The sequence below is a fragment of the Citrobacter sp. Igbk 16 genome, assembly GCF_028069755.1.
Taxonomy (GTDB): domain Bacteria; phylum Pseudomonadota; class Gammaproteobacteria; order Enterobacterales; family Enterobacteriaceae; genus Citrobacter.
This window is the reverse complement of record NZ_JANEWJ010000016.1, coordinates 57,672-112,252: the sequence shown is the minus strand read 5'-3', so window position 1 is coordinate 112,252 and position 54,581 is coordinate 57,672. Positions and strand designations below refer to the sequence as shown.

Annotated in this window: 49 protein-coding genes, 1 tRNA gene and 1 pseudogene; 21 read left to right on the top strand and 30 right to left on the bottom strand. The window is 52.1% G+C overall.

Annotated elements, in window-relative coordinates; genetic code table 11:
• Positions 1 to 89: 89 nt before the first annotated feature.
• The 4 genes from NNO03_RS12770 to ebgR all read right to left on the bottom strand — a co-directional run bounded on the left by NNO03_RS12770 (position 90) and on the right by ebgR (position 6,595).
• Positions 90 to 1,589, bottom strand: a complete 1,500-nt coding sequence (locus NNO03_RS12770) for an APC family permease (protein ID WP_271449679.1) — start codon at positions 1,587 to 1,589, stop codon at positions 90 to 92.
• Positions 1,590 to 1,688: 99 nt separating this feature from the next.
• The gene (locus NNO03_RS12765; RefSeq protein WP_271449678.1) at positions 1,689 to 4,835 is read right to left on the bottom strand and encodes a glycoside hydrolase family 2 TIM barrel-domain containing protein; all 3,147 of its coding nucleotides are present in this window, start codon (positions 4,833 to 4,835) and stop codon (positions 1,689 to 1,691) included.
• A 136-nt stretch (positions 4,836 to 4,971) separates the two neighbouring features.
• Positions 4,972 to 5,418 (bottom strand): beta-galactosidase subunit beta, encoded by a 447-nt coding sequence (locus tag NNO03_RS12760; RefSeq protein ID WP_271449677.1) that lies wholly within the window; start codon positions 5,416 to 5,418, stop codon positions 4,972 to 4,974.
• 193 nt (positions 5,419 to 5,611) lie between these two features.
• Positions 5,612 to 6,595 carry a transcriptional regulator EbgR gene (gene ebgR, locus NNO03_RS12755; RefSeq protein ID WP_271449676.1) on the bottom strand — a complete coding sequence of 328 codons (984 nt, stop codon included), beginning with the start codon at positions 6,593 to 6,595 and terminating at the stop codon, positions 5,612 to 5,614.
• Between the two features lie 149 nt (positions 6,596 to 6,744).
• Between ebgR and NNO03_RS12750 the strand changes: the two genes are divergently transcribed.
• A complete protein-coding gene (locus tag NNO03_RS12750) occupies positions 6,745 to 7,077 on the top strand; it encodes a tRNA-binding protein (RefSeq protein ID WP_271449675.1) in 333 nt (110 codons plus the stop codon).
• A gap of 77 nt (positions 7,078 to 7,154) precedes the next feature.
• Here the strand turns inward: NNO03_RS12750 and ygjG are convergent, their stop codons facing one another.
• Positions 7,155 to 8,534: a putrescine aminotransferase gene (gene ygjG / locus NNO03_RS12745; protein ID WP_167335587.1), complete on the bottom strand. Its 1,380-nt coding sequence runs from the start codon at positions 8,532 to 8,534 to the stop codon at positions 7,155 to 7,157.
• 430 nt (positions 8,535 to 8,964) lie between these two features.
• Between ygjG and NNO03_RS12740 the strand changes: the two genes are divergently transcribed.
• On the top strand, positions 8,965 to 10,485 hold the full coding sequence (locus NNO03_RS12740; protein WP_271442779.1) for a PAS domain-containing methyl-accepting chemotaxis protein: 1,521 nt from the start codon (positions 8,965 to 8,967) through the stop codon (positions 10,483 to 10,485).
• Between the two features lie 319 nt (positions 10,486 to 10,804).
• Positions 10,805 to 12,370 carry a methyl-accepting chemotaxis protein gene (locus NNO03_RS12735; protein WP_271449674.1) on the top strand — a complete coding sequence of 522 codons (1,566 nt, stop codon included), beginning with the start codon at positions 10,805 to 10,807 and terminating at the stop codon, positions 12,368 to 12,370.
• Here NNO03_RS12735 and NNO03_RS12730 read toward each other — a convergent pair.
• The gene (locus NNO03_RS12730) at positions 12,367 to 13,044 is read right to left on the bottom strand and encodes a PadR family transcriptional regulator (protein ID WP_271442781.1); all 678 of its coding nucleotides are present in this window, start codon (positions 13,042 to 13,044) and stop codon (positions 12,367 to 12,369) included. The genes NNO03_RS12735 and NNO03_RS12730 overlap by 4 nt on opposite strands.
• A gap of 239 nt (positions 13,045 to 13,283) precedes the next feature.
• On the opposite strand from NNO03_RS12730, the gene NNO03_RS12725 reads away from it, so the two are divergent.
• A complete protein-coding gene (locus NNO03_RS12725; protein ID WP_271449673.1) occupies positions 13,284 to 14,066 on the top strand; it encodes a siderophore-interacting protein in 783 nt (260 codons plus the stop codon).
• Here the strand turns inward: NNO03_RS12725 and NNO03_RS12720 are convergent.
• Entirely contained in the window at positions 14,063 to 14,911 is an 849-nt protein-coding gene (locus NNO03_RS12720; RefSeq protein WP_323606081.1) for a helix-turn-helix transcriptional regulator, read from the bottom strand. The two genes, NNO03_RS12725 and NNO03_RS12720, sit on opposite strands and share 4 nt — an antisense overlap.
• 67 nt (positions 14,912 to 14,978) lie before the next feature.
• On the opposite strand from NNO03_RS12720, the gene cfa reads away from it, so the two are divergent.
• Positions 14,979 to 16,133 carry a cyclopropane fatty acyl phospholipid synthase gene (gene cfa, locus NNO03_RS12715; RefSeq protein WP_137382521.1) on the top strand — a complete coding sequence of 385 codons (1,155 nt, stop codon included), beginning with the start codon at positions 14,979 to 14,981 and terminating at the stop codon, positions 16,131 to 16,133.
• 678 nt (positions 16,134 to 16,811) lie between these two features.
• Here the strand turns inward: cfa and NNO03_RS12710 are convergent.
• Entirely contained in the window at positions 16,812 to 18,470 is a 1,659-nt protein-coding gene (locus NNO03_RS12710) for a glycerone kinase (protein ID WP_271449672.1), read from the bottom strand.
• 563 nt (positions 18,471 to 19,033) lie between these two features.
• Here NNO03_RS12710 and NNO03_RS12705 point away from each other — a divergent pair.
• The gene (locus NNO03_RS12705; RefSeq protein ID WP_005131422.1) at positions 19,034 to 20,131 is read left to right on the top strand and encodes a glycerol dehydrogenase; all 1,098 of its coding nucleotides are present in this window, start codon (positions 19,034 to 19,036) and stop codon (positions 20,129 to 20,131) included.
• 92 nt (positions 20,132 to 20,223) lie between these two features.
• Positions 20,224 to 22,149 carry a dihydroxyacetone kinase operon transcriptional regulator DhaR gene (gene dhaR / locus NNO03_RS12700; protein WP_271442453.1) on the top strand — a complete coding sequence of 642 codons (1,926 nt, stop codon included), beginning with the start codon at positions 20,224 to 20,226 and terminating at the stop codon, positions 22,147 to 22,149.
• Here the strand turns inward: dhaR and NNO03_RS12695 are convergent.
• The 4 genes from NNO03_RS12695 to NNO03_RS12680 are packed head-to-tail and all read right to left on the bottom strand — an operon-like array spanning position 22,127 to position 24,641.
• Complete coding sequence (locus tag NNO03_RS12695; protein WP_271449671.1) at positions 22,127 to 22,657, bottom strand: cob(I)yrinic acid a,c-diamide adenosyltransferase; 531 nt, start codon at positions 22,655 to 22,657, stop codon at positions 22,127 to 22,129. The genes dhaR and NNO03_RS12695 overlap by 23 nt on opposite strands.
• Positions 22,658 to 23,011, bottom strand: coding sequence for a glycerol dehydratase reactivase beta/small subunit family protein (locus NNO03_RS12690; protein ID WP_271442455.1), 354 nt, complete (start codon positions 23,009 to 23,011; stop codon positions 22,658 to 22,660). It lies immediately after the preceding gene.
• Positions 23,012 to 23,026: 15 nt separating this feature from the next.
• A complete protein-coding gene (gene dhaT, locus NNO03_RS12685) occupies positions 23,027 to 24,190 on the bottom strand; it encodes a 1,3-propanediol dehydrogenase (RefSeq protein ID WP_271449670.1) in 1,164 nt (387 codons plus the stop codon).
• Between the two features lie 22 nt (positions 24,191 to 24,212).
• Positions 24,213 to 24,641 (bottom strand): heme-binding protein, encoded by a 429-nt coding sequence (locus NNO03_RS12680; protein ID WP_271449669.1) that lies wholly within the window; start codon positions 24,639 to 24,641, stop codon positions 24,213 to 24,215.
• Positions 24,642 to 25,034: 393 nt separating this feature from the next.
• On the opposite strand from NNO03_RS12680, the gene NNO03_RS12675 reads away from it, so the two are divergent.
• From NNO03_RS12675 to NNO03_RS12635, 9 genes are all read left to right on the top strand, one after another.
• Entirely contained in the window at positions 25,035 to 26,702 is a 1,668-nt protein-coding gene (locus tag NNO03_RS12675) for a propanediol/glycerol family dehydratase large subunit (protein WP_271442458.1), read from the top strand.
• An 11-nt stretch (positions 26,703 to 26,713) separates the two neighbouring features.
• A complete protein-coding gene (locus tag NNO03_RS12670; protein ID WP_271449668.1) occupies positions 26,714 to 27,298 on the top strand; it encodes a propanediol/glycerol family dehydratase medium subunit in 585 nt (194 codons plus the stop codon).
• A gap of 2 nt (positions 27,299 to 27,300) precedes the next feature.
• Positions 27,301 to 27,729, top strand: coding sequence for a diol dehydratase small subunit (locus NNO03_RS12665; protein WP_202037706.1), 429 nt, complete (start codon positions 27,301 to 27,303; stop codon positions 27,727 to 27,729).
• A gap of 10 nt (positions 27,730 to 27,739) precedes the next feature.
• Positions 27,740 to 29,554, top strand: a complete 1,815-nt coding sequence (locus NNO03_RS12660; RefSeq protein WP_271449667.1) for a diol dehydratase reactivase subunit alpha — start codon at positions 27,740 to 27,742, stop codon at positions 29,552 to 29,554.
• Positions 29,555 to 29,664: 110 nt separating this feature from the next.
• On the top strand, positions 29,665 to 29,988 hold the full coding sequence (locus NNO03_RS12655) for a DUF1889 family protein (protein WP_071887391.1): 324 nt from the start codon (positions 29,665 to 29,667) through the stop codon (positions 29,986 to 29,988).
• Between the two features lie 436 nt (positions 29,989 to 30,424).
• Complete coding sequence (gene leuC, locus NNO03_RS12650) at positions 30,425 to 31,846, top strand: 3-isopropylmalate dehydratase large subunit (protein WP_271449666.1); 1,422 nt, start codon at positions 30,425 to 30,427, stop codon at positions 31,844 to 31,846.
• A 1-nt stretch (position 31,847) separates the two neighbouring features.
• Complete coding sequence (gene leuD, locus NNO03_RS12645; RefSeq protein WP_271449665.1) at positions 31,848 to 32,474, top strand: 3-isopropylmalate dehydratase small subunit; 627 nt, start codon at positions 31,848 to 31,850, stop codon at positions 32,472 to 32,474.
• A gap of 60 nt (positions 32,475 to 32,534) precedes the next feature.
• Positions 32,535 to 33,449, top strand: coding sequence for an alpha/beta fold hydrolase (locus tag NNO03_RS12640; protein WP_271449664.1), 915 nt, complete (start codon positions 32,535 to 32,537; stop codon positions 33,447 to 33,449).
• Positions 33,450 to 33,482: 33 nt separating this feature from the next.
• On the top strand, positions 33,483 to 34,448 hold the full coding sequence (locus NNO03_RS12635; protein ID WP_271449663.1) for a LysR family transcriptional regulator: 966 nt from the start codon (positions 33,483 to 33,485) through the stop codon (positions 34,446 to 34,448).
• Here NNO03_RS12635 and NNO03_RS12630 read toward each other — a convergent pair.
• Positions 34,393 to 34,666 (bottom strand): annotated as a pseudogene (locus NNO03_RS12630) (cytoplasmic protein). The gene NNO03_RS12635 and the pseudogene NNO03_RS12630 sit on opposite strands and share 56 nt — an antisense overlap.
• A gap of 163 nt (positions 34,667 to 34,829) precedes the next feature.
• Positions 34,830 to 34,905: transfer RNA gene (locus NNO03_RS12625), tRNA-Ile, on the bottom strand.
• A 124-nt stretch (positions 34,906 to 35,029) separates the two neighbouring features.
• Here NNO03_RS12625 and mug point away from each other — a divergent pair.
• Positions 35,030 to 35,536 carry a G/U mismatch-specific DNA glycosylase gene (mug, locus tag NNO03_RS12620; protein ID WP_271449662.1) on the top strand — a complete coding sequence of 169 codons (507 nt, stop codon included), beginning with the start codon at positions 35,030 to 35,032 and terminating at the stop codon, positions 35,534 to 35,536.
• Positions 35,537 to 35,713: 177 nt separating this feature from the next.
• Here the strand turns inward: mug and rpoD are convergent, their stop codons facing one another.
• The 3 genes from rpoD to rpsU all read right to left on the bottom strand — a co-directional run bounded on the left by rpoD (position 35,714) and on the right by rpsU (position 39,921).
• Positions 35,714 to 37,561 (bottom strand): RNA polymerase sigma factor RpoD, encoded by a 1,848-nt coding sequence (gene rpoD, locus NNO03_RS12615; protein ID WP_003024699.1) that lies wholly within the window; start codon positions 37,559 to 37,561, stop codon positions 35,714 to 35,716.
• 164 nt (positions 37,562 to 37,725) lie between these two features.
• Positions 37,726 to 39,471 (bottom strand): DNA primase, encoded by a 1,746-nt coding sequence (dnaG, locus tag NNO03_RS12610; RefSeq protein ID WP_271441552.1) that lies wholly within the window; start codon positions 39,469 to 39,471, stop codon positions 37,726 to 37,728.
• Positions 39,472 to 39,705: 234 nt separating this feature from the next.
• Positions 39,706 to 39,921: a 30S ribosomal protein S21 gene (gene rpsU / locus NNO03_RS12605; protein WP_001144069.1), complete on the bottom strand. Its 216-nt coding sequence runs from the start codon at positions 39,919 to 39,921 to the stop codon at positions 39,706 to 39,708.
• Between the two features lie 236 nt (positions 39,922 to 40,157).
• Between rpsU and tsaD the strand changes: the two genes are divergently transcribed.
• Positions 40,158 to 41,171, top strand: coding sequence for a tRNA (adenosine(37)-N6)-threonylcarbamoyltransferase complex transferase subunit TsaD (gene tsaD, locus NNO03_RS12600; RefSeq protein WP_038633989.1), 1,014 nt, complete (start codon positions 40,158 to 40,160; stop codon positions 41,169 to 41,171).
• Between the two features lie 48 nt (positions 41,172 to 41,219).
• Here tsaD and ureG read toward each other — a convergent pair whose 3' ends face one another.
• The 10 genes from ureG to ttdA form a co-directional block, all read right to left on the bottom strand.
• Entirely contained in the window at positions 41,220 to 41,837 is a 618-nt protein-coding gene (gene ureG, locus NNO03_RS12595) for an urease accessory protein UreG (RefSeq protein ID WP_271449661.1), read from the bottom strand.
• A gap of 9 nt (positions 41,838 to 41,846) precedes the next feature.
• Positions 41,847 to 42,518, bottom strand: coding sequence for an urease accessory protein UreF (locus tag NNO03_RS12590; RefSeq protein ID WP_271449660.1), 672 nt, complete (start codon positions 42,516 to 42,518; stop codon positions 41,847 to 41,849).
• Positions 42,518 to 42,976 carry an urease accessory protein UreE gene (gene ureE / locus NNO03_RS12585; RefSeq protein ID WP_271449682.1) on the bottom strand — a complete coding sequence of 153 codons (459 nt, stop codon included), beginning with the start codon at positions 42,974 to 42,976 and terminating at the stop codon, positions 42,518 to 42,520. Before ureE ends, NNO03_RS12590 begins: the two co-directional genes overlap by 1 nt.
• 9 nt (positions 42,977 to 42,985) lie before the next feature.
• Complete coding sequence (gene ureC / locus NNO03_RS12580; RefSeq protein WP_271449659.1) at positions 42,986 to 44,689, bottom strand: urease subunit alpha; 1,704 nt, start codon at positions 44,687 to 44,689, stop codon at positions 42,986 to 42,988.
• Positions 44,682 to 45,002, bottom strand: a complete 321-nt coding sequence (locus NNO03_RS12575) for an urease subunit beta (RefSeq protein ID WP_271441557.1) — start codon at positions 45,000 to 45,002, stop codon at positions 44,682 to 44,684. Before NNO03_RS12575 ends, ureC begins: the two co-directional genes overlap by 8 nt.
• 9 nt (positions 45,003 to 45,011) lie before the next feature.
• Positions 45,012 to 45,314 carry an urease subunit gamma gene (locus tag NNO03_RS12570; protein ID WP_271449658.1) on the bottom strand — a complete coding sequence of 101 codons (303 nt, stop codon included), beginning with the start codon at positions 45,312 to 45,314 and terminating at the stop codon, positions 45,012 to 45,014.
• Between the two features lie 10 nt (positions 45,315 to 45,324).
• A complete protein-coding gene (locus NNO03_RS12565) occupies positions 45,325 to 46,149 on the bottom strand; it encodes an urease accessory protein UreD (RefSeq protein WP_271449681.1) in 825 nt (274 codons plus the stop codon).
• Positions 46,150 to 46,272: 123 nt separating this feature from the next.
• Positions 46,273 to 47,736 (bottom strand): anion permease, encoded by a 1,464-nt coding sequence (locus tag NNO03_RS12560; RefSeq protein ID WP_271449657.1) that lies wholly within the window; start codon positions 47,734 to 47,736, stop codon positions 46,273 to 46,275.
• A 49-nt stretch (positions 47,737 to 47,785) separates the two neighbouring features.
• Positions 47,786 to 48,391, bottom strand: a complete 606-nt coding sequence (gene ttdB / locus NNO03_RS12555; RefSeq protein WP_137382541.1) for a L(+)-tartrate dehydratase subunit beta — start codon at positions 48,389 to 48,391, stop codon at positions 47,786 to 47,788.
• Positions 48,388 to 49,299, bottom strand: coding sequence for a L(+)-tartrate dehydratase subunit alpha (ttdA, locus tag NNO03_RS12550; protein WP_271441567.1), 912 nt, complete (start codon positions 49,297 to 49,299; stop codon positions 48,388 to 48,390). The genes ttdB and ttdA overlap by 4 nt, the downstream gene beginning before the upstream one ends.
• A gap of 210 nt (positions 49,300 to 49,509) precedes the next feature.
• On the opposite strand from ttdA, the gene NNO03_RS12545 reads away from it, so the two are divergent.
• Positions 49,510 to 50,451 (top strand): LysR family transcriptional regulator, encoded by a 942-nt coding sequence (locus NNO03_RS12545; RefSeq protein ID WP_271441559.1) that lies wholly within the window; start codon positions 49,510 to 49,512, stop codon positions 50,449 to 50,451.
• 31 nt (positions 50,452 to 50,482) lie between these two features.
• Here the strand turns inward: NNO03_RS12545 and plsY are convergent, their stop codons facing one another.
• Positions 50,483 to 51,100, bottom strand: coding sequence for a glycerol-3-phosphate 1-O-acyltransferase PlsY (gene plsY / locus NNO03_RS12540; RefSeq protein ID WP_202037729.1), 618 nt, complete (start codon positions 51,098 to 51,100; stop codon positions 50,483 to 50,485).
• A 106-nt stretch (positions 51,101 to 51,206) separates the two neighbouring features.
• Here plsY and folB point away from each other — a divergent pair, with 106 nt between their 5' ends.
• Together folB and bacA are read left to right on the top strand one after the other, a co-directional pair.
• Complete coding sequence (folB, locus tag NNO03_RS12535; RefSeq protein ID WP_137382544.1) at positions 51,207 to 51,575, top strand: bifunctional dihydroneopterin aldolase/7,8-dihydroneopterin epimerase; 369 nt, start codon at positions 51,207 to 51,209, stop codon at positions 51,573 to 51,575.
• Between the two features lie 90 nt (positions 51,576 to 51,665).
• Complete coding sequence (gene bacA, locus NNO03_RS12530) at positions 51,666 to 52,484, top strand: undecaprenyl-diphosphate phosphatase (protein WP_271441560.1); 819 nt, start codon at positions 51,666 to 51,668, stop codon at positions 52,482 to 52,484.
• Positions 52,485 to 52,593: 109 nt separating this feature from the next.
• Here the strand turns inward: bacA and NNO03_RS12525 are convergent, their stop codons facing one another.
• Positions 52,594 to 53,829, bottom strand: coding sequence for a multifunctional CCA addition/repair protein (locus NNO03_RS12525; protein WP_271441561.1), 1,236 nt, complete (start codon positions 53,827 to 53,829; stop codon positions 52,594 to 52,596).
• Positions 53,830 to 53,891: 62 nt separating this feature from the next.
• The gene (locus NNO03_RS12520; RefSeq protein ID WP_048213254.1) at positions 53,892 to 54,512 is read right to left on the bottom strand and encodes a TIGR04211 family SH3 domain-containing protein; all 621 of its coding nucleotides are present in this window, start codon (positions 54,510 to 54,512) and stop codon (positions 53,892 to 53,894) included.
• Positions 54,513 to 54,581 lie beyond the last annotated feature (69 nt).

Below are 54,581 nucleotides of genomic sequence, written 5' to 3'. Positions count from 1 at the left end.
TAGTTATATCATTCATAAACCCGCCACGCTGTCATGTTATTGACGACGTGGCGGGCTTTAAACGATAAATTTATAACTGAAAATTATAATTAAATTTTATTAAAGAGTGAGTTGTCGTGAGGGTTTTTGATCCTCCATCGGTTATACATAATGCTGCAATAATAGAACACGGCAATAATACTAACCGGTCCAAGAATGACCTGAATTAATGAACCCATAAAGTTTGCACTCCAGTCTTCTGGTCCTGGGATTAATGCCGCAACCGTAGAGGCAGTAAAAATAATAACTATTGGTGCAACGGATAACAGTGCCCAAAAACGTCCTTTTCCCAGGAAGTGGAAATCACGAACGTAGTCATGATGGTTGGGCTTCATACGTAGCTTGATATAGCCTGCAACCATAAACAGCACAGGAATTGTTGCAGCCCCCCCATCAAGATTTTTAACGGCCACGAGGATGGTATTCATTTCAGAGTTAAACTGACCCAGCATAAACAGGATAATGATAATTGTGACCACTACACCCTGCATCTTCAGGGCATTGACTGGCGTACCCTCACTGTTTACCTCAGAGAGTTTATGGCCAAAGATACCTTTTGGCGCATCAACAAACAGCATTTTAACCGGTGCGGCGGTCCATAACATGAGCGAGCCACACAGGGTGGTGATCATCAGGAATAAGGCAATGACGTTGGTCCACCAGTCGGGGAAGCCTAACTGTTGGAAGGCCACATAAATAGCCGATAACAAGCCAAGGTTGGCGGCCTGATCTGCAGGTAAAATAAAATTCATCAGGATAGACGAAATAACAATAATACCTGAGAAGATAAATACGTTAAGAATTAACCCAGTTCTGAAATTACGATCGCCACCCCGAATATTTCGTTTGTATGCCGCTAATGCTTCCAGCCCACCTAACGATTGTAAGGCCCATGACATTGAGGCTATTTTTGACCAGGATAAATCAATGTGCTGTAAATACTCTGGCGCAATCGGCGTTCCGTTAAATGTGACCGTACCAGAAGATAACTTCCAGGTTGCCGCAATGATGAACAACATAGTCAGTGCAAATCCGGCGTATCCAGAGAACGACAGCGCACGGGATAGCCATTTTGGCCCCTTCATCGATACCCATGTTGCCAGCCAGAACAGCGCGATTGAAGTGATACTGATCACCGGCTTAAACCAGGTTTGATTGGTTAATGCGGTAACAAAGGCAACATCGCTGGTACAGGTGTAGATAAAATAGGTAATGATGTTAGGTAACAGGTCAACGAAATAAAAAATATTAACGTAGAAATAGAAGAAACCGGCAATAAATCCCAGTTTTCGACCCAAAATCAGGTTCAACCATGTCTGATATCCACTCTCAGATTCACGTAGCTTTTTAATCGATGAAAGCTCAATGATCATGAAGGTGTAAGGAATTGCATAAAATAATGAAGCGAAAGCATATAATAACCAGGAGTTATACCCCCAGTCAGTGTATTGGCTTACAACGCCTTTAAGAACAAATCCCCCTCCGGCAATGGAGAAAAACAGGAATGTTATTAATGACATCTGATATCTTGCATCGGATTTTTCAGACATACCATTTCCCTTTACTTGTGTATCAATATAGTTCTATTTAGAAGAGCATTTCGAATGCCCTGTAGCGGACATTCGAAAAGGGGAGAAATAAAAATCACCTTACGTATTGCGACATACCGGGCGTAAATAAAAAGCATAGTGATAAGGTTGGGCCGGTAGTTGATAATCCTTGGGTGGCAAAGAACCCCATGAATTTTGGCCACCTGTACCCATCTGTGCTAAATCGATGTTCCATGTGGTGATATCTCCTGGCTGAACATCAACGCCATGTTTGCGTGATAATGGTGTTAACCCGGATGCGCTACTGCCGTTATTGTCAGCGACAAAATCGAGCTCACTGGCGGCGAAAGGCCAGGCACTGGTATTTAATAATTGCGAGTCGGCAATGGCCTCCAGACCAAGCCCATCATGATTGACAATACGCACCCAGCGAACATCCGTTTTATTACCGCTTTCCTGTGGTCGCGGGTAAGCATGAAATTGCTCCCAGGTCGTTCCGCAGTAGATACCGGCTTTGGCGCCTTTTCTGTCCGCATAGGTTTCCACCGGACCACGGCCAAACCACTGGATATAGTTAAATTCGCTGGGCAATGTCAGCTGAGTACCCATACGCAGTAAAAGAGGAAGCTCGCGATTACCCGGTATAAAATCAACGCTGACACGCAGCTCACCGGTCGAATAGATGGTGTAGGTCAGCACATATTTGCAGTCCACGGTGGGAAGCGAGAATTCACTGGTCACGATCGCGTCGTGGCTAGCGGTCTGCGATACTTTGAGGTCGGATAATACGCGCTGCTTACCGGCGTCTTTCCAGACTGCAGACTTATCGAAAAGTCTGGCACCCAGATCGTTATCCGTGAGCCCACGCCAGAAATTAGGTTCGATACCGGTAAGGAGAAGATCTTTTCCGCTAACGGTAAAGCGATCCATACGACCACTGAGGCGATCAAACGCAAGAGAGAAATAAGATCCATTGACCTCAATAGCAGAAGACGTTTCTTGTACCGAGAGAGCAAGAGAATAGGCTTCAGGGGAGATATGAAACGTAGCGGGAGGCGTGATGCTGAACTGCTCCCAGGCAATTTCATAGCCACTGCCAATAAGCGGTATTTCGTTTTTAGTGACGGCACTGAGTGTCACCAGGTACTCTTTATTCTCCTGAAGCGCCAGGTTTGCTACGGGAACATTTACTGAATGGCGCAGGCCTGGGGCAAGGGAAAGGGAACCCAGACTGCCGTTGGCAATTTGATGCCCGTCCTCAGAGATGCTGTACTGAATATCGAGGTGGCGCAGGTCGATAAAATCGTATCGGTTTTCTATTTCAAACAGGCCTGATGCCGGATTTATTGCATGGAAATAGACAGGCTGATAGACCTTTTTCACTTCCGCCATATGAGGATGTGGAACCCGGTCAGCGGCGACCAGGCCATCGTTCATGAAATTGCCGTCACTGGGTTTATCCGGGTGATAATCTTTACCGTATCCCCAATATTTTTGGCCACGCTCGTTGGTTAATGCCAGCGCGTGATCCATCCACTCCCAAATAAAGCCCCCCTGCAGATTGTCGTGGCTGTCGATTATGTTCCAGTAATCGCGCAGAATTCCGACGGAATTCCCCATGGCGTGGGCATACTCAATCATAATCATCGGACGATCGTTACCTTGCTGGGCAAACTGTTCCAGGCGTTCAAGGGTCGGGTACATCGGGCACACAATATCGCTATAGTGTGCTTCACCGGCAGGTTCGTACTGGACTGGGCGGCTATCGTCCTTTTCTTTTATCCATTGATAAAGTGTTTCAAAGACACGTCCGGTTCCGGCCTCATTGCCCATCGACCAAACGATAACGCAGGCATGGTTTTTGTCGCGTTCAACCATTGCCTGTACACGATCTAAGTGTGCGGGTATCCAGGATTCGGTATCGCCAATTTGCGTTTCTGGCTTTAGCGCCAACGGGTGCGATTCGATATTAGCTTCATCAACAATGTAGATGCCATATTCATCACATAGCTGATACCAGCGTGAGTGGCAGGGGAAATGGCTGGTGCGTACCGCATTGATATTGTGCTCTTTCATGAGCTGAATATCGGTCAGCATGTTTTCTTCCGTAGGCACATGCCCTAGCGTCGGGTGCAGCTCGTGGCGGTTTACCCCTTTTATTTTGATCGCTTTACCGTTTACCGTAAGCTGGCTGTTGATGATTTGTACTTTGCGAAAACCTATTTTATGGCTGGTCGCTTCGATGGTTTCACCGTACTGATCGGTGAGTGTCATTAATAATGTATAGAGGTTAGGTGTTTCTGCGCTCCACAGACGAGGGTTCTGCAGTCGATCGCTAAAACTAAACTGTTGTGTTGTTCCGCTACGTGTAAATGGCTGATTGTACTCTATTAATACAGACAGATTATTTGCGTCGTCCAGCAGTTTGATATTCAGTGACAGATTCTCTGGATGGCTATCGTAGTGAGTCAGGCTCACGCTAACGTTAACTATTCCCTGGGTAAAATCATCGTTCAATTCTGGCTTGCAATACACATCATAAATACGTGTTTTCGCCGTCGAATAGATAAAAACTTCCCGTTCAAGGCCAGACATATCCAGCATGTCTTGTTTTTCTACATAACTGGCATTAGACCAACGATAAATTTGCAGTGAAATCGTGTTTTCACCTTCCCGAATATAGGGAGTGATATTAAATTCAGCTGGGTTTTTCGCGTTCTGGGTATAGCCTACGCGCTGGCCGTTAATCCAGATAAACGATGCAGTTCTGGCTCCTGCCAGTTGCAGGAAAATTTCACGACCAGTCCAGCTTTGGTCGAGGTAAAATGTACGGCGGTAAGACCCCACCGGGTTGTAGTCGCGCGGTATCTCTGGCCAGTTGGTGGTGAATGGAAAACGCTCGTCAATATAGATTGCTTTATCAAACCCCTGTGCTTCCCAATTGCCAGGAACCTGAATGGTATCCCAGGTCGAAACATCATAGTCTTCTTCATAAAACGTTTTGGGTCTGGACTGTGGATTGCTCGCGCAGTTAAATTTCCAGATCCCATTCAGAGACAGAAAATTACTGGCCTCGGCGGGAATATTCTTGATTGCCAGATATTGGCTGGTAAAGGGGAACAGATATGGCCGTGGCAGCTCTTTGTTAATTCCATTGATACGATGGTCTTCCAATACAGCTGGAACATGATCGTGTTCTGTATATAAAGAAATAATCTGTTGCTTGTCAGAGACAACGACGCTCATAATAAATCTCCAGATATTATTTATGGCATTTTTAATTTGAAACTATCAATGATATGAATTAGTTATGTGATTTATCTATGTAATTCAGATAAAATATAAATAAATGCTATTGCCATGCACTGGCGTAATAATCTGTTTATACCAGCCTGGTGTTCTCTTCCGTGATGATTTTAATAACCAATTTTTTCACGATAGCGTGGGTAATGAATCGATATGCCTCATCAGTATCACAGATGAATACTTGTCCAGCGTTGACCTGTACGGTTTGCCCCAAACCTTTCAGGTATTCACGGTCGGTGTCTGTCCGGTAGCAGTCAATTTCATGTAGCTGGGTTTTCGGCGCGTATTCGATTTTTTGTGTGCCCTGTAAAAAGTAATGCACCTCAATGCAGCGGCGATGGCCGATAAACAGGGCATCCGTTGTGCTGTCGATTCTGACATCGTAGTTCAGAGAATCTCCCTGCGAGTAAACAACACCGGGAGAGAGACTATCGAGCTTTCCTATCACCTCTGCGCAACGCTGCCAGTGATTTTTCGTATGCGTATGTTGTTGAAGCTGTTCTACGTTATCGATAATCCTCATTTTCTTTCCTTACGCATGAATCGACCGTTAACAGCCTGTGCTCAACGACATTACAGGTAATTATTTTAGTAAATTTTTTACTAAATAAAATAGAGGAATTCGATTTACTTTAACTCGATCACGAAATAGAGAAAATTGACGGGCTGTGAGGAAGGGAGGATTTGCCCGACGACACTATCGGGCAAAGCGAACACTAGCGGGTTGTACCGCGCAGTTTCAGCTGGCTGGGGACATAGACCTGAAGCGGCAACACGCGGCCATCGCGCGCTTTTTCAATCAGCAGGTTAACACCCTGAATGCCCATCATCTCAGAGTGGATACGCACGGTGGAGAGTGGGGGAAAGGTAAAACGCGCGGTAGGGATATCGTTGACGCTGATGAGCGAAATTTGCTCCGGAATCCGGACCCCATTTTCATGAATTGCCCGTAATACGCCGATAGCGATAGAGTCAGAAGCAACAAACAAGGCTGACGGATAATCTTGTTTTGCCAGCATTTTTTTGGCTAGCTCATAGCCAGATGCGCTGGAGAAACCGCCCCGGTAGATATCCATTTCTGAAACGACACCTTTCTGCTGCCCGTATTTCACAAAGGCAACTTCGCGGATATCCGCTTCTCCTGGCACGTCCTGACCACCAATGAAACCGATGCGTGTCGCACCCTGTTTGATGAAAAAGTCGACGATCTCCTGGCTAATGCGTACCAGATCGGTATCAACGAAATCGTAACCGCCGCCTGGAGGTTGAAAATCAATAAAACAGATATTGTCCGTTAGCGCTGTGGCGGTCTGGCGTATTGCATCGCTGGCCTTCCCAACCACAAGGACACCCGTCAGCTTTTTGATACTGGGTGGCACATGATGTTCATAGCAGCTGGTAAGCTCAATACCCAACTTTTCACACTGTGTTTCAATACCGTGGCGGATAGACAGATAGTAGGGATCGTTGATCTCCATTTTCTGCTGGTAACTGTAAAGTGCGAGAATATGGTGCTGACTGGCAACACTCACCTGCATTTTGTGGGAAGAACTGCTCCTGTACTCCAGTTTTTCTGCAATCTCCAGAATACGATGCCGGGTTTCCTCTTTCACATTCAGGTTTGGATCGTCATTCAGAACGCGGGATACCGTTGCCAGAGAAACGCCAGCTTCCGCTGCTATATCTTTAAGTGTTGCCATATTTGCCTTTCATTCCACCATTCGACCGCATGGGCTGTTTATTGTAAATGAAGCCCCATGAGATGCATCTGTTTTTAGTAAATTCTTCGCGCTTTATCTTCCACGAAAATTCGGTTATTTTTTAGTAAAATTTTACTTCGGAGAGAGAAATGGATACCGTCGCATTTGCCGATTTTGCCCGGATGGAAATACGTGTTGGAAAAGTAGCGCAAGTGAAGCGCCACGAGAATGCCGATAAGCTCTATATCGTGCAGGTTGATGTCGGCGATAGAACGCTGCAAACGGTAACCAGTCTGGTGCCGTATTACCGCGAAGAGGAGTTGATGGGGAAAACGGTGGTGGTGTTGTGCAATCTGCAAAAGGCCAAAATGCGCGGTGAAACCTCAGAATGCATGTTGCTGTGTGCCGAAACTGATGATGGCAGTGAAAGCGTGCTGTTGGCGCCTGAACGCGTCATGCCGGCGGGGGTAAGGATTGTTTAAGTTAGGCTAATTGCCGGATGGCGGCTACGCCTTATCCGGCCTACAAAAGGGTGTCTTTTATAGGCCGGGTAAGGTTGTTACACCTGCTCCACGCTCACCCGTAATGCGGCCAGGGCTTTGCGGGTTGATCGTAATACCAGTTCGCATTGCTCGATCGTTAACGTCAACGGCGGTTCGATACGGATCGTCTTCGCGTTATTCAGTGTTCCGGCGACCAGCACTCGCTGACGGAACATTTCACTGGCAAAGCTGTAGCCAATCTCATTATCGACAAACTCAATCGCCATCAGCATGCCTTTACCGCGAACGTCGTGTACCAGATCCGGATATTCCCGCGCCAGATGACGGAAACCATCCAGCAACATATCGCCTTTCTGCTCTGCCTGAGCGGGTAAATTTTGCTCCAGCAGGACGTTAATGGTCGCCAGCGCTGCCGCGCATGAGAGCGGGTTGCCACCGAACGTGGTGGTATGCAGGAAAGGGTTGTCGAACAGGACGGAGAACACTTCTTCGGTGGCAATGGTCGCGCCAATTGGCATCACGCCACCTCCGAGCGCCTTGGCCAGACACAGAATGTCAGGTTGCACGTTTTCATGTTCGCAGGCGAACATTTTGCCGGTGCGCCCCATGCCGGTTTGCACTTCGTCGAGGATCATCAGCGCGCCAAACTCATCGCAAAGTTTACGTACCGCGGTTAAATACCCTTGCGGCGGTAGGATCACGCCTCCTTCCCCCTGGATTGGCTCCAGAATCACGGCGGCAACATCGTCGCCGGTCTTTTTACATTCGCTCAGGACGGTGCGCATGGCATCAATATCGCCAAAAGGAACATGGCGGAAGCCCGGCAGCAGCGGCATAAACGGTTTGCGGAAGGTTGATTTAGCGGTAGCGGATAGCGACCCCAGCGATTTACCGTGGAAGGCTCCGCTGGTGGCAATAAATGTAAATTTACCGCGCGGCGATTGATACGCTTTCGCCAGTTTTAGCGCCGCTTCAACCGACTCGGTCCCGCTGTTACTGAAGAAACTGTATTTCAGCTTTCCGGGAGCCAGTGCAGCAAGCGTTTTTGCCAGCATGGCCCGTAATGGGTCAAGTAATTCCTGGCTGTGCAGAGGTTGTTTCGCGAGTTGATTCTGTACGGCGGAGACCACTACTGGATTACGGTGCCCCACGTTGAAAATTCCAAAACCTCCCAGGCAATCGACAAACTCCTGTCCCTGGGTGTCGACAAGCGTATTCAGGCTTCCCGCTTGCCACTCTACGGCTCCGTAATCCCCGCCGGCAGTTACAGATTTTCGATACTCTAAGAACCCCGGATTGACATGCTCTTTGAAGTAATCAATCACCTCTCGGTTTAGTGCTTTCATTTCCTCATGATCAAGCGTTCGCTTCTCGATGAGATTCAGTGCGTGTGCGCTGCAGGCCAGAGCCGATGCGCTGGAAGGTAACCTGTTCAAAATATGCTCCCGGAGCTCGCGTATCACATGATACTGAATTAAGTATTGCAGGGATTGCGCCATCCCGACGCGCTTAACGAAAATCGGGATAAACACCAGGGAAGATCTTGCTTGTGCAACATTTAATCTCAAACATTAACATTTGCTGGCATTTTGCCCAGGTTTACGCGCGTAAAACCGACGGGAAAAACGCGTCATTGCGCTAAAAGTGGGCGAAAATTGCACTGTTGCGGTGCGCAGAGTGAAGGTGTGCTGAATAGTTACGTAATGAAAGTATTTTAAATCAATGAATTAGAAAACATACAAATTTTGAGGTTTAATCGCAAATTGCGATCTAAATCAAATTTAACAACTAAAGTTAAAAAGATTAGCGCCGAAATAACATAAGCCGAAAGAGTTAACAACCAGATAACCTGCACAGGACGCAACCATGTCTTCTCATCCCTACGTTAGTCAGCAAAATACACCGCTGGATGATGATATCACCCTCATGTCGACCACCGATTTACAAAGCTATATCACCCATGCGAACGATACCTTTGTCCAGGTCAGCGGCTATCAGCTGAATGAATTGCTTGCTCAGCCGCACAACCTGGTTCGTCACCCGGACATGCCGAAAGCGGCGTTTGCGGATATGTGGTACACCCTGAAACAAGGGGAACCGTGGAGCGGTATTGTGAAAAACCGGCGGAAGAATGGCGATCACTACTGGGTGAGGGCCAATGCGGTGCCGATGGTGCGGGAAGGGCGCGTAACCGGGTATATGTCGATCCGTACCCGGGCGACGGAAGCGGAAATTGCGGCGGTCGAACCTTTATATAAAGCACTTAATGAAGGCCGTTGTAATCGGCGCGTCCATAAGGGGCTGGTGGTACGTAAAGGCTGGTTGGGTAAACTCCCGTCGCTTCCGGTTCGCTGGCGGGTACGCAGTGTCATGGCTTTCATGTTTGTCATCCTGGCAACTGCGCTACAGCAGATGGGGGCTGAATGGCCGCAACTGTTGGTGAGCGCACTGGTGATGCTGCTGGCGACGGTTATTTTCGAATGGCAGATTGTGCGCCCAATCGAGAATGTTGCCCAGCAGGCACTGAAAGTAGCGACTGGCGAGCGCAACAGCGTGACCCATCTTAACCGTAGCGATGAACTGGGGCTGATGCTACGGGCGGTGGGGCAGTTAGGGTTAATGTGCCGCTGGCTTATTCATGACGTGTCGAGTCAGGTCAGCTGTGTGCGTAACGACAGTGAAACGCTGGCGAAAGGCAGTGATGATTTAAACAAGCATACACAGCAGACGGTAGAGAATGTGCAGGAAACGGTCACCACCATGAATCAGATGGCGGCATCGGTGAAGCAAAACTCTGCGACGGCAGCGGCGGCTGACAAGCTGTCTATTGCTGCCAGCAGCGCGGCGACACAGGGCGGTGAGGCGATGGATACGGTCATTAAAACAATGGACGATATTGCCAACAGCACCCAACGGATCGGCACTATCACGACCCTGATTAACGATATCGCTTTCCAGACAAATATTCTGGCGCTGAATGCGGCGGTTGAAGCGGCCAGGGCGGGCGAACAAGGAAAAGGATTTGCGGTAGTGGCTGGAGAGGTACGTCATCTTGCCAGTCGTAGTGCAAGCGCAGCAAATGACATCCGTAAACTGATTGATGCCAGCGCCGACAAGGTGCAGTCCGGCTCCGATCAGGTTCATGCCGCAGGGCGGACAATGGATGATATTGTGGCGCAGGTTCAGAATGTGACACAGTTGATCGCTCAAATTAGCCATTCAACGCTGGAGCAGTCAGATGGACTTTCCAGCCTGACCCGTGCCGTAAATGAGTTGAGCAGTATTACGCAGAAAAATGCTGAACTGGTCGAAGAAAGCGCGCAGATTTCAGCAATGGTAAAACATCGTGCCGGTCGCCTGGAAGATGCGGTGACCGTGCTGCATTAATTCTCACCCCACCCCATTTTTCCGCCAAACGCTTATCGTCCCCGGTAGGCGTTTTTTTGTAATAAACTTGTTAACCATATATTAAATGATACCACTTTGGTATTACGATTCTATTTTCATTATTCCGTTATGACGGCGAGCGCCCTGTTTTTAAATATTGTTAAATATCGCTTATATAACGATCGGTCTTGCTTTATTCATCGTCAAAAACTATTTCGTAACATTGGTGTAAATTAAAAAACGATCAATATCATAAAGTTAGGTGATTGCTGACCGATAAGGATATCTGTCTGAAGAAAACTGTCTCCAGGGAGAAAATATGTTCTTGCATAACGTAAAGATTCGCTCGAAGTTATTTATCGCGTTTGGTTTGTTTATTGTACTGATGATGGTGAGTTCGGGCCTTTCGCTGTTGAGTCTGGATCGTAGTAACAGTGGGATGCAGAACATCATTACCAATGACTATCCGATTACGGTAAAAGCCAATCTGCTCATTGATAATTTTCAGGAGTTTGTCAGTACTCAACAATTGATGTTATTGGATGAGGAAGGTAAATGGACCCAGGCGTCCCAGAAAAAGCTCGATACCATCAGCCAGCAAATTTCTGCTCTGCTGGATGCGCTGAGTGCTGCGCCGCTCAATGATGCTTCCAAAAAAATTGTTGCGGATATCCGTGATGTGCGTGAGCAGTATCTGGCTTCCCGATTCCGCATTCTGCAGGCGCTGCAGAATCACGATCGCTCCGGTGCGATGCACGAGATGATGACCCGCACGGTGAATGTGCAGCAGGCGTATAAAGCAAAAGTGCAGGAATTGATCGCCATTGAAGATGCCCAGATGCAGAAGGCGGGCGCTCAGGTGGAATATGATTTCCACACCAATCGCGCACTGTTGATTACTCTGGCGCTGATCAGCATTGCCGCTGGTTGTGTGATGGGTTGGTATATTGTGCGCTCAATTACCCGACCCCTTAATGAAGCCGTGCAGTTTGCCGAGGCGATTGCGCAGGGCGACCTTACTCGCAGCATCAGTATGGAACAGAAGGATGAGACCGGTGTGCTGCTGCAAGCGCTGATGGCAATGAAAACCCGACTGTTAGAGATTGTCGAGGAAGTGCAAAACGGCTCCGAGAATATCTCTGCGGCGGCGGCGCAGATTGTCGCGGGTAATCAGGATTTGGCTGCGCGTACCGAAGAACAGGCAAGCTCGGTAGAACAGACCGCGGCGTCGATGGAACAAATTACCGCGACGGTCAAAACGACGGCAGACCATACCCATGAAGCGACGAAGCTGTCTACGGGAGCGGCGACGGTCGTGAAAAACAACGGTGAGATGATGAATCAGGTGACGCAGAAAATACGCGTGATTAATGAAACCTCTAACCGTATGTCAGAAATTATCAACCTGATCGATTCGATTGCTTTTCAAACCAATATTTTGGCGCTGAATGCGGCTGTCGAAGCGGCGCGCGCCGGTGAGCACGGGCGTGGTTTCGCGGTAGTTGCCGGAGAAGTGCGTCAACTGGCGCAAAAAAGCGCATCGTCTGCCAGTGAGATCCGCAATCTGATTGAAGACTCCACCAGTCAAACCCGGGAAGGACTGGCGCTGGTTGAAAAAGCCAACGCGTTGATCAATGGAATGGTCACTAACGTTGAAGAAATGGATGTGATATTACGGGAAATCGGTCAGGCCAGCCGCGAGCAGACGGACGGTATTTCGCAGATTAACAGTGCGATTGGCCTGATCGACACCACCACGCAACAGAACTCCTGTCTGGTAGAAGAGTCCGTTGCGGCAGCGGCGTCATTAAATGAACAGGCATTACACTTAAAAGAGATGATCAAAGTGTTCCGCGTGCGTAAAGAGGACGCGCAGCCTGCTTAATCAAGCTGGGTGATGTCCAGCGATGCGCGATCGATAATTCCGATGATCTTCTTGATTTGCGCTTCGCTGGTGTCACCGTGATTGACCCGCAGATCCAGCACGGCTTTAAAATTCTCCAGTGCTCTTTTCATCTGTGGATTCTTGCGTAATTCAAAGCCGACACTGCGTGCTTTAATACGTTCGTGGATATGTTCCAGATGTTCCCGGTTCTCTTCCAGCCATTGCAGGCCTTGCTCTGTGATTGTTATCTGCTTACGTCCTCCTTCCTCGTCACGGATGGCGATAAGCGACTGATCCTGCAAGAAATCCAGTGTCGGGTAAATAACACCCGGGCTTGGGGTGTAATTACCCTGAGTCAATGTTTCAATGGCTTTGATTAGCTCATAACCGTGACTGGCATCGCGGGTCAAAATATCCAGAATCACCAGACGTAATTCGCCGTGACCGAAGAAGCGCTGACGTCGACCGCCACCACCACCGCGACCGTGGCGGTGTCCGCAGCCATGCTCATGGTGGTGCTCTTTGTTACAGCCTTCGTGACGACGTTCTTCACCTTTGCAGCAACCTTCGTGGTGTTCGCTGTGGTGACCTTCGTGGCGATGTCCTTCGCCTTTACAGCAGCCTTCGTGCTGGTGTTCTGCATGTTTGCAGCACCCTTCATGATGATCTTGCATCATTCATCTCCTGATGTTGTTTCGATATATCTAATTTATATCTAAACTTTTTCTGTTTGCAAGTCCGTGCAGAAATATTAATTTAATTTATTGATTTATATGTATTTATTTTTTATTGCGGCGTTTTGGAGGCTCTGTCCAGATCCTATCAAAAAAGTTCTTGCAATATTCTCAATTAGCAATCATTATCATTTGAAATTTATTTAGATATATCTAATCTCTGTCACGAAGGCGAAAAAATGACAAATAACACTTCACGCTATCCACAGCGCGTTCGCAATGAGCTGCGCTTCCGTGAACTGACTGTCCTGCGGGTTGAACGTATCAGCGCGGGTTTTCAGCGCATTGTACTGGGCGGTGACGCTCTGGATGGTTTTAGCTCACAGGGTTTTGACGACCATACCAAGGTCTTTTTCCCGGAACCGGGCAGTCACTTTGTGCCACCCGTCGTGACGGATGAGGGGATTGTCTGGTCAGAGGGTGTACGCCCGGTATCCCGTGATTACACGCCGTTGTATGACCCGGCACGCCATGAACTGGCGCTGGATTTTTATATCCACGATGGCGGCGTGGCGAGTACATGGGCGATGAATGCGCGTGAAGGTGACAAATTGACGATTGGCGGACCGCGTGGCTCGCTGGTGGTACCAGAAGACTATGCGTACCAGGTTTACGTGTGTGATGAATCTGGAATGCCAGCGCTACGTCGTCGGCTGGAGGCGATCGGTCGTTTAGCGGTACGTCCAAATGTGACGGCGCTGGTCAGCGTACGCGATGCAGCGTATCAGGATTATTTCGCTCATCTCGACGGTTTTACAATTCAGTGGTTTGTCGGCCATGACGAACAGGCAGTGAATGAGCAGCTTTCACAGTTGACCGTGCCTGCACAGGATTATTTCATCTGGATAACTGGCGAAGGAAAAGTGGTGAAAAACCTGAGCGCCCGCTTTGCTACTGAGGCTTTCGATCAGCAGTTGGTACGCGCCGCGGCTTACTGGCATCAACGTCGGAACGTTAATTAATAATGTGACGGTGAAACGCCAAACGCCTGGCGGAATGCATAACTAAACGCTGCGGTGCTTGAATATCCTACATCGAGCGCCACGGCGGTTACGCTTTTATTTTTCTTCAGCATGAGTACTGACTCCAGAATTCGCATTTTTTGCTTCCAGACGCTGAAGGGTAATCCGGTTTCTTTTTTGAAATGACGCGAAAAGGTACGGGCAGACATACCCAAATGTTGTGCCCAATACTCTACTGAATGTTCCAGCGCCGGAGACGCTTGTATTGTTCGGCACACTTTGGTTAATTCGCGATCCTGCGGCCAGGGCAATACAAAGGCGACTTCTGGTAATTGCAGAATAATGTCCACCAGCACACTGACCAGTTTGCCTTCTTTTGACTGGCTATCATAATGGCCTGAAATTGAATTCGTGGCGTAGTGAATAAACTCTCTGGCGAAATCACTGATCGCCACGACTTTACACTCATGGATACTTTCTTCGAGAAAGCCCGGTTTAATATCCAGATTCTCTAAATGCACATCATCCAGCGCCCAAACGGCATGCTCAGTATTATTGGGGATCCAGATGCCGTAATGCGCGGGGATTATCCAGCACTTGCCGGCGACATCAATGCGCATACTGCCTTTGCGGGCAAAATGAAACTGCATAAAAGCATGTGAGTGCTGCGGAACATGGTGGTTGGCTTCAAGGACATAAGAGCGAAAGTAAACGTCCTGCGGCAACTCGGTCATGGAGTCGTCGGGGAAGGAGTTCCACTGTTTTGGGGGGAAAGTATCCATACTCAAAGACGTGATTCTCCCGGTTAGGTGGCCGCTGCTCGATAGATCTTGTCCGCAAATCATAATACATACATTCTTTTTTCCATAATAATCTTGCGTAAGAATTAATAGCCCATCTTTGGTAAATACCATGAACACGCTTTGTTCAGACGCTGTCATCGTCAATGAAACAAATGATAACTGGACCCGAATGGGAAAAGAGCTGCTCCAGCAAGCAGATATTCAGATCAATGGTTCCCGCCCCTGGGACATTCAACTTCATCATGCCGGTTTCTTTAAACGGGTGCTGCAACAAGGCTCCCTAGGGCTTGGCGAAAGCTATATGGAAGGCTGGTGGGACTGCGAACGTCTCGATGTTCTGTTCTGCAAAATCCTGAAAGCAAAACTCGACCAGCAAATGCCGGGAAATCTGAAGGATATATTGCGTATTGCCAGTGCCCGCCTGTTTAATTTGCAGTCCCGCAGTCGTGCGTGGATTGTCGGTAAAGAACACTACGATATTGGCAACGATCTCTTTGCGCTGATGCTGGATCCCCACATGCAATATTCCTGTGGTTACTGGAAAGAGGCTACCACCTTAGAAGATGCGCAAAACGCCAAATTAAAAATGATTTGCGAGAAGCTGCAACTGAAACCGGGCATGCGTTTACTGGACATTGGTTGCGGTTGGGGCGGACTGGCCGAATATGCGGCGCGCCATTATGGCGTGGCGGTAGAAGGCGTCACTATCTCGAAAGAGCAGCAAAAAATGGCGCAGCAGCGCTGTGAAGGCCTGGATGTGACCATCCTGCTTCAGGATTATCGTGACCTCGACAAGCACTACGATCGTATTGTCTCCGTGGGGATGTTCGAGCATGTGGGGCCAAAAAATTACGATACCTATTTCAGTATTGCTGACCGCTGTTTGAAGTCGGACGGATTGTTCCTGCTGCATACCATTGGCAGCAATAAAAAAGGGATGAGCGTTGATCCGTGGATCAATAAATATATTTTCCCGAATGGCTGCTTACCGGCGATTTCGCATATTGCTGAAGCGAGCGAGTCGCGATTCGTGATGGAAGACTGGCATAACTTTGGCAGTGACTATGATAAAACGCTGATGGCCTGGCATGCACGGTTTAATCAGGCGTGGCCAGAGCTGTCATCGCGTTATTCCGCGACCTTCAGAAGGATGTTCAATTATTACCTGTGCGCTTGTGCCGGTGCGTTCCGCGCCAGAGATATTGAGCTGTGGCAAGTATTGTTTAGTCGGGGCGTAGAAGGCGGTATTCGCGTCTATCGCTAATATGCAGCCGGATGGCGGCGCAAACGCCTTATCCGGCCTACAAAGGTTTGCATTCGTAGGCCTGATAAGCGCAGTGCATCAGGCATTTCTTCGCCGGATGGCGGCGCACACGCCTTATCCGGCCTACAACAGCGTGCAGATGGTAGGCCTGATAAGCGCAGTGCATCAGACATTTCTTTGCCGGATGGCGGCGCACACGCCTTATCCGGCCTACAAAGGTTTGCATTCGTAGGCCTGATAAGCGCAGTGCATCAGGCATTTCTTTGCCGGATGGCGGCGCACACGCCTTATCCGGCCTACAAAGGTTTGCACTCGTAGGCCTGATAAGCGCAGTGCATCAGGCATTTCTTCGCCGGATGGCGGCGTAAACGCCTTATCCGGCCTACAAAGGTTTGCATTCGTAGGCCTGATAAGCGCAGTGCATCAGGCATTGCTTTGCCGGATGGCGGTGCAAACGCCTTATCCGGCCTACAAAGGTTTGCACTCGTAGGCCTGATAAGCGAAGCGCATCAGGCATTTCTTTGCCGGATGGCGGCGTGAACGCCTTATCCGGCCTACAAAGGTTTGCACTCGTAGGCCTGATAAACGCAGTGCATCAGGCATTTCTTTGCCGAATGGCGGCGTACAAAGGCTTGCACTCGTAGGCCTGATAAGCGAAGCGCATCAGGCACTTATGGCTTATCCCAACTCACTCTCTGCCAGTGCTTTAAATACCATTGCGACGGCGTGTGCACCGGGGTCCATATTGCCCAGCAGGCTTTCACCGCTGAGATACGATGCGCGACCCGCGTTGGCTTTGCTCGACAGACAGGTACGCTCTGCGCCTGCCTGTGCGGCGTCAAAAGCGGCTTGCAGGTTTTGCGGTTGTGCCAGCAGAGATGTCAGCGCGGGTTGCAGCGCATCAATCATCGTACGGTCACCCTCGTCTGCACCGCCGTAGAACTTCATCTGCGCCAGCCCTGTGTTCAGGGCTTCGGCAACATCAGCCCCTTGCTCCAGCTTCTGCCCGGCGGCGGTAAAGAAGATGGACATCAGTACGCCGCTGGACCCGCCCATCACCACGGTCAGGCGTTCGCCGATCAGGGCGAACAGCGTGGCGAGGTTATTCAGTGGAAGCTGCTCACGATGCAGCAGGTCAGCGATTTCACGTGCACCAGCGGCAAAAGTTGAACCTGTATCACCATCACCTACTTTGGCATCCAGCGCGTTGAGGTGTGCTTCCAGATCGGAAAGCGTTCCGGTGACCTGCTCAATAATCCCGGCGACCAGCGTGTTGGCTGAAGGCTGGAATTCGACACGCGCGCTGCGCTGCGATGATGGCACACAGTTGATTTCGCGTGGTGGGACAGGCGTCGGCCAACTGCTGGTTTCTACTTCGGTTAACAGTGCTTTTTCGATGCTCTCTTCCAGTACGATGGCGGTCAGCGAGAAACCTTTCATATCCAGGGCGGTGACCAGCGAGGCCGGGCCAATCAGCCAGTCGATACGCGGATGCAGTGGGCTGTTTGCCAGTTCCCGAGTGATGATAGCCATTTCAGCAACGGACACGCCGCCCAGATTATTAATCATCACCGCCAGACGGCCAGTTTCAGGCAGTGCCGCCATGAGTTTATCGACCATCAGAGTCACCACCTGCGCACTGTTTTGGGTAGCGATAACCGAGGCGCCTGGCTCGCCGTGAATGCCCATGCCCAGTTCGGCATGGCCCGCATGATGGCGCGGTGCGGTGTCGGTTTCCTGCGGCAAATGGCAACTGGAAATGGCGACGCCCAGGCTGAAGGTGTTACTTGCTGCATACTGCGCTTCACGCAGGACGGTGGCGAGGTTGTAGCCGCGTTCAGCGAAATAGCCTGCCACTTTATGTACCAGGATAGTGCCCGCAATCCCGCGAGGGTGCTTGTTATCCGGCAGGGAGATATCGTCGCCGACAATCAGCATTTCGACGTTATAGCCAAGGCGGCGTGCTTTTTCGGCGGCGAGGCCGAAGTTAAGACGATCGCCGGTGTAATTTTTAACGATCAACAGACAGCCTGCCTCGCCAGTTACCGCCTGGATTGCGGTCAGCACTGCATCTACGCTCGGGGACGCAAACACGTCGCCACAGACTGCCGCGGTCAACATCCCTTTGCCGATAAAGCCAACGTGGGCGGGTTCGTGTCCTGAGCCGCCACCGGAGATCACCGCCACGTTATCTTTGTTGAGATCGCGACGAACCACGATGCGAATAGCCGGATCGCTTTCCAGACGCGCCAGATTGTTCCAGGGACTGGTGATAATCGTACCGTCGATGACGTCGTTAACGAGTTGGGTACGCTGATTAAAAAAGAATTGAGACATAACGGCTCCTCGAGGTTGAGTGTAAAACAAACCCCCGAATGCATTGTCATGGTGCGGAGGCGATGGGGGAGATTCTGGCGGAGTCAGCGTGGAAAAAAACAGCGGCAAAATGAGTTTCATTACGGAACGTAATTGTTATTTTTTGTTCCGTAATGGAACGTATTTGTGAGAAGAATGATCACAATGCGAGCCCGCTCGACTTTTTTATCGCCTTTTCAATGTTGGCCACACGGCACAGTCAACGTTTTGTTACTGCTTTTAATGGTGTCAGAGAGAGGCAAAGGGAATTCGATTTTCGCGTTCTGCAAGGATTTGCCGGCAAATGAACGGATCGGGATCGCAAACCTTAGTATTTTTATGGTTAATCGTTTCAATATGGAACGCATGTCATTTTTATCTGTTTCATATCAGAACAAAAAGACGAATGATTTTTTTGTTCCCGCCTCGCCATACAGTTATTGCATCGCTCCGGTACCTCCCGTTTTCGCCGTTCGCAACAGGCTAAACAGGTTAACGCCAGGGCTCACCATGTAAAAACATGTACTTATTTGAGGATGAAAGGAATGCTAAAAGTTATTCAATCTCCAGCCAAATATCTCCAGGGTCCTGACGCTTCTACCTTATTTGGTCAATACGCTAAAAATCTGGCAGACAGCTTTTTCGTGATTGCAGATGACTTCGTCATGAAACTGGCGGGAGACAAAGTACTCAATGGCCTGCACAGCCACGGTATTAGCTGCCACGCGGAACGCTTCAATGGCGAATGCAGCCATGTTGAAATTAATCGCCTGATTGCCATTCTGAAGCAGCACGGTTGCCGTGGTGTGGTTGGGATTGGCGGTGGGAAAACGCTGGATACAGCCAAAGCGATTGGCTACTACCAGAAACTGCCGGTGGTGGTGATCCCAACTATCGCCTCAACGGATGCGCCAACCAGTGCGCTATCTGTTATCTACACCGAAGCCGGTGAGTTCGAAGAATATCTGATCTACCCGAAAAACCCGGATATGGTTGTCATGGATACAGCAATTATCGCCAAAGCGCCGGTACGTCTGCTGGTGGCCGGGATGGGCGATGCGCTCTCGACCTGGTTTGAAGCAAAAGCGTGTTTTGATGCCAGAGCGACCAGCATGGCGGGGGGACAGTCCACGGCGGCGGCCCTGAGCCTGGCACGCTTGTGCTATGATACGCTGCTGGCAGAAGGTGAAAAGGCTCGCCTGGCTGCACAGGCTGGCGTGGTGACCGATGCTTTGGAACGTATCGTGGAAGCGAACACCTATCTCAGCGGCATTGGCTTTGAAAGCAGTGGCCTCGCGGGGGCACACGCCATCCATAACGGCTTCACCATTCTGGAAGAGTGTCACCATTTGTACCACGGTGAAAAAGTGGCGTTTGGTACGCTGGCGCAACTGGTGCTGCAGAACAGCCCGATGGAAGAGATCGAAACAGTGCTGAATTTCTGCCAGAAAGTGGATCTGCCGGTAACGCTGGCGCAAATGGGCGTGAAAGACGGCATCGACGCTAAGATTATGGCTGTTGCGAAAGCCACCTGCGCGGAAGGTGAAACCATTCACAATATGCCGTTCCCGGTGACGCCTGAAAGCGTCCATGCCGCGATTCTGACGGCAGACCTGCTGGGACAGCAGTGGCTGGCGCGTTAATCAGACGTCGGTAAGCCTTTTATTCAGTATCTTCTCCCCCTCTGACAGTCTCTGCCGGAGGGGTTGTCTATGGTAAAACAGCGGAAATGGATATGACGGCGCACACTCATGGCATCGGGAAGGAAGTTTCTTCGGTCATTGCTCAGTCATGGCATCGTTGCAGCAAGTTTATGCAGCGGGAAACCTGGCAGGCACCGCATCAGGCGCAGGGACTGACTTTTGCGTCGATTTGCCGCCGCAAGACTGCACTGCTGACGATTGGACAGGCCGCACTGGAAGATGCCTGGGAGTTTATGGATGGACGTCCCTGTGCGCTGCTGATTTTGGATGAATCGGCTTGTATTCTCAGCCGGTGCGGCGATCCGCAGACGGTGGAACAACTGGCGGAACTTGGCTTTCGTGACGGTAGCTACTGTGCGGAGAGCATTATCGGCAGTTGTGCGCTATCGCTGGCGACGATGCCAGGGCAGCCGACAAAAACCTCAGGCGATCAGCATTTTAAGCAGGCGCTGCATCCGTGGTCGTTCTGCTCTACCCCGGTCTTTGATAACCATGGGCGGCTGTTTGGCTCCATTTCCCTGTGCTGCCTGGTGGAGCATGAGTCCGTTTCCGATCTCTCCCTGACGCTGGCAATTGCCAGAGAAGTCGGCAACTCTTTGCTGACCGACAGCCTGTTGGCCGAATCTAACCGCCATCTTAATCAGATGTATGGGCTGTTAGAGAGCATGGATGATGGCGTAATGGCATGGAACGAGCAGGGCGTTCTGCAGTTTCTTAATGCCCGTGCCGCTTTGCTTTTACATCTGGATGCACAGGCCAGCCAGGGTAAAAACATTAATGACCTGGTTAATCTGCCCACCTTGCTGCGCCGGGCGATCAAACATGCTCGCGGACTGAATCACGTCGAAGTGACTTTCGAAAGCCAGCACCAGTTTGTTGATGCTGTTATTACTCTGAAACCTATCGTTGAAGAACAGGGCAACAGCTTTATTCTGCTGCTTCATCCCGTTGAACAAATGCGTCAGTTGATGACCAGCCAGCTCGGGAAAGTCAGCCACACCTTTGAACAGATGTCGACGGATGACCCGGAAACCCGTCGACTGATCCATTTTGGTCGCCAGGCGGCGAGAGGGAGTTTCCCTATTCTGTTGTGCGGTGAAGAGGGGGTGGGTAAAGAGCTATTGAGCCAGGCTATTCACAATGAAAGTGAACGCGCCAGCGGGCCTTATATCGCCGTTAACTGCCAACTGTATGCCAACAGCGTGCTGGGGCAGGATTTTATGGGCAGTGCGCCAACCGATGATGAAAACGGTCGGCTGAGCCGCCTTGAGCTGGCGAACGGCGGTACGCTGTTTCTGGAAAAAATTGAGTATCTGGCACCCGAGTTGCAATCCGCGTTGTTGCAGGTTATCAAGCAGGGCGTATTGACTCGTCTTGATGCCCGCCGCCTGATCCCAGTTGATGTGAAAGTGATTGCCACTACTACGGTTGATCTCGCCAACCTGGTGGAGCAAAACCGCTTTAGCCGCCAACTGTATTACGCGTTACACTCCTTTGAAATTGTTATTCCACCGCTGCGGGCACGGCGTAACAGCATTCCGGCGCTGATTCATACACGCTTAAATAGCCTGAAAAAACGCTTTTCATCCAGTCTGAAGCTGGACGATGACGCGCTGGCACAACTGGTTGCCTACTCGTGGCCGGGCAATGATTTTGAGCTCAACAGCATTATCGAAAATATCGCTATCAGTAGCGACAATGGCCATATTCGCCTGAGTAATCTGCCGGATTATCTGTTTGCGGAACGCCCTGGCCTGGAGACTGCATCATCGCTGCTGCCAGCCAGCCTGACGTTTACCGCCATCGAAAAAGAAGCAATTATCCATGCCGCCCGCGTCACCAGCGGACGTGTGCAGGAAATGTCGCAACTGCTGAATATTGGCCGCACCACCTTGTGGCGCAAGATGAAACAGTACGACATCGATGCCAGCCAGTTTAAGCGCAAACATCTGGAGTAGTTTCTTCGATCCTCGCCATCGAGAAGAGGGCGTCGGACAGACGATTGATGTAACGCTTAAGCTCATCACGCAGCGTCAACGTTCTGTCCATGGCGATGAGGAGTCGCTCCAGCCGACGCGCCAGCGTGCGCGCAATATGCAACTGTGCCGATGCGAGGTTTTTCCCCGGAACAACAAACTCTTTTAGCGGACCGCTTTGCGTCATATTGCGATCAATAAGCTGCTCCAACGCCTGAATATCCTCGGGGCTAATCGTCTGTGTTAAGCGAGCAAGTCCCTTCTCATCACTGGCAAGTTCCGCGCCAAGCACAAACAGCGTCTTCTGGATGGTATGTAAATCCTGGCGAAGCGCTGTCAGGCGCGTGCTGGCGTAGCAGACGCCAAGCTGGGAAATCAGTTCGTCCACGGTGCCATAGGCATTCACGCGGATATCGTCTTTGTCGATACGGCTGCCGCCAAACAGCGCGGTCGTGCCCTTATCACCAGTACGGGTATAGATACGGTACATTTATTTTATCTCGCTGAAAGGAAGCACTTTGACCAGTTGACCAGCATTGGCGCCAAGCGTGCGGATCTGCGCCATTCCGGCGGTGATATGACCACGAACCAGCGCCCGATCCTCGGGCAACTGGGCGTGGGTTAAAGCAATATCACCCGTGGCGTTGAGACCAAGACCGACACGCAGCGTTGAGCTTTTGGCCGCAAGTTTGCTCAAGGCCAGCGCACAGTCATTCTCGTCGCAACAGACAGTCCGGCATGGGACGCCTTGCTCTTCCAGCCCCCAGCACAGCTCATCAAGCGCGCGGGTATCCTGCCAGCGTGGGTGATAAAACAGATGTACGCTCGGTGATGAAAGTGACATTGCGCCCCCTTTGGATTAGAAAGCCTGACGGAAGATTTCAGCGATCTCTTTCTCGTTCCCTTTACGCGGGTTCGAGAACGCGTTGCCATCTTTCAGCGCCATTTCCGCCATGTAAGGGAAATCGGCTTCTTTGACGCCCAGCTCCTGCAAATGCTGTGGAATCCCAATATCGGCGGAAAGACGGGCGATGGCGCGAATGGCCAGCTCAGCGGCATCCATGGTTGACAGCCCGTCGGTGTTCTCGCCCATAAACTCAGCGATATCAGCAAATTTCTCCGGGTTGGCGATGAGGTTATAACGGGCTACGTGTGGCAGCAGTACCGCATTTGCCACGCCGTGTGGCATGTCGTACAGACCACCGAGCTGGTGTGCCATCGCATGAACATAGCCGAGGTTGGCGTTGTTGAAAGCCATACCGGCCAGCAGAGAGGCATAGGCCATATTTTCACGGGCTTTCAGGTTGCTGCCCAGCGCGACGGCCTGGCGCAAGTTACGGGCAATTAGACGGATCGCCTGGATAGCGGCGGCATCGGTGACCGGGTTAGCATCTTTGGAAATGTAAGCTTCCACGGCGTGGGTCAGGGCGTCCATCCCGGTCGCGGCGGTAAGTGGTGCTGGTTTACCGAGCATCAGCAGCGGGTCATTAATGGAAACCGACGGCAGGTTACGCCAACTGACAATCACAAACTTCACTTTGGTTTTGGTATTGGTCAGCACGCAGTGGCGGGTGACTTCGCTGGCGGTACCCGCGGTGGTATTGACCGCAACGATTGGCGGCAGCGGATTGGTCAGCGTTTCAATTCCGGCGTAACTGTAGAGATCGCCTTCGTGCGTGGCCGCGATACCGATACCTTTACCGCAGTCATGCGGGCTACCGCCGCCAACGGTAACGATGATATCGCACTGCTCTTTGCGAAATACCTCCAGACCGTCGCGCACGTTGGTGTCTTTAGGGTTCGGCTCTACGCCGTCAAATACGACCACCTCAATCCCGGCTTCACGCAGATGCGCCAGCGTTTTATCTACCGCACCGTCTTTTATCGCCCGCAGACCTTTATCGGTAACCAGCAGCGCTTTTTTACCGCCTAACAGTTTGCAACGTTCGCCGACAACGGAAATAGCATTTGGGCCAAAAAAGTTAACATTCGGCACAAGGTAATCAAACATACGATAGCTCATAATATACCTTCTTAGATTTAAATTATAATTCAGAGAAACAATTCAGTGCGGTCTCAGCCAATAATCTATCTTGTTCTACAGTGCCGCCGCTAACGCCTACGGCACCGATTAATTGTCCGTCTAATATAACAGGTAAGCCGCCGCCAAAAATAACGATGCGTTGTTGGTTAGTGAGCTGCAAACCATATAGAGAAGCTCCTGGTTGTACTGCATCGGTAATTTCATGTGTGCCCTGCCGCAGACAGCAGGCGGTCCAGGCTTTATTGAGAGAAATATCACAACTGGTGACAAACGCCTCATCCATGCGCTGTATCAGTAGCGTGTTTCCGCCGCGGTCAACCACGGAAAAGACTACTGGAACGTTGATTTTAAGCGCTTTTGCCTCGACGGCAGTCGCCATTTTCTTTGCGGCCGCCAGCGTAATGGTGGCGATTTGTTGGCTCTTATTCACAGTATCTCCTGACAAGGTTGTAGGGCTGAGGTCGCAAAAAATATCGCGCTACAGCTATTTTTTCTCATTGGGTTTTCTGTATTTTCTCGCGGCGCGTTATTAAGTCAATAGTGTAGATTTTTCTAAAATATTAATTTTATTTCCTGTGTTCGGCATTTATTGATAATGATCATTTAAGCGCGTCACAATTCTTCGTGGATATTCCCGTGGACCGTTTCAATATGAAACGCTGACATTTAAATATGTATCAAATTGGAACGCAATTAATTTTATTTTTTTATCGGCCTGCTCATTTAAAGTTCGGCTATTGCTGATAAAGGCGATTGCTGGGGTGATAGAGCACCAGCGATACAGCCTGGCGTCCCTATTCTTTATCTTTTGAGTCCATAAACTATGAGAAGATCAAAACGATTCGAAGTCCTTGCAAAGCGTCCTGTAAATCAGGATGGGCTTATTGGCGAATGGCCGGAAGAAGGGCTGATCGCCATGGAAAGTCCCTACGATCCGGCCTCTTCTGTGAAGGTGGAGAAGGGTCGTATTGTTGAACTGGACGGCAAGAGCCGCGCACAGTTCGACATGATTGACCGCTTTATTGCCGACTACGCGATAAACGTGGCTGAAACCGAGCGCGCCATGCAGCTCGACGCTTTGGCGATCGCCAGAATGCTGGTAGATATCCACGTCAGTCGCGAAGAGATCATTGCCATTACCACCGCGATTACCCCGGCGAAAGCAGTGGAGGTGATGGCGAAAATGAACGTGGTAGAGATGATGATGGCGCTGCAAAAAATGCGCGCCCGACGCACGCCCTCCAACCAGTGTCACGTGACCAACCTGAAAGATAATCCGGTGCAGATTGCCGCCGATGCCGCTGAAGCGGGGATTCGTGGTTTTTCCGAACAGGAAACGACGGTCGGGATTGCCCGCTATGCGCCGTTTAACGCCCTGGCGCTGTTGGTCGGTTCTCAGTGCGGTCGTCCTGGCGTGCTGACACAATGTTCCGTTGAAGAGGCTACTGAGCTGGAGCTGGGAATGCGCGGGTTAACCAGCTACGCCGAAACGGTGTCGGTCTACGGAACGGAATCGGTATTCACTGACGGCGACGATACGCCGTGGTCAAAAGCGTTTCTCGCCTCGGCCTATGCATCCCGCGGGCTGAAGATGCGCTATACCTCCGGTACCGGTTCGGAAGCCTTGATGGGTTATTCCGAGAGTAAATCGATGTTGTACCTGGAATCCCGCTGCATTTTCATTACCAAGGGCGCGGGTGTGCAGGGGCTGCAAAACGGGGCGGTCAGTTGTATCGGGATGACGGGCGCAGTGCCGTCGGGTATTCGCGCGGTGCTGGCGGAAAACCTGATTGCGTCGATGCTCGACCTTGAAGTGGCCTCGGCCAATGACCAGACCTTCTCACACTCCGATATTCGCCGTACCGCCCGCACCCTGATGCAGATGCTGCCCGGCACCGACTTTATCTTCTCTGGCTATAGCGCCGTCCCCAACTACGACAACATGTTTGCCGGTTCTAACTTCGATGCTGAAGACTTCGATGATTACAACATACTGCAACGTGACCTGATGGTTGACGGTGGCCTGCGCCCGGTAACCGAAGAAGAAACCATCGCCATCCGTAACAAAGCGGCGCGGGCTATTCAGGCGGTATTCCGCGAACTGGGGCTGCCGACAATCAGTGATGAGGAAGTGGAGGCTGCCACCTATGCTCACGGCAGCAAAGACATGCCTGCGCGCAATGTGGTGGAAGATCTGGCGGCAGTGGAAGAGATGATGAAGCGCAACATTACCGGGCTGGATATCGTCGGGGCGCTAAGCGGTAGCGGATTCGAAGATATCGCCAGCAATATTCTCAATATGTTGAGACAGCGTGTGACCGGTGATTACCTGCAAACATCGGCCATTCTGGATCGCCAGTTCGACGTGGTCAGCGCCGTGAACGACATCAATGATTATCAGGGACCCGGCACCGGCTATCGCATCAGTGCCGAACGCTGGGCGGAAATTAAAAATATTGCGGGCGTGGTTCAGCCCAGCTCGATTGAATAAGGCGGTACACCGTGGAATGCACAACTGAACGTAAGCCCGTTTTTACCTTGCAGGTCAGTGAAGGCGAGGCGGCAAAAGCAGACGCTCGCGCTGACGAAGTGGTGATTGGCGTCGGACCGGCCTTTGGCAAGCACCAGCATAAAACCCTGATTGATATGCCGCACAACGCGATTCTGAAAGAGCTGGTGGCAGGGATTGAAGAAGAGGGACTGCATGCGCGAGTGGTGAGAATTCTGCGCACTTCGGATGTCTCTTTTATGGCGTGGGATGCGGCGAACCTCAGTGGCTCCGGCATCGGGATTGGTATTCAGTCAAAGGGAACCACGGTTATCCATCAGCGTGATTTGCTGCCCCTGAGTAACCTTGAACTCTTCTCTCAGGCCCCGCTGCTGACGCTGGAAACGTATCGTCAGATTGGAAAGAACGCTGCGCGCTATGCACGCAAAGAGTCGCCCTCGCCGGTTCCGGTGGTCAATGACCAGATGGTGCGCCCCAAATTTATGGCCAAAGCCGCGTTGTTTCACATTAAAGAAACCAAGCATGTGGTGCAGGATGCTGCGCCTGTCACGCTGCATATTGCACTAGTAAGGGAATGACAATGAACGACAACATCATGACCGCGCAGGATTACCCTTTAGCTACCCGCTGCCCGGAGAAAATCCTGACCCCCACCGGGAAACCATTAACCGATATCACCCTTGAGAATGTGCTGGCGGGACATGTAGGGCCGCAGGATGTGCGTATTTCCCAGCAAACGCTGGAGTATCAGGCGCAGATTGCCGAACAGATGCACCGTCATGCCGTGGCGCGCAACTTCCGTCGGGCGGCGGAACTGATTGCTATCCCGGATACCCGCATTCTGGAAATCTACAACGCACTACGTCCGTTTCGCTCTTCATTCGCGGAGCTACAGGCGATCGCTGATGAGCTGGAACATACCTGGCACGCGACGGTAAACGCCGGGTTTGTGCGCGAGTCGGCAGAGGTGTATCAGCAGAGAAACAAGCTGCGTAAAGGCAGCCAGTGACGGAGGGAATATGCCGTTAATTGCAGGGATTGATATCGGCAACGCCACCACGGAAGTGGCGTTGGCGCAGCATGGCCGGTTTATCGCCAGCGGGATTGTCGCGACCACGGGCATGAAAGGAACGCGGGACAATATTGCCGGGGTGGTCGCTTCCCTGCAGCAGGCGCTGGAAAAAACGCCATGGTCGCTTAAAGATGTGGCGAAAATCTGTATCAATGAGGCCGCACCGGTCATTGGTGATGTGGCGATGGAAACGATCACCGAGACCATCATTACTGAATCGACGATGATTGGTCATAACCCACAAACGCCCGGCGGCGTTGGCGTGGGAATGGGAACCACCATTGCAGTGGAGAAGCTGGCGGCATTGAGCGAGGATCGGTTTACCCAGGGCTGGATCCCATTGGTGGGTGAGGAAATGGATTTCCTCGAAGCTGTTTGGCTGATCAACGACGCGTTGGATCGCGGCGTGAACGTGGTGGCGGCGATCCTGAAAAAAGATGATGGCGTGCTGGTGAACAATCGTCTGCGGCGAACTATGCCGGTGGTTGATGAAGTCACGCTGCTGGAAAAAGTGCCGGAGGGGGTGTTGGCGGCGGTCGAAGTCGCGGCCGCGGGCCAGGTTGTTCGGGCGCTGTCTAACCCCTACGGCATCGCCACGTTCTTTGCCCTGACGCCGGAGGAAACGCAAACCATCGTCCCTATTGCCAGGGCGCTGATTGGTAACCGCTCCGCCGTGGTGCTGAAAACACCGCAGGGTGATGTGCGCTCAAGGGTGATCCCGGCGGGTAAGATTTTTATCCGCGGAGAAAGGCGCGGCGGCGAGGCTGACGTGGCGCAAGGGGCGCAGGCTATTATGCAGGCGATGAGCGCCTGTGCGCCAGTGTGTGACATTCGCGGTGAAGCGGGAACGCATGCAGGCGGTATGCTGGAACGCGTGCGTAAGGTGATGGCTTCGCTGTCCGGGCATGATATGAACGCGGTGCATATTCAGGATTTGCTGGCAGTTGATACGTTTATTCCTCGTAAGGTGCAGGGCGGCATCGCCGGGGAGTGTTCGATGGAAAATGCTGTCGGTATTGCGGCGATGGTGAAATCCGATCGTTTACAAATGCAGGCTATTGCCAGCGAGTTGAGCGCGCGATTAAACACCTCTGTTGAAGTGGGTGGTGTAGAGGCCAATATGGCCGTGACTGGCGCGTTAACGACGCCTGGATGTGCTGCGCCGCTGGCGATCCTCGATTTAGGCGCTGGTTCCACTGATGCAGCCATCATCAATAGCGAAGGTGCAGTAAAGGCGGTACATCTGGCCGGTGCGGGGAATATGGTCAGCCTGTTGATTCAGACGGAACTGGGTCTGAGCGATCCGTTTCTGGCCGAGGAAATAAAAAAATACCCGCTGGCGAAAGTAGAGAGCCTGTTCAGTATTCGTCATGAGAACGGTGCGGTGGAGTTTTTCCGCGAACCACTCAGCCCGTCGGTATTTGCCAAAGTGGTGTATCTGAAAGACGGCGAGCTGATCCCCGTGGATAACCAGACTTCGCTGGAAAAAATTCGTCTGGTGCGACGTCAAGCTAAGGAGAAGGTCTTCGTGACCAACTGCCTGCGTGCATTGCGCCAGGTGTCACCTGGCGGCTCCATTCGCGATATCACTTTTGTGGTGCTGGTGGGAGGCTCATCGCTGGATTTTGAAATTCCGCAGATGATCACCGACGCGTTGGCGCATTACGGTGTCGTCGCGGGACAGGGCAATATCCGGGGGACCGAAGGGCCGCGTAATGCGGTGGCTACTGGCCTGGTTTTAGCCGGGGAAGCAAAAAAATAGCGCAGAAAACAGTCGCCGCAAGCGTTTAGCTGAGGGGTAAATCAAATAAAGGCAACGTTCTCTTTGATATCCCGACTGAGTTGGGTACATAGTATAAATGTGTCTCTCACGTGGTTAATTTTAAGGATAAGAGCATGCCAACAGCAATTGAGAAAGCATTGGATTTTATTGGTGGTATGAACACCTCAGTGTCAGTACCCCATTCAATGGACGAAAGTACCGCTAAGGGAATCTTAAAGTATTTGCATGACTTAGGTGTGCCAGCGAGTCCGGAAGTTGTGATGGCACGGGGTGAGCAGGAGGGATGGAATCCCGAGTTCACGAAAAAAGTGGCCGGATGGGCAGAAAAAGTTGCCTCCGGTAACCGTATCCTTATCAAGAATCCAGAGTATTTTTCGACCTATATGCAGGAGCAGCTCAAAGAACTCGTGTGAGCTGACTATCGAATAAAACGCTAACGGACGTTTCCATCTTCGGGATGGCAGCGTCCAAAAGCGCTGCCCCGACTCTGATTAATCCCGATAGCCAACCTGGTGCGTTTAAAACGCGTGGCTAACTCTATATCTTAAGAATAACCACGTTTTTATTATCTGGTTCACCTCTGACGATCTCCATTTCATTAAATACGCCATTTCGTTTTGTCTTTCTGGGCAAAATAAAAATATGAACATAATCAGATCAGCGGTGCCTGCGAAATCATTGTGATCGCAGCGCAACCTACTCTGGGCGGCGTCTGCTCACCAACACGAAGTGTGTTTTTATACTTTCCCGACTGGAATCATCGTTTTTTTATGAATGTGTCACTATAGCTAAAAGCCTCAATGACGAATCTCTCATTATTCAGCCATTCGTTACCCCAGGAATATATCTATGTCTGCTAAAACGCTGTATGAAAAATTAGTTGAATCGCATACCGTTCGGGAACTTGATAACGAAGGGCATGTTTTACTTTATATCGATCGTTCGATACTCAATGAATATACCAGTCCACAAGCATTTAGCGGGTTAAGGGAACAGGGACGGCCGGTGCGGCATCCGGAAGCCTTTCTGCTGAATGTTGATCATGTTAATCCCACCCGACCTCAGCGCGATATGCTGATGACGGATCCCGGCGGTCAGTTACAGGTTGATTATTTTCGGGAAAATGCCGCTGATTTTGGTATCACGTTATTTGATGTGCTGGACCCACGACAAGGGATAGAACATGTCGTTGCCCACGAGCAAGGGCTGGTCATGCCCGGAATGGTGATTGCGGCTGGCGACAGCCATACCACCACTTACGGTGCGTTCGGCGCTCTGGGATTTGGTATCGGTACGTCGGAAATCGAACACCTGCTGGCTACTCAGACGCTGGTGTATCGTAAGCTGAAAACCTTGCGTGTCAGCGTTAAGGGTGAATTACCTTTTGGTTGTTCTGCAAAAGATATCGTTCTTGCATTACTCGAACGTACTGGCGCAGATGGTGCGACAGGATATGCCATCGAATTCGACGGTGAAACAATCAGTGCCCTGAGTGTTGAGGGGCGAATGACGCTTTGCAATATGGCTGTGGAGGCAGGGGCTCGCGGTGCGATTATTGCGCCGGATGCAAAGGTTTTTGACTATATCTACGGGAAGCCGCAAATGCCCGCAGGTGAACTCTGGCAACTGGCATTGCTGGAGTGGTCGCAGTTGAAAAGTGATGCAGATGCGGTTTTTGATAAGACCGTGACGATCGACTGTCTCGATCTTGAGCCTAAAGTGACCTGGGGGATCAGCCCGGATCAAACCTGTGCGATCACCAGCTATGTTCCATCCCCGGAACATGAAACGCATCCACTTAAACGTCTCGCGCTTGAGAAAGCTCTCCAGTATATGGATCTGCTGCCCGGTACGCCGGTGAGTGACATTCGTATTTCGCACGCTTTTATTGGCTCATGCACGAATGGCCGCATTGAAGATCTGCGGGCCGTCGCGAAAGTCGTGGCAGGACGCAAAATTGCCAGCCATGTGCGCGGGATTATTGTGCCCGGTTCAACGCAGGTCCGGTGCCAGGCGGAAGAAGAGGGGCTGGCGAAAATCTTCATTGACGCTGGTTTTGAATGGCGTCAGTCGGGTTGCTCAATGTGCCTTGCGATGAACGAGGACGTGCTGGCAGCAGGCGATCGCTGTGCATCGGGTACGAACCGTAATTTCCCTGGGCGGCAGGGTGCAGGGGCAAGAACGCATTTAATGAGCCCGGCGATGGTCGCGGCAGCAGCGGTAGCAGGGCATCTGGTCGATGTTCGGACATTACTTCAGGCGGGGGAATGAGATGGATACGTTTAAGCAAATTAGCGGGCGAATTGCGCCAATGCTGGAACCGAACATCGACACCGATGTGATTATGCCGAAACAGTTCCTGAAAGGGATCGATCGTCAGGGGTTGAATAAAGGGGTGTTTTTCGATCGTCGTTTCTTGGGCAATGGTCAGCCTAATCCCGATTTTATTCTCAATATGCCTGGCTGGCAGGACGCGACATTTTTGCTGGTCGGCCCCAACTTTGGCTGCGGATCGAGCCGCGAACATGCCGTTTGGGGATTAAAACAGTTGGGCATCCGGGCGCTGTTAGGTTCCACTTTCGCCGGGATTTTTGATGACAACTGCCAGCGCAACGGGATCCTGACAATCTCTTTGGATGACGCGTCTCTGGCTCGTCTGGCACAGTTGGCCACGAAGGCTGACAGCAATCTGATTACGGTTTCTCTTGAACGCTGCGAGATTGTGACAGCAGATGAAACACTTCCTTTTGTTATTAGTGAACTCAAACGAGAGATGTTGGCCGCTGGCGAAGATGCGATTGCCTGGACACTGCAATATCTGCCAGAGATTGAAAATTTTGAGGCGCAGCATTACGCGCGTCGCCCATGGTTAAAGCGTCCGGTATCCGCACGTGGCTAAGAAAAGAGATGGCGATGAGACGGGGCAAAGTCGGGCAAGCAAAGAAGGCAGGAGACAGTGATGAGTACAGTTATTGAATGCGGCGCTTCTCCGTTCATTCCTGGGTTTGCATTAAAGGATGTACGGCTGCCAAATGGTTTAACCATCCGGGTCGCCGTCGGAGGAAGCGGTTCACCGTTGGTGCTCTTACATGGCCATCCACAGAACCACATCACATGGCGTAAAGTCGCGCCGGAATTGGCGAAAAGCCACACGGTGATTTTGCCGGATTTGCGGGGCTATGGAGACAGCGACAAACCAGTGAGTGATCCGGCGCATCGTACTTATTCAAAGCGTATGATGGCGCAGGATATTGTCATGCTGATGGAGATTCTGGGTTATCCGCGGTTCGCTTTTGTCGGGCATGACCGTGGAGGACGGGTGGGACATCGTCTGGCCCTTGATTATCCTGACAGTGTGACGTGTTGCACGTTCATCGACATAGCCCCGACAGCTACAATGTACGCGTTAACCAATAAGGCATTTGCCACGCGCTATTTTTGGTGGTTTTTCCTGATCCAACCTTTTCCATTACCGGAAACAATGATCGCGCACGATCCGGCATTTTTTCTGCGTAAGCATATTGCAGGTCAGTTAAAAACTGCGGGGGCGACATCAGAAGATGCGTTCAATGAATACCTGCGCTGTTACCAGAATCCAGAGATGATCCATGCGGTCTGCGAAGATTATCGTGCCGCGGCATCGATTGATCTTGAAGACGATGCTGCGGATGCGTCTGCGCGTATTGAGTGTCCACTACTGTTGCTGTGGGGGGCTCAGGGCACGGTAGGGCAGTTATATGATGTGGTGGATACCTGGAGAGAAAAAGCGATGCGCGTGCAGGGAGAAGCATTGCCTTGCGGACATTCTCCGCAAGAGGAGATCCCAGAGATCTTCATGCAGAAACTGCAGTCATTTTTGCGATCGGTGTTATAACATTGTCATTTTCCGTCATCTCGCTGCGATGTTATGAAAACGACGCCTGTAGGTAAAAAGCATCGCCAGCCCCTTGAGGGCTGGCCTTCTGTTGAAGATCTTTTCGTTTTTGTCACCGTTGCCCGCAACGGTGGATTTGCCCGGGCTGCGCTGGAGCTGGGACTATCCCCCTCCTATATCAGCAAACGCATCGCTATCCTTGAAAAATGCCTCAACGTCCGGCTTTTTTTCCGTAATAACAGAGTGATGCGTCTCACACCGGAAGGCGAAAATGCGCTGGATGGGGCGATGCAGGTCGTCAGTGAAATGGATGGCTTTATCAGTCGTCTGGATAATCAACGTGGCGTGCTGGCAGGTAATATCACCCTCAACTGCTCATTTGGTTTTGGGCATAAATATGTCGCAGAGGCGCTGTCGTCATTTATGATCGCCTACCCTGATATCACGGTAAAACTCACGCTAACGGATCGTGAAGTGGATCTTGTGGAGGAGGGCGTCGATATTGAGATTCGTGTTGGGGATGACATCAATGAATTGTATATCGCACGGCAGTTGGCCACTAATCGCCGGATCCTTTGTGCTTCCCCTAAGTATCTCGAACGCCACGGTAACCCGGAGTCTGTGAGTGCGCTTGTGCAACATGATTGCCTGATGATTCAGGAAAAAAACTCGGCATTTGGCAACTGGATATTAACGGATGGCAGGCAGCAGACACATTGCCGGCTAAACGGTTTTCATTCTTCCAACAGTGGCAGCGTGGTGCTCATTTGGGCACTGAAAGGTCATGGCATTACATTGCGGTCGGAATGGGATGTTGCGCAGTATCTTGAGCGCGGTGAACTGGTTCACGTGTTGCCCCAGTGGTATCAGGAAGCGAATATCTGGGCTGTATATACCCGGCGTTCATCAAGCTCTGATCGTATCAAAACCTGCATCGATTTCCTCACTGAACATCTTGCGCAATGCTTGCCAGGCGGCAAAGCACCGGATGTGTTGTGAGCAGTAGGCGCCAACTGTAGTGGCGCCGAGTGCTCTTACTTACGTTTACTGTTGGGTGTTCTTTTTGCCAGCACCCAGTGGCTTTTAGGACTTTGCGTTGGTGGCGCGGTTTTGTTGTCCGCGATAGTGGCAAAGTTATCTTTTACCCCACCGCGTGGCCCGACCTCCACATAGATACCCCCGTTGTTACCGGAGTTCTCACCTGGTTTTAGCGTCATATTTTACCTCCTGATTTTTGGGTGACGATTATCGGAGGTTGAGGGGAAGATTAATATCGGCCAGATGGCATTAGCTGAAATGCATAAACACTGGGAGTGTAACTTATGAGAGGAATAATCGGTACTAAAAAGGACCTGCAATTTCTCGCAAGCCCTTGAAATTTGGTGGCCCCTGCTGGACTTGAACCAGCGACCAAGCGATTATGAGTCGCCTGCTCTAACCACTGAGCTAAGGGGCCGTGGCGGTGGATTATAAAGTAACTCCGCGTTGCAATCCAGACATAAGCGTACGGATGCTGTTTTTATAAACAATGTATTTTCAGTCCGTTATACTTGTTCCCTGATGTATTGTGTGGAGTGAATATGGTTAAGGACATACTGGCGCCGGGGCTGCGGGTGGTTTTTTGCGGCATCAATCCGGGGCTGTCTTCTGCGGGGACCGGCTTCCCATTTGCGCATCCGGCTAACCGCTTCTGGAAGGTTATCCATCAGGCGGGATTTACTGAACGCCAGCTAAAGCCGGAAGAGGCGCAACACCTACTGGATTTCCGCTGTGGCGTCACCAAATTCGTCGACAGGCCAACGGTGCAAGCCAATGAGATAAAGCTACAGGAGATGCGTAGCGGTGGCCGTAAGCTCATTGAGAAGATAGAAGAGTTCCAACCCGCAGCGCTCGCAATCCTCGGGAAACAGGCATTTGAGCAGGGGTTCAGTCAACGTGGCGCGCAGTGGGGGAAACAGACACTGACGATTGGTACGACGCAGATTTGGGTATTGCCGAACCCCAGTGGGTTAAGCCGTATTACGCTGGATAAGTTAGTGGAGGCGTATCGGGAAGTGGATGTGGCGTTGAAGGCGCGCGGCTTGTAAGGTGGATAAGTGAATCTGCCATCCGGAAGAACCCGCGCAAATTGCCGGATGGCGGCGTAAACGCCTTATCCGGCCTACGGGTAGCCCGGCCAAGCGTAGCGCCGCCGGGAATGCTTCGATTGACAGGCGAAAAAAAAGCTCCCATGAGGGAGCTTTTTCACGTTTTAAACCTTGAGATTAATCGTCGAGGAAGCTGCGCAGTACTTCAGAACGGCTCGGGTGACGCAGTTTACGCAACGCCTTCGCTTCGATCTGACGGATACGTTCGCGGGTAACGTCGAACTGTTTACCGACTTCTTCCAGCGTATGGTCGGTGTTCATATCGATACCGAAACGCATACGCAGAACTTTCGCTTCACGCGCTGTAAGTCCAGCCAGAACGTCGTGCGTTGCAGCACGCAGGCTCTCGGTGGTGGCAGAGTCCAGCGGCAGCTCGAGGGTGGTATCCTCGATGAAATCACCCAGATGCGAATCTTCATCGTCGCCGATCGGCGTTTCCATGGAGATAGGCTCTTTCGCGATCTTCAGCACTTTACGGATCTTGTCTTCCGGCATCAGCATACGTTCAGCCAGTTCTTCCGGCGTTGGTTCGCGACCCATCTCTTGCAGCATCTGGCGGGAGATACGGTTGAGTTTGTTGATGGTCTCAATCATATGTACCGGGATACGGATGGTACGCGCCTGATCCGCGATCGAACGGGTGATCGCCTGACGGATCCACCAGGTTGCATAGGTGGAGAACTTGTAACCACGACGGTATTCAAACTTATCAACCGCTTTCATCAGACCGATGTTGCCTTCCTGAATCAGATCCAGGAACTGCAGACCACGGTTGGTGTATTTCTTCGCGATGGAGATAACCAGACGTAAGTTTGCTTCAACCATCTCTTTTTTCGCACGGCGGGCTTTCGCTTCACCGATGGACATACGACGGTTGATGTCTTTAACCTGCTCGATGGTCAGGCCGGTTTCTTCTTCAATTTGCTGCAGTTTCTGCAGGCCGCGGTGAACATCATCTGCCACATCGTGCAGTTTTTCAGACCACGGTTTGTTCATCGCGATTGCCGCGTTGAACCAGGTTTCGCTGGTTTCGTTGCCGGTGAACAGAGTGATGAAGTTCTTCTTCGGCATTTTGCACTGCTCAACGCAGAGCTTCATGATCAGACGTTCCTGAGTACGCACGCGGTCCATCATGACGCGCATGCTGTTGACCAGGTAGTCGAACTGTTTTGGCACCAGGCGGAACTGCTTGAATACTTCAGACAGCTTCTGAATTTCTTCCTGCGCGGCTGCATGGCTGCGGCCTTTCGCTTTGATAGTGTCGCGGGTGATTTCGTACTGAGTACGCAGTTCACCGAATTTCTCGCGCGCTAATTCAGGGTCGATGCTGTTGTCGTCGTCGCTGCTGTCGTCGTCGCCGTCTTCTTCATCTTCGTCTTCGTCATCATCCATCTCTTCCTGAGAAAGTTCAGAGCCGACGTGGGTCGCGGTTGGCGCCATGTCTTCTTCTGCGTTCGGATCGACAAAGCCGGTTATCAGATCGGAAAGACGTGCTTCTTCAGCTTCTACGCGATCGTATTGCTCAAGCAGATAGGTGATGGCTTCCGGGTATTCGGCAACGGAGCATTGAACCTGGTTAATCCCGTCTTCGATGCGCTTAGCGATGTCAATTTCGCCTTCACGGGTTAACAGTTCAACGGTACCCATTTCACGCATGTACATGCGGACCGGGTCAGTTGTACGACCGATTTCGGACTCAACGCTGGACAGAACCTGGGCAGCCGCTTCTTCCGCGTCTTCATCGGTGCTGTTGGAGGTTTCAGCAAGCAGCAGATCATCGGCATCCGGTGCTTCTTCCATCACCTGAATACCCATGTCATTGATCATTTGGATGATGTCTTCGATTTGATCTGAATCGACGATATCTTCCGGCAGATGGTCATTGACCTCGGCATAGGTCAGATAGCCTTGCTCCTTACCACGTTGGACAAGAAGCTTCAGCTGTGACTGCGGGTTTTGCTCCATAAGACGGTATCCACACTTAATTCGTTTGATTGGTGTTGGGCGGTAAAACCGCCAACGGCAAAACGAGGGCATACTTATATTTTGCCGCTGCCTCTCCGTGCGGCTGTCGGGGGCTTCCCGATCGATATTCGGCAGTTAAGCCGTTAAATACTTTTGTCTTTCAGCTATTTCTTGGCCAGTTCCTGGTTCAGCGTCCAGAGTTCCCGGCGTTCTTCGCTGCTTAAACCGTGTGTGCGCTCACGAGCTATCAACTCTTCCTGGCGCAGTTCAAGCATCGAATCAAACATATGGTTGAGTGAGTCGGTGAAGGTTTTTTCTGCGATATCTTTATCTGCTATATCGTCCCACATCGACAGTTTTTCAAGGGTCGCAGCATCATTTGTACCGCGATAGTGCTCTAAAAGTTGTCCGGTGGTCAGACCTGGCTGAGACAGACAAGTGTTGACCAGTTCTCTGAATAAGCCAAGTCCAGGTAGCTTATTTTGATCCAGAGCGCCTAACGACGGAACCAGCGGGGCCAAATCCGGGTTTTGCACCAGTAACCCTATAAGTATACGCATGGTCGTACGTTTTAGCTGTGGAACAGGGCGGGAAGCCCCATTTTCTGCCAGTTTTGGCATTAAACGTTCAAGCTGGCTGTCATCCAGGATGCCGAGCTTGTTCCCTAACTCCTGTCGCAGATAAATGCGTAACGTTTCGCCCGGTACCTGAGTAATCAGCGGCAATGCTAGCGTGCTGAGCTGTGCGCGTCCGTCCGGGGTACTCAAATCGACCTGCGGTAACAGGCTGTTAAATAAAAACGCGGAGAGCGGCAGCGCCTGCTCCATCCGGGCTTCAAAGGCCTCTTTCCCTTCTTTACGCACCAGCGTATCGGGGTCTTCACCGTCAGGTAAAAACATAAAACGTAGCTGGCGGCCGTCTGTCATATAAGGCAGTGCGGTTTCCAGCGCGCGCCATGCTGCATCGCGCCCGGCGCGGTCGCCGTCGTAGCAGCAGATGACGTTGTTCGTTGCACGGAACAACAGCTGAATGTGATCGGCGGTGGTTGACGTCCCAAGGGATGCCACGGCGTAGTTAATGCCGTACTGTGCCAGGGCGACCACATCCATATAGCCTTCGACCACTAACAGACGCTGCGGATCGGCGTTATCCTGTTGGGCTTCATAAAGGCCATACAACTGACGGCCTTTATGGAAAATATCGGTTTCCGGGGAGTTCAGGTACTTCGGCAGGGCATCGCCCAGCACACGTCCACCAAAACCAATGACCCGACCACGTTTATCACGAATGGGGAACATCACCCGTTCGCGGAAGCGATCGTAACTGCGACCTTGATCGTTGGTGACCAACATTCCCGCGTCGATCAGCGATTTGCGATTCTCGGGATTGCCGCCAAACCGCTTCAGGACGTTGTCCCAACCAGGGGGCGCAAAACCAATGGCAAAACGGGTGATAACGTCGCTACTTAATCCTCGCTTTTCCAGGTACTGGCGCGCAGGGGTAGCGGCGGGTTGCATCAAAGACTGTTGATAAAAAGTGTTCAGGCCGTCCATCAATTGATAAAGACTTTGCCGTTGATGGCGCTCTATCTGACTGGGGCCACTGCCTGCTTCATAGGGCACTTCTAAGTTGTGCATTGCGGCCAGTTCTTCGACGGTTTCCACGAACTCGAGCTTGTCGTAGTTCATGAGAAAGTCGACGGCGTTGCCGTGTGCACCACACCCAAAGCAGTGATAAAACTGTTTTTCACCGTTTACGGTGAAAGAGGGGGTTTTTTCGTTATGGAACGGACAGCACGCGTGATAATTTTTGCCCTGCTTTTTCAGCTTTACCCGCGCGTCGATGAGATCGACGATGTCGGTTCTTGCCAGCAGGTCATTGATGAATACACGTGGGATTCGTCCAGCCATATGCCCCGTTATTACACTTCATCCTTCAAACTGTCTCTGCGTTGGCTGCGCTCGCTCACCCCTGTCACTTACTTAAGTAAGCTCCGGGGATTCACTCACTTGCCGTCTTGATACAGTGTGAATGATTTTGTGTAGTTGCTGATGTATAAACGAAAATAAGCCGCGCATTCCTTCCGGAAGCACGGCCTTACAACTACAACTCGGTCTGAATTGAGAGCGTTGGCTCTCAATGGATTAGTACAGACGAGTACGGCGTGCGTTTTCGCGAGCCAGTTTCTTCGCGTGACGTTTCACAGCAGAAGCTTTAGCGCGCTTACGTTCGGTAGTCGGTTTTTCATAGAACTCACGACGACGAACTTCCGCCAGAACACCTGCTTTTTCGCATGAACGCTTGAAGCGACGCAGTGCTACGTCGAACGGCTCGTTTTCACGTACTTTAATTACCGGCATGTAACTCTCACCTTTAATAAATTCGGTTTGCCGCTGGCATCAACGCCAGCTTATTTCAAAATGGTGCGGAATTTTACTGCAATTGCTGCTGCTTTGTAAAGCACCGACGCGATTTTGAAAGGGACTTTTATAAGGACAAGGAGTATACACGAGCGGAACTCCTGGGGCGAACAAAGTTTTACATCAACCCGCATTGGTCCTACACTGCGCGGTAATAGAGCGAGGTAAAACAAGTCATGCGTGTATTGGGCATTGAAACATCCTGCGATGAAACCGGCATCGCCATTTACGACGATGAAAAAGGTCTTTTAGCCAACCAATTGTATAGTCAGGTGAAATTACATGCTGACTACGGCGGCGTGGTGCCAGAACTGGCTTCGCGCGATCATGTGCGTAAGACCGTACCGCTGATCCAGGCCGCGCTGAAAGAGGCGGGACTGACGGCCAAAGAGATTGACGCGGTAGCCTATACCGCAGGTCCTGGTCTGGTTGGTGCGCTGTTGGTCGGCGCAACCGTGGGGCGTTCGCTGGCATTTGCCTGGGGCGTTCCAGCAATTCCAGTACACCACATGGAAGGCCATCTGTTAGCCCCAATGCTGGAAGAAAATCCGCCTGCATTCCCGTTTGTCGCGCTGCTGGTCTCCGGCGGTCATACACAGCTGATTAGCGTCACCGGAATTGGCCAGTATGAACTGCTGGGCGAATCGATTGATGATGCGGCAGGTGAAGCATTCGATAAAACAGCCAAGCTGCTGGGGCTGGATTATCCTGGCGGTCCAATGCTGTCAAAATTGGCATCACAGGGCGTCGAAAAGCGTTTTGTCTTCCCGCGTCCAATGACTGACCGCCCGGGGCTGGATTTCAGCTTCTCTGGTCTGAAAACGTTTGCTGCAAATACCATTCGTAATAACGAAAATGACGATCAGACCCGCGCAGATATCGCCCGAGCCTTTGAAGATGCGGTGGTCGATACGCTGATGATCAAGTGCAAGCGCGCACTGGATCAAACCGGTTTTAAACGTCTGGTGATGGCGGGGGGCGTCAGTGCGAACCGTACGCTGCGTGCAAAACTGGCCGAGATGATGCAAAAACGCCGTGGCGAAGTGTTCTACGCGCGTCCGGAATTTTGCACCGACAACGGGGCAATGATCGCCTATGCCGGGATGGTGCGTTTTAAAGCGGGCGCGACGGCCGATCTTGGCGTGACGGTGCGTCCACGCTGGCCGCTGGCGGAATTACCGGCGGCATAAGCACACAATATCGTAGGCCCGGTAAGCGTAGCGCCACCGGGCAATACGCTATATCCGCAGCATTCCCTTCTCTTCCAGAAACGCGATAATTGTTTCCAGACCCTCTCTGGATTTTAAGTTGCTGAACGTCCATGGCCGCTCGCCGCGCATGCGCAGGGTATCGCGTTCCATCACCTCCAGCGAGGCGCCGACGTAGGGCGCCAGATCGGTTTTGTTGATCACCAGAAAATCAGACTTTGTGATCCCCGGACCACCTTTGCGCGGGATCTTTTCGCCCTCGGCAACGTCGATCACGTAGATCGTCAGATCGGCCAGTTCCGGACTAAAGGTGGCGCTCAGGTTATCGCCGCCGCTTTCCACGAAGATCAGATCCAGATTACCGAATTTGTCGCTCAGTGCTTCCACTGCCGCCAGGTTCATTGACGCATCTTCACGGATTGCGGTATGTGGACAGCCGCCGGTTTCCACGCCGACAATCCGTTCAGGCTCCAGTGCGCCAGCCTCGGTGAGAATGCGCTGATCTTCTTTGGTGTAGATATCGTTGGTCACGACGGCAAGTTGCCAGGTGTTGCGCATGGCTTTGCATAATGCCTCCAGTAGCGCGGTTTTTCCGGAACCCACCGGGCCGCCTACGCCCACGCGCAGGGGATGTTTGTGTGTATTCATGTTTTCTCCTCAGGAGCGGAATAGTCGGGAATATTGCGTTTCGTGCCGGGCAGAGGCGATGGCGGCCAGTGGCGTAGAGGAGCCGAGACCAATGTCAGGGCAAGCCAGTGCCTGTGCCAGACCCTGCGCATAGCGATCGCAAAGCGAGATAATCAAGCGCTGCGCCGCCTGCTGACCAAAGGGAACCAGTTTGACGCCGGCCATCACCGCACTTTCAATCCAGCTGTAGCCGAAGCTTAACGCCAGCTCTGTCAGCGGGATTTTCCAGCGTACGCCCAGCCAGGCCATGCCGCAGAGCTGGCTTTCACTAAAGAGCGCACGCCATTGCGGGGAACAATCGGGCTCCCAGTCGGTGACCAGGCGCGTAAAAGCGGCGCCCCGACTGCGTTCTTCATCCCGCAGTTCGCGGGTTTCCCGGCAGGCCAATAACCAGGCCGTCCAGCGATGTGCCGCCGTAAGATCGTCCTGTTCGCAGGCACGATAAAGTCTTGCCAGTAGCGGCAGGTCGACGGTAAAAAAGTTCTGTTCCATCTGCTGGATTTGCCAGTCAGAGAAGTCATCGACGTTTGTCACCCAGCCGATCTCGACCGCCCACTCCAGGCCCTGGGACCAGGTAAACGCCCCGACCGGTAAACTGCCGCTGGCGAGTTGCATCAGGCGCAGCTGTTGGGTGTTATGCATCAGTGCGCATGACCGTGATGATGCCCGTGTGACTCGCTGGCATAAGCGCCTGCTTCCGGTTCAAACGGCAACTGGGCGAACGTGACCTCAAGGTTGAATTGGCGCAGCATATCGTCCAGCACATGATCGTGGTGGTAGCGCAATTCAGTGGGCAGGATTTGCAGAGGAACGTGGCGGTTGCCGAGGTGATAACAGGCTTTAGCGAGCAGGAAAGGATCGGCGCAGCGCACGACAGAAAGCGACTCCGGCGCGGCGATGACTTCGATGACTTCGCTGCCTTCGTCGTTGGTCAGCAGATCGCCGCCGCGCAACAGTAAGCCTCGCGGTAGCACCAACCCGGCTTCGCGGCCGTCGTTCAACGCGACTCTGGCGCGACTTTTTACCCGAATATCAATGGGCAGCGTGACGCTTGCAGTGACAGGATGGGCGTGGTTAAGGCGTTGGGTCAGGTAGATCATCATCACTCCTTAAAACAGGAAATAGCGTTGCGCCATCGGCAACACATCTGCCGGTTCGCTGGTGATAAGTTCGCCATCAATACGCACCTCGTAGGTTTGGGCATCGACGGTGATATTGGGCTGTAGGCTGTTGTGGATCATGTCGGCTTTTTTCACCGTCCGGCACCCCTTAACGACAGCGATGGCACTTTGCAGATTGAGCTGTAGCGGGAGGCTTAGCGCATCAGCAGCCTGAGAGATAAATGTCAGACGACTGTGATGCCGCGCCGCGCCAAGCGCGCCAAACATCATGCGGTAATGCACCGGCTGCGGAGTCGGGATCGAGGCGTTGATATCGCCCATCGGCGCGCAGGCAATCATCCCGCCCTTAACGATCGTTGCCGGTTTTACGCCAAAGAATGCCGGTGACCACAGCACCAGGTCAGCCAGTTTGCCAGGCTCAATGGAACCGACTTCGTGGGCGATACCGTGGGTCAGCGCCGGGTTGATGGTGTATTTGGCGATATAGCGTTTAACGCGTTGGTTATCGTTATCGCCGGTTTCTTCCGCCAGCGGACCGCGCTGGACCTTCATGCGGTGCGCCACTTGCCAGGTACGCAGGATCACTTCACCCACACGCCCCATGGCCTGAGAATCAGATGAGGTCAGGGAAAATGCGCCAATATCGTGCAGCACATCTTCGGCGGCGATTGTTTCCCGACGAATACGCGATTCGGCAAAAGCCACGTCCTCAGCGATATCCGGGTCGAGGTGGTGGCAGACCATTAACATATCGAGGTGCTCGTCGATGGTGTTGACGGTGTAAGGCAGCGTTGGGTTGGTAGAAGAGGGCAGTATATTAGCGTGTGCGCAGGCGGTGATGATGTCTGGCGCATGGCCACCCCCCGCCCCTTCGGTGTGGAAGGTATGAATAGTGCGATCGCCAATTGCCGCCAGCGTATCTTCGACGAAGCCAGACTCATTCAACGTGTCACTGTGCAACGCGACCTGAATGTCCATTTCATCAGCGACGGTCAGTGCGCAGTCGATAGCTGCCGGGGTGGCACCCCAGTCTTCGTGGATCTTCAGGCCAATTGCACCCGCAGCGATTTGTTCGCGTAACGTGTCGGGATTCGAACCATTGCCCTTGCCCAACAGACCGATATTGACCGGCAGCGCATCAGCCGCCTGGAGCATACGGGCGATATACCATGGACCTGGCGTACAGGTGGTGGCATGGGTTCCTGCTGCCGGTCCCGTGCCGCCGCCGATCATTGTCGTCACGCCGGATACCAGTGCTTCTTGCGCCTGCTGCGGGCAGATCCAGTGAATATGGGTGTCCACACCGCCGGCGGTGACGATCTTACCTTCTCCGGCGATCGCTTCCGTGCCAACGCCGACAGGGATCGTGACGTCAGGTTGAATGTCCGGGTTACCTGCTTTACCAATGGCGAAGATCCTGCCGTTTTTGATGCCAATATCCGCTTTAACGATCCCCCAGTGATCGACGATCAGCGCGTTGGTTATCACCAGATCCACACACGCTTGCGCGCGCATTTGACCCTGGCCCATACCGTCGCGGATCACTTTTCCGCCGCCGAATTTGACCTCTTCGCCGTAGGTGGTGAAGTCTTTTTCTACTTCGATCCACAGTTCCGTATCTGCCAGCCGTACTTTATCGCCGGTTGTCGGGCCAAACATGTCAACGTAAGCCTGCCGGGACAGTTCATTCATTGTCTGCCTCCAGTGCTCCCATGACTTCACCGCGAAAACCCACGATCCGTTGTGCACCGGCCACACGCACCAGTTCGACTTCCCGTTTTTGTCCGGGTTCGAAACGTACTGCGGTACCCGCAGCAATATTCAGGCGAAAACCACGTGCGGACTGACGGTTAAAATGTAGCGCTGGATTGACTTCGTAAAAGTGATAGTGCGATCCCACCTGGATGGGGCGGTCGCCATGATTTTCCACTACGATCGTGCGGGTTGTCCGGCCCGGATTGATCGCGATAGTTCCCGTTGAGATCTGATATTCACCAGGGATCATTGCTGCTCCTTAAACGATCGGGGTATGGACGGTGACCAGTTTAGAACCGTCCGGAAACGTGGCTTCTACCTGAATATCCGGGATCATCTCCGGAACGCCTTCCATCACTTGATCGCGAGTGAGAACGTGGCGACCGTCTTCCATCAGCGCGGCCACGGTTTTGCCATCGCGCGCCCCTTCCATGATGAAAGCGCTAATCAGCGCCACCGATTCCGGGTAGTTCAGCTTTAGCCCGCGGGCCAGGCGACGCTCTGCCACCAACGCAGCGGTGAACAGCAACAGCTTGTCTTTTTCTCGGGGGGTCAGTTCCATAATGGTTCTCTTAGGTTTGCCAGATTCGCGGGAGTACGGGAGATTTCTGCGTAAGCAGTGGGCGTAGGAATTGCCAGATATCGCGCATCACGCGCTGAACGACCAGGTTGTCATCTGCCAGAAAACGTAGCGTAAGCAACGCGTCGTTAAGCGTGGCACCGGCGTAATTTCCCAATGGTGTGAGCCGTTCGCGTACACCTTCCAGCATATTTTCGTTCGCCGGGTAGCACAGCAGCGTGCCGACCCAGGGATGCCGGGCAATGCTGCTCAAGTCTCCACCTTGCAACTTCAGGCGTTCTATCAGGAGCGGTTGTCCGTCCCGCCATACTTCCAGACGGTTCTGTAGCGTGCCGTGACCGAACGTTTCCTGCAGTACCGGTCGTCCGAGACACAAGAGATCCCAGGCAAACAGATGACTTTCATGTGTCAGGTGAAAGACTGACTGGAGAGTGGCATTGGCGCCGGGAAAAAGGATTGTGTCCTGCGGTAGCCACTCCAGCGTGGCGTGTGGGGCGAGGGTAAAATACTGGCGTAGCTGCGCCTGCGGTCCACGGCTACGATAGAACTTGCCCGCACCGGGCATTGTTATTAAGGCATGGCTGTGTTCGCTGAGTGAAACGGAAATATGCAACTCGTCACCGCCGACAATGCCGCCGGGAGGATGAAGTAAATAGAGATGACAGACGTCGTTTTCCGGGTAAAACGGGCGCTGGACCGTTAACGGGCCGTGATGACGCGACGAGGCAAGCACCGTTTTGTGTGTGGTGCGGGTGAACTGCAGATCCAGTTCGGCCTGCCAGCCTCGTGTATGTGTCTCGTGCGCAACCGTATCCAGAGCGTTTCCCTTATCGGCATGAGGGTATTTGCATACAAAAAAGTATGCCTCAGCGCAGTGGGAAAAGGGTCATATGAGAAGCTTATGGAAAAAAGGGGCGACAATACGCCGCCCCAATGGGGTTTACAGTAAAACGAGGGGCATCCAGACCAGACCGGTTATCACCAGCAGCACGAGGAAGATCAGGCCGAAAATGGCACCTAATCGCCAGTAATCTACAGTCGGTAAATAGCCGCTACCGTAGTAGATAGGGCTTGGGCCGGTTGCATAGGGGGTCAGAATGCTGCCCAGACCAATCGCCGCCCCCACCATCAGGCAAAAGACTGGTAATGGTATAGCGGGCATCGCCAGCGCGGCGGCAATCATCATCGGTGCCAGTGCCGAGGTATACGCCGTGGCGCTGGCAAAGAAGTAGCGCAGCAGATAAAACACCACGATCAGTGCCACCATCACCATCATTGGCGAGTAACCGCTTAGCCCGTTTGCCAGCAGTTTGCCAAACCAGGTGATAAAGCCTGTGTTATTGAGTCCAGTGGCGAGCGTTATCAGCGAGGCCAGCCAGAAAAAGACGTTCCACGCGGCTTTATTACTGACGATGTCATCCCAGCTGATGATGCGCAGCACCAGCATGAGTGCCACCACGCTGTAACCGACCATTGCAGCATCGATATAGTCACCACCGAAGATCCACAGCACCAGCGCGCCAACCATCAGCGCCAGCATCTTTTTCTCACGTGCGCACAGCGGTCCCATTGTTTTTAGCTCGGTGTCTGCCCAGCGCGGTACCTGGTCGCCGGATTTCAGCACCGGTGGGTACAACACGTACGCCAGCCAGGGCACGATCAATACCAGCAAAATGCTCAGCGGCAGCATCCCTAAGAACCAGTCGCCCCAGCTTAGCGCCGTGTGAGATGCACCTTTTATCAGACCGATTAGCAGCAGGTTTGGTGCCATCGCCGTTAAGAAAATAGCGCTGGTAACGCAATCAGCGACAATCCCCATCCACATAATGTAAGAGCCGATAGAGCGGGCGCTGGGAGCATTGGGCTGTGAGTTATATAGCGGCGGCAGGTTGCGGATGATCGGATAGATAATCCCGGCACCACGCGCAGAGTTAGAGGGCGTGACAGGAGCAAGGATCAGCTCAGAGAACATCACCGCGTAGCCGAGAAACAACGTACGGTGCCCCATCTTTTTCACTAACATCAGCGCAATACGTCGACCAAGTCCGGTTTTCTCATAGCCGGTGCCAAACATAAAGGCCGCGAAAATCAGCCAGATAACCGAGTTAGAAAAACCCGATACCGCCCATGACAGCGATTTGGCAGTAAATTTAAAACCGTCCTGCGCGAGTTGTTCAGGGCTGAACAGGATCCACGGCGACAGTACCGCGATAATCGAAATACCTATCATCGCGACTACCGCACCCGGTACAGGTTCCAGAATGAGCCCGACAATCACACCGGTAAAGACGGCAAAATAGAGCCAGGTGTGGCTCTCAAGACCGGTGGGAACGGGCAGAACAGCAATAATGGCGATAACCACCAGCGGAGCCAGGTATCGCCACCAACCAGCTAAAGGTGCCATTGTTGTATCCCTGCGAAAGGGGGAGGGGCGCAGCGCCCCTCCGGAAGGGTTATTTGATGTAGTGCACGTGCTCGCAGATTTCTTCCACGATCGGGTCGCGGCGTTCAGCGAACAACTTTTTGTTTTCAGCGATCAGGTTATTGCCGTGGGTGTCGATGGAAACAATTAGCGGGCCGAACTCTTTTACCCGGCATACCCACAGGGATTCCGGCATGCCTAACTCCGTCCAGTGCACTTCTTCGATCTCTTCAACCTGGGTTGCCGCGACGACTGCGCAGCCAGCCGGGAAGATCACGTGCAGCGCTTTGAACTGCTTGCAGCCTTCTTCCGTCAACGGCCCCATACCGCCCTTACCGACCACCAGTTTCACACCTGTTTGCTCAATGAACTCTTTCTCAAAGGCTTCCATACGCATGCTGGTGGTTGGGCCAACGGAAACCATCTCCCATTTTTCACCGTTCTTACGTACGATTGGACCTGCGTGGAAAATGGCTTTGCCGCTCAGGTCATACGGTATCGGGCGCTTAAGTTCGATCAGGCGGCGGTGGCACACGTCGCGACAAGTCACCAGCGTACCGGTCAGGTAAATCACATCGCCAACGCGGATGTCTTCCAGATCTTCGGCTTTGATCGGGGTTGTCAGGATCTTTTTCATAACGCGCTCCGGGTGTGAGACAGATTTTCGAAGGAGAGGTCAGCATGAACCAGCAGCGTGCCGCGACGGTGCGCCCAGCAGCCAGTGGAGACGGCAACGCCGATAGTGGAGGGATGGCGCGCGGCAGATTCGATATGTACGCCCATGACGGAGCTATTCCCGGTCAACCCTTGTGGGCCAATGCCCAGGCGGTTAAGTCCCTCTTCCAGACGCAGTTCCAGTTCTGCCGCTTTCGGGTTCGGATGACGTGACCCGATAGGACGCAGTACCGCTTTTCGTGACAGCACGGCCGCGGTTTCTACAGAGGTAGCAATACCGACACCGACCAGAACCGGCGGGCAGGCGTTGACCGCCAGCGTTGAGATATTTTCGAAGACAAATTTCACTACGCCTTCGTAGCCTTCAGAAGGCATTAACACTTTGGAGCGTCCCGGTAGCGTGCAGCCGCCGCCCGCCATGTAGACTTCGATTTCTGCATCGTCGCCGTCAGGGATGATATCCCAGGTGACCCACGGCACACCGGTACCGGTATTTTTACCGGTATTCACTTCGTCAAAAATCTCGACCGCGTTATGACGCAGCGGCGCTTTGACGGTCGCGTCTTCAACGGCTTGTTTCAAAATGCTTTGCAGTTCGCCCAGTAGCGGAAAGCGGGAGCCGACCTTTACAAAGAACATGATTTCGCCTGTGTCCTGACAGGCCGGGCGATTCAGGTCGATAGCCTTCTGCATGTTGTCAAACATGGTGTGGTAAATGATTTTACCCATTGGTGAAGTTTCACCTTCGCGTAGCTGTTTTAATTTATCTACGACGTCGTCGGGCATGCGGGTAGAAATCATGGCGGTAAAGTTCGCGACAATGTTAGTCAGCGTGTTTATCGCATTTTGGTTATTTTGCTTGCTCATTATGCTAACTCCAGTTCTTTTATTTATCTGGAAATAAATTCTCCGGCACAAACTACCACTAAAAATGTGGTTTTATATTATTTGCCACTGTGAATATCCAATTAACAGTTCGTGAATGATGTCCCGATAAGGCAATAAAAATTGCGCAAAGGCAGGGTTTAATTCGCATCAGAGAATTACACTGCGGTTAACAACATCACGGATATACTGAACATGCTGAACACTTATCCCCTGGCGAAAGACCTGCAGGTGCTGGTTGAGATTGTTCATAGTGGCAGCTTTAGCGCAGCAGCCGCGACGCTTGGACAAACGCCTGCGTTTGTGACAAAACGCATTCAGATCCTCGAATCTACGCTGAACACGACACTGCTTAGCCGCTCTGCGCGCGGCGTGGCACTCACGGAAAGCGGGCAACGCTGTTATGAACATGCGCTGGAGATCCTTGCCCGTTATCAGCATCTGGTGGATGACGTCACACAAATCAAAACGCGTCCGGAAGGGATGATTCGTATCGGCTGTAGCTTTGGATTTGGGCGTAGTTATATTGCCCCGGCAATTACCGAATTGATGCACAGCTATCCTGAATTACAGGTGCATTTTGAGCTTTACGATCGGCAAATTGATTTAGCTCAGGATAATATCGATCTGGATATTCGAATTAATGATGACATTCCTGATTATTATATTGCACATTTGTTAACGAAAAATAAAAGAATATTGTGTGCCGCGCCGATATATTTACAAAAATATGGCCAGCCGATGACGTTACAGGAATTAAGTCATCACGATTGCCTGGTAACGAAAGAGCGCGATATGACCCACGGGGTATGGGAGCTCGACAACGGTCAGGAGAAAAAAACGGTTAAGGTGGCAGGGCACCTTTCGTCCAACAGCGGTGAGATCGTGCTGCAGTGGGCGCTGCAAGGAAAGGGGATTATGTTACGCTCCGAATGGGATGTGCAGCCGTTCCTGCGCAGCGGCGAGCTGGTTCGCGTACTGCCAGGCTACGCGCAGAGCGCCAACATTTGGGCGGTTTATAAGGAGCCGCTGTATCGCAGCGTGAAGTTGCGTGTGTGCGTGGAGTTTCTGGCAACGTGGTGTCAGCACAGATTGGGTAAGCCTGTTGAGGGGTATCAGATTCCACAAGCCGGATAAGACGCGTTCGCGTCGCCATCCGGCAAGAAAATCACTCAGGGTCTTTTTCGCGCTTTTTCTTTAGTTTGGTCCAGATTTTTGTCTCCTGACGACGCCACAGACGCTGGATATTGTCATGGTGACGCAGCAGAATTAAGCATGACAGCATGGAGACCGGAAAGGTGAACTGAGGGTTGAACCACCAGACGTAGAACGGCGCAATCAGTGCGCTGACGATAGCGCCTAATGATGAGTAGCCGCTCAGTAGGACGGTTAGCAGCCAGGTACCAGCCATTACGCCAGTAAGATCCCAACCAATCGGCGCAATCGCGCCAAAGGCGGTGGCTACGCCTTTTCCACCTTTAAAACCGAAAAATATCGGCCAAATATGCCCCAGGCAGGCCGCGATGGCGATCAATCCTAACCAGAAGGGGCTGACGCCTAGCGCGTATGCCCCCCAGACGGGTAACATACCTTTCAGGACGTCGAAAATCAGCACGGCGACGGCGGCTCCTTTGCCTCCAATTCGCAGCACGTTTGTCGCGCCCGGATTCCCAGAGCCGCTTGTACGCGGGTCCGGCAATCCAGCGAGGCGGCATACCAGAATGGCACTGGAAATTGAGCCGCAGAGGTACGCGAAGATGATCATTCCAGGCGCGATTGCACTCATAAGCTGTTCCGTTTTGAAAATGTCGTGTAAAACGCTACTTCTGTGGATAATACGCATATTTCGCCGGAAGTGGTATCCGGGTTAGCCAAAAAGCAGGCAGGTCGTGATGGATATTGTATTTATAGAGCAACTTTCAGTAATCACCACTATCGGTGTTTATGACTGGGAACAAACTATCGAACAAAAACTGGTGTTCGATATCGAAATGGCATGGGATAACCGTAAATCTGCCAAAAGTGATGATGTCGCTGATTGCCTGAGCTATGCTGATATTGCTCAAACAGTTGTTAATCATGTGGAAGGTGGGCGTTTTGCGCTGGTAGAACGTGTGGCGGAAGAGGTGGCGGATCTCCTGCTCAGCCGCTTTAATTCTCCATGGGTGCGCATCAAGCTGAGCAAACCTGGTGCGGTGGCCCGTGCGGCAAACGTCGGGGTTATCATCGAACGTAGCAATAATCTGAAAGAAAATAATTAACTTAATAATATCTAAACCAAACAGGTATAAAAGAGTCCTGACGTCGGCTCTTTTTTGCCGTGCTTTTTCTCTTTCGTTAGGGGTTTATTGATGAGTGATATGCACTCGCTGCTGGTAGCGGCAATTTTGGGTGTGGTCGAAGGGCTGACGGAGTTCCTCCCCGTTTCCAGTACCGGCCATATGATAATTGTCGGCCACCTGTTAGGTTTTGAGGGCGATACCGCAAAAACGTTTGAAGTCGTGATCCAACTGGGTTCCATTCTGGCTGTAGTGGTGATGTTCTGGCGACGTCTGTTTGGTTTAATTGGCATTCACTTTGGTAAGACTCCGCATGAAGGCTCTGGTAAGGGGCGACTGACCCTCGGACATATCTTGTTGGGGATGGTTCCTGCTGTTGTTCTGGGTCTGGTCTTCCACGACACCATCAAGTCACTGTTTAACCCGATCAACGTGATGTATGCGCTGGTGGTGGGGGGCGTGCTGCTGATTGTCGCAGAGTGTCTCAAACCAAAAGAACCGCGTGCGCCGGGTCTGGATGATATGACTTACCGCCAGGCGTTTATGATTGGCTGTTTCCAGTGTTTGGCGTTGTGGCCCGGCTTTTCCCGTTCCGGAGCGACTATCTCTGGCGGTATGCTGATGGGGGTGAGCCGTTATGCAGCATCTGAATTTTCATTCCTGCTGGCGGTACCGATGATGATGGGCGCGACGGCGCTGGATCTCTACAAAAGTTGGTCGTTCCTGACTGCATCAGATATTCCGATGTTTGCTGTCGGCTTCGTGACGGCATTTGTTGTGGCGTTGGTGGCGATCAAAACCTTCCTGCAACTGATTAAACGGATCTCGTTTATTCCGTTTGCGATTTATCGTTTTGTGGTCGCCGCCGCCGTTTACGTGGTGTTCTTCTGATGACTTTCCGTGGTGCCGGATGGCGGCGTTCCGCCTTATCCGGCCTACGGGTTATATCCGTTTCGAACCTGTAGGCCGGATAAGCGCAGCGCATCCGGCAATGCATTTCCTACGCTTTCGGGCAACGCTGTTCCTTCCAACTGGCCACTGCTGCAATGCGACGTCGGGTCAGTTCCTCGCGAATTGCCGGACCTTTAAAACCTGCCTCGACGACCTCTTTTGTGGGTACCGCTTGTGCAACCTGCCAGGCCTCGCGCAGCAATCTGCCCTGCGGATAATCTGTTGCTTCAAAACCAGTTCGACCACGTACGTCGGCCTCGCTGGTCAGGGCGATTTGTTCCACACGTTGCGGTTTACGCCAGGCGTCAATAGAATCAAACAGCTTCACGATGGTTTTGGGCTGCAGGATCGGGAAGGTATGAATCAGATCGTGAAATTCGGCTACCAGTTTGGCTAAGTCGCGGATGTCATTGGGCACGCGCATGCGTTGGCACAGTTGTTCTACCAACTTAACGCCTGCCGGACCGTGACCATGGTGGCGCGGCCAGAGTGCTTTGGGTGTCAATCCTTTACCGAGATCGTGACACAGCGTAGCGAAACGCACGTCGACCTCCGGGCTTAACATAGCCGCCATCGACAGCGTCATTAGTGTGTGAATGCCGGTGTCGATTTCCGGATGCCATTGTGCGGGGGCTGGAACGCCAAACAGGGCATCTACTTCCGGGAACAGCACGCGCAGGGCATCGCAATCGCGCAGGACCTGGAAAAATACCTGCGGATTGCGGGTGGTTAAGGCGCTTTCTGTCTCTTTCCACACACGTTCTGGCGTCAGGTGTTCCAGCTCTCCAGCGGCGGCCATGTTGCGCATCAGCATCATGGTTTCATCAGCAACACGAAAGCCAAGGTGTGCATAGCGGGCAGCAAAACGCGCCACGCGCAGGACGCGCAGCGGATCTTCACTAAAAGCAGGGGATACATGGCGCAACAAACGATTTTCCAGATCGCCACGGCCGTTATACGGATCGATAATCTCTCCGTCGTCGTCACGGGCTAACGCGTTGATCGTCAGGTCGCGGCGCTGAAGATCGGCTTCCAGCGAAACGTCCGGCGCGGCATAACAGGTGAACCCGGTGTAACCTGAGCCCGATTTTCGTTCGGTGCGCGCTAGCGCATACTCTTCCCGGGTGCGTGGGTGGAGAAACACGGGGAAATCGCGACCTACCTGCTGATAGCCCGCGTCAAGCATCTCCTGCGGCGTGGCGCCGACAACGACCCAATCTTTATCTTTAATCGGTAGCCCTAATAACGCATCCCGAACAGCACCACCGACCAGATAAATCTTCACACCACGTTCCTTTTGAAAAACAGTATTCCTTAATCATATGTCAGTGTGAGGGAGAAGGCGATTCAGTTCATCCAGCGATCTTTGCGCTTCCGGCTCGGGATCATGTGTGGCAGAACCAGACCGAGAAGCAGGCCGAGTCCGAGCACGCCGCCACCATACATGAACCATTGCATAATGATAGTACGTTGCTTGTCATCAAGCTGAAGGTTAGCGGCGCTGACTTTCTTTTGCGCCACAATAAGCTCGTTCTTCAGCTTCTGGTTTTCTTCCTTCAACCCGTCGATCACGCTGTCGCTTTGCGATACTTTTTGCTGCATATCGGCGGTGCGTTGATTCCAGGTGGTATCGATATTATTGAGCTTATCGGTCAGTGTCTTAACCTGGTTTTCAAGATCGGGTACGCGGGTACGCAGGCTTGGCGTACTGTTCAGTTCTTTAAGTGGGATCCACGCGGTACGTCCAGTGCTGTCTTTCACCTGGGCGTAGTTGGTGTTGGCGTCAGTCTGTAAAAGCGTGACTTCCTCGCCGGCGTTAACCGTGCCCACGAGGCGATAATTATCTCCCGGACCGCTGCGGACCCAGGTGTTCAGTTCATCAGAGACATAGCGCTTCTCTTCGGCATGAGAGACTGCAGTGGCGCTAAGTGCGAGTAAAGTTAATCCAATCAGGCGTAATTTTGGCATCAGGCTGTCGTTATTGTCATAGAAAGTGGAACGATAGTAGTGGCATCAGTGTCTCTACGCAAAGCATTC

Excerpts from the sequence above, each read along its gene's own strand:
- NNO03_RS12770 (WP_271449679.1), bottom strand. The coding sequence starts at position 1,589 with ATGTCTGAAAAATCCGATGCAAGATATCAGATGTCATTAATAACATTC.
- NNO03_RS12765 (WP_271449678.1), bottom strand. The coding sequence starts at position 4,835 with ATGAGCGTCGTTGTCTCTGACAAGCAACAGATTATTTCTTTATATACA.
- NNO03_RS12760 (WP_271449677.1), bottom strand. The coding sequence starts at position 5,418 with ATGAGGATTATCGATAACGTAGAACAGCTTCAACAACATACGCATACG.
- ebgR (WP_271449676.1), bottom strand. The coding sequence starts at position 6,595 with ATGGCAACACTTAAAGATATAGCAGCGGAAGCTGGCGTTTCTCTGGCA.
- NNO03_RS12750 (WP_271449675.1), top strand. The coding sequence starts at position 6,745 with ATGGATACCGTCGCATTTGCCGATTTTGCCCGGATGGAAATACGTGTT.
- NNO03_RS12740 (WP_271442779.1), top strand. The coding sequence starts at position 8,965 with ATGTCTTCTCATCCCTACGTTAGTCAGCAAAATACACCGCTGGATGAT.
- NNO03_RS12735 (WP_271449674.1), top strand. The coding sequence starts at position 10,805 with ATGTTCTTGCATAACGTAAAGATTCGCTCGAAGTTATTTATCGCGTTT.
- NNO03_RS12730 (WP_271442781.1), bottom strand. The coding sequence starts at position 13,044 with ATGCAAGATCATCATGAAGGGTGCTGCAAACATGCAGAACACCAGCAC.
- NNO03_RS12725 (WP_271449673.1), top strand. The coding sequence starts at position 13,284 with ATGACAAATAACACTTCACGCTATCCACAGCGCGTTCGCAATGAGCTG.
- NNO03_RS12720 (WP_323606081.1), bottom strand. The coding sequence starts at position 14,911 with ATGATTTGCGGACAAGATCTATCGAGCAGCGGCCACCTAACCGGGAGA.
- cfa (WP_137382521.1), top strand. The coding sequence starts at position 14,979 with ATGAACACGCTTTGTTCAGACGCTGTCATCGTCAATGAAACAAATGAT.
- NNO03_RS12710 (WP_271449672.1), bottom strand. The coding sequence starts at position 18,470 with ATGTCTCAATTCTTTTTTAATCAGCGTACCCAACTCGTTAACGACGTC.
- NNO03_RS12705 (WP_005131422.1), top strand. The coding sequence starts at position 19,034 with ATGCTAAAAGTTATTCAATCTCCAGCCAAATATCTCCAGGGTCCTGAC.
- dhaR (WP_271442453.1), top strand. The coding sequence starts at position 20,224 with ATGACGGCGCACACTCATGGCATCGGGAAGGAAGTTTCTTCGGTCATT.
- NNO03_RS12695 (WP_271449671.1), bottom strand. The coding sequence starts at position 22,657 with ATGTACCGTATCTATACCCGTACTGGTGATAAGGGCACGACCGCGCTG.
- NNO03_RS12690 (WP_271442455.1), bottom strand. The coding sequence starts at position 23,011 with ATGTCACTTTCATCACCGAGCGTACATCTGTTTTATCACCCACGCTGG.
- dhaT (WP_271449670.1), bottom strand. The coding sequence starts at position 24,190 with ATGAGCTATCGTATGTTTGATTACCTTGTGCCGAATGTTAACTTTTTT.
- NNO03_RS12675 (WP_271442458.1), top strand. The coding sequence starts at position 25,035 with ATGAGAAGATCAAAACGATTCGAAGTCCTTGCAAAGCGTCCTGTAAAT.
- NNO03_RS12665 (WP_202037706.1), top strand. The coding sequence starts at position 27,301 with ATGAACGACAACATCATGACCGCGCAGGATTACCCTTTAGCTACCCGC.
- NNO03_RS12660 (WP_271449667.1), top strand. The coding sequence starts at position 27,740 with ATGCCGTTAATTGCAGGGATTGATATCGGCAACGCCACCACGGAAGTG.
- leuC (WP_271449666.1), top strand. The coding sequence starts at position 30,425 with ATGTCTGCTAAAACGCTGTATGAAAAATTAGTTGAATCGCATACCGTT.
- leuD (WP_271449665.1), top strand. The coding sequence starts at position 31,848 with ATGGATACGTTTAAGCAAATTAGCGGGCGAATTGCGCCAATGCTGGAA.
- NNO03_RS12640 (WP_271449664.1), top strand. The coding sequence starts at position 32,535 with ATGAGTACAGTTATTGAATGCGGCGCTTCTCCGTTCATTCCTGGGTTT.
- NNO03_RS12635 (WP_271449663.1), top strand. The coding sequence starts at position 33,483 with ATGAAAACGACGCCTGTAGGTAAAAAGCATCGCCAGCCCCTTGAGGGC.
- mug (WP_271449662.1), top strand. The coding sequence starts at position 35,030 with ATGGTTAAGGACATACTGGCGCCGGGGCTGCGGGTGGTTTTTTGCGGC.
- rpoD (WP_003024699.1), bottom strand. The coding sequence starts at position 37,561 with ATGGAGCAAAACCCGCAGTCACAGCTGAAGCTTCTTGTCCAACGTGGT.
- dnaG (WP_271441552.1), bottom strand. The coding sequence starts at position 39,471 with ATGGCTGGACGAATCCCACGTGTATTCATCAATGACCTGCTGGCAAGA.
- rpsU (WP_001144069.1), bottom strand. The coding sequence starts at position 39,921 with ATGCCGGTAATTAAAGTACGTGAAAACGAGCCGTTCGACGTAGCACTG.
- tsaD (WP_038633989.1), top strand. The coding sequence starts at position 40,158 with ATGCGTGTATTGGGCATTGAAACATCCTGCGATGAAACCGGCATCGCC.
- ureG (WP_271449661.1), bottom strand. The coding sequence starts at position 41,837 with ATGAATACACACAAACATCCCCTGCGCGTGGGCGTAGGCGGCCCGGTG.
- NNO03_RS12590 (WP_271449660.1), bottom strand. The coding sequence starts at position 42,518 with ATGCATAACACCCAACAGCTGCGCCTGATGCAACTCGCCAGCGGCAGT.
- ureE (WP_271449682.1), bottom strand. The coding sequence starts at position 42,976 with ATGATCTACCTGACCCAACGCCTTAACCACGCCCATCCTGTCACTGCA.
- ureC (WP_271449659.1), bottom strand. The coding sequence starts at position 44,689 with ATGAATGAACTGTCCCGGCAGGCTTACGTTGACATGTTTGGCCCGACA.
- NNO03_RS12575 (WP_271441557.1), bottom strand. The coding sequence starts at position 45,002 with ATGATCCCTGGTGAATATCAGATCTCAACGGGAACTATCGCGATCAAT.
- NNO03_RS12570 (WP_271449658.1), bottom strand. The coding sequence starts at position 45,314 with ATGGAACTGACCCCCCGAGAAAAAGACAAGCTGTTGCTGTTCACCGCT.
- NNO03_RS12560 (WP_271449657.1), bottom strand. The coding sequence starts at position 47,736 with ATGGCACCTTTAGCTGGTTGGTGGCGATACCTGGCTCCGCTGGTGGTT.
- ttdB (WP_137382541.1), bottom strand. The coding sequence starts at position 48,391 with ATGAAAAAGATCCTGACAACCCCGATCAAAGCCGAAGATCTGGAAGAC.
- NNO03_RS12545 (WP_271441559.1), top strand. The coding sequence starts at position 49,510 with ATGCTGAACACTTATCCCCTGGCGAAAGACCTGCAGGTGCTGGTTGAG.
- plsY (WP_202037729.1), bottom strand. The coding sequence starts at position 51,100 with ATGAGTGCAATCGCGCCTGGAATGATCATCTTCGCGTACCTCTGCGGC.
- folB (WP_137382544.1), top strand. The coding sequence starts at position 51,207 with ATGGATATTGTATTTATAGAGCAACTTTCAGTAATCACCACTATCGGT.
- bacA (WP_271441560.1), top strand. The coding sequence starts at position 51,666 with ATGAGTGATATGCACTCGCTGCTGGTAGCGGCAATTTTGGGTGTGGTC.
- NNO03_RS12520 (WP_048213254.1), bottom strand. The coding sequence starts at position 54,512 with ATGCCAAAATTACGCCTGATTGGATTAACTTTACTCGCACTTAGCGCC.